This is a genomic window from Aeromonas sp. R2-4, assembly GCF_040908365.1.
Taxonomy (GTDB): domain Bacteria; phylum Pseudomonadota; class Gammaproteobacteria; order Enterobacterales; family Aeromonadaceae; genus Aeromonas; species Aeromonas veronii.
This window is the reverse complement of the sequence record NZ_JBFODO010000024.1, coordinates 1-56601: the sequence shown is the minus strand read 5'-3', so window position 1 is coordinate 56601 and position 56601 is coordinate 1. Positions and strand designations below refer to the sequence as shown.

General features: G+C 56.6%; 54 protein-coding genes (1 of these 54 only partly in view). 31 read left to right on the top strand and 23 right to left on the bottom strand.

The annotated features are described in order from the left end of the window. The 6 genes from rpmH to AB5Z05_RS12630 all read left to right on the top strand — a co-directional run. Positions 1-18: the 3' portion of a 50S ribosomal protein L34 gene (rpmH, locus tag AB5Z05_RS12655; RefSeq protein ID WP_005307156.1), read on the top strand. Its footprint begins 117 nt before the window's first position; 18 of the gene's 135 nt are visible here — the last part of the coding sequence; the start codon falls outside the window, past its left edge; the stop codon is at positions 16-18. Beyond that, positions 18-377 carry a ribonuclease P protein component gene (gene rnpA / locus AB5Z05_RS12650; protein WP_005339313.1) on the top strand — a complete coding sequence of 120 codons (360 nt, stop codon included), beginning with the start codon at positions 18-20 and terminating at the stop codon, positions 375-377. The genes rpmH and rnpA overlap by 1 nt, the downstream gene beginning before the upstream one ends. Beyond that, positions 344-592 carry a membrane protein insertion efficiency factor YidD gene (gene yidD / locus AB5Z05_RS12645; protein WP_010672280.1) on the top strand — a complete coding sequence of 83 codons (249 nt, stop codon included), beginning with the start codon at positions 344-346 and terminating at the stop codon, positions 590-592. Before rnpA ends, yidD begins: the two co-directional genes overlap by 34 nt. Before the next feature lie 5 nt (positions 593-597). After that, positions 598-2244: a membrane protein insertase YidC gene (yidC, locus tag AB5Z05_RS12640; RefSeq protein ID WP_368151736.1), complete on the top strand. Its 1647-nt coding sequence runs from the start codon at positions 598-600 to the stop codon at positions 2242-2244. 99 nt (positions 2245-2343) lie between these two features. Next, entirely contained in the window at positions 2344-3705 is a 1362-nt protein-coding gene (mnmE, locus tag AB5Z05_RS12635) for a tRNA uridine-5-carboxymethylaminomethyl(34) synthesis GTPase MnmE (protein WP_106844446.1), read from the top strand. A gap of 162 nt (positions 3706-3867) precedes the next feature. Next, positions 3868-5007, top strand: a complete 1140-nt coding sequence (locus AB5Z05_RS12630; RefSeq protein WP_159142772.1) for a site-specific integrase — start codon at positions 3868-3870, stop codon at positions 5005-5007. A gap of 201 nt (positions 5008-5208) precedes the next feature. On the opposite strand, the gene repC is transcribed toward AB5Z05_RS12630, so the two are convergent. The 10 genes from repC to AB5Z05_RS12580 form a co-directional block, all read right to left on the bottom strand. Next, positions 5209-6009: a replication protein C, IncQ-type gene (gene repC / locus AB5Z05_RS12625; protein ID WP_058056544.1), complete on the bottom strand. Its 801-nt coding sequence runs from the start codon at positions 6007-6009 to the stop codon at positions 5209-5211. A 25-nt stretch (positions 6010-6034) separates the two neighbouring features. Continuing rightward, entirely contained in the window at positions 6035-6886 is an 852-nt protein-coding gene (locus tag AB5Z05_RS12620) for a helicase RepA family protein (RefSeq protein WP_187269114.1), read from the bottom strand. A gap of 7 nt (positions 6887-6893) precedes the next feature. Beyond that, complete coding sequence (locus AB5Z05_RS12615) at positions 6894-7229, bottom strand: helix-turn-helix domain-containing protein (RefSeq protein WP_159142775.1); 336 nt, start codon at positions 7227-7229, stop codon at positions 6894-6896. A gap of 195 nt (positions 7230-7424) precedes the next feature. Then, entirely contained in the window at positions 7425-8027 is a 603-nt protein-coding gene (locus AB5Z05_RS12610) for a hypothetical protein (RefSeq protein WP_159142776.1), read from the bottom strand. Between the two features lie 20 nt (positions 8028-8047). Further along, positions 8048-8833, bottom strand: a complete 786-nt coding sequence (locus AB5Z05_RS12605; RefSeq protein ID WP_075112296.1) for a hypothetical protein — start codon at positions 8831-8833, stop codon at positions 8048-8050. Between the two features lie 292 nt (positions 8834-9125). Beyond that, on the bottom strand, positions 9126-10265 hold the full coding sequence (locus AB5Z05_RS12600; RefSeq protein WP_159142777.1) for an SIR2 family protein: 1140 nt from the start codon (positions 10263-10265) through the stop codon (positions 9126-9128). Further along, positions 10265-11914 (bottom strand): restriction endonuclease subunit S, encoded by a 1650-nt coding sequence (locus AB5Z05_RS12595; protein WP_159142778.1) that lies wholly within the window; start codon positions 11912-11914, stop codon positions 10265-10267. The genes AB5Z05_RS12600 and AB5Z05_RS12595 overlap by 1 nt, the downstream gene beginning before the upstream one ends. Then, entirely contained in the window at positions 11914-13401 is a 1488-nt protein-coding gene (locus tag AB5Z05_RS12590) for an N-6 DNA methylase (RefSeq protein WP_193861258.1), read from the bottom strand. Before AB5Z05_RS12590 ends, AB5Z05_RS12595 begins: the two co-directional genes overlap by 1 nt. A 120-nt stretch (positions 13402-13521) precedes the next feature. Beyond that, a complete protein-coding gene (gene hsdR, locus AB5Z05_RS12585; protein ID WP_368151731.1) occupies positions 13522-15987 on the bottom strand; it encodes an EcoAI/FtnUII family type I restriction enzme subunit R in 2466 nt (821 codons plus the stop codon). 788 nt (positions 15988-16775) lie between these two features. Further along, positions 16776-17399: a recombinase family protein gene (locus AB5Z05_RS12580; RefSeq protein WP_368151729.1), complete on the bottom strand. Its 624-nt coding sequence runs from the start codon at positions 17397-17399 to the stop codon at positions 16776-16778. A gap of 538 nt (positions 17400-17937) precedes the next feature. Here AB5Z05_RS12580 and AB5Z05_RS12575 point away from each other — a divergent pair. Together AB5Z05_RS12575 and AB5Z05_RS12570 are read left to right on the top strand one after the other, a co-directional pair. Continuing rightward, on the top strand, positions 17938-18192 hold the full coding sequence (locus tag AB5Z05_RS12575; protein WP_017410478.1) for a helix-turn-helix domain-containing protein: 255 nt from the start codon (positions 17938-17940) through the stop codon (positions 18190-18192). Then, positions 18192-19511, top strand: coding sequence for a type II toxin-antitoxin system HipA family toxin (locus AB5Z05_RS12570; protein ID WP_368151727.1), 1320 nt, complete (start codon positions 18192-18194; stop codon positions 19509-19511). Before AB5Z05_RS12575 ends, AB5Z05_RS12570 begins: the two co-directional genes overlap by 1 nt. Before the next feature lie 55 nt (positions 19512-19566). On the opposite strand, the gene AB5Z05_RS12565 is transcribed toward AB5Z05_RS12570, so the two are convergent. The 7 genes from AB5Z05_RS12565 to AB5Z05_RS12535 all read right to left on the bottom strand — a co-directional run bounded on the left by AB5Z05_RS12565 (position 19567) and on the right by AB5Z05_RS12535 (position 28383). Then, positions 19567-20016 (bottom strand): hypothetical protein, encoded by a 450-nt coding sequence (locus AB5Z05_RS12565; RefSeq protein WP_368151725.1) that lies wholly within the window; start codon positions 20014-20016, stop codon positions 19567-19569. A gap of 65 nt (positions 20017-20081) precedes the next feature. Beyond that, positions 20082-20258, bottom strand: coding sequence for a hypothetical protein (locus AB5Z05_RS12560; protein ID WP_368151723.1), 177 nt, complete (start codon positions 20256-20258; stop codon positions 20082-20084). Positions 20259-20852: 594 nt separating this feature from the next. Next, positions 20853-22835, bottom strand: a complete 1983-nt coding sequence (gene fhuB / locus AB5Z05_RS12555) for a Fe(3+)-hydroxamate ABC transporter permease FhuB (protein ID WP_368151721.1) — start codon at positions 22833-22835, stop codon at positions 20853-20855. Next, complete coding sequence (locus tag AB5Z05_RS12550) at positions 22832-23716, bottom strand: ABC transporter substrate-binding protein (RefSeq protein ID WP_128836553.1); 885 nt, start codon at positions 23714-23716, stop codon at positions 22832-22834. Before AB5Z05_RS12550 ends, fhuB begins: the two co-directional genes overlap by 4 nt. Positions 23717-23749: 33 nt before the next feature. Beyond that, the gene (locus AB5Z05_RS12545) at positions 23750-24514 is read right to left on the bottom strand and encodes an ATP-binding cassette domain-containing protein (RefSeq protein WP_128834583.1); all 765 of its coding nucleotides are present in this window, start codon (positions 24512-24514) and stop codon (positions 23750-23752) included. A 46-nt stretch (positions 24515-24560) separates the two neighbouring features. Then, on the bottom strand, positions 24561-26207 hold the full coding sequence (locus tag AB5Z05_RS12540) for a multidrug ABC transporter permease/ATP-binding protein (protein ID WP_368151719.1): 1647 nt from the start codon (positions 26205-26207) through the stop codon (positions 24561-24563). A gap of 79 nt (positions 26208-26286) precedes the next feature. Next, a complete protein-coding gene (locus tag AB5Z05_RS12535) occupies positions 26287-28383 on the bottom strand; it encodes a TonB-dependent siderophore receptor (protein ID WP_368151717.1) in 2097 nt (698 codons plus the stop codon). Positions 28384-28779: 396 nt separating this feature from the next. Here AB5Z05_RS12535 and mioC point away from each other — a divergent pair, with 396 nt between their 5' ends. The 15 genes from mioC (at position 28780) to glmU (ending at position 42554) form a co-directional block, all read left to right on the top strand. Beyond that, positions 28780-29229: an FMN-binding protein MioC gene (mioC, locus tag AB5Z05_RS12530; RefSeq protein ID WP_168769980.1), complete on the top strand. Its 450-nt coding sequence runs from the start codon at positions 28780-28782 to the stop codon at positions 29227-29229. Positions 29230-29737: 508 nt separating this feature from the next. Then, complete coding sequence (gene mnmG / locus AB5Z05_RS12525) at positions 29738-31627, top strand: tRNA uridine-5-carboxymethylaminomethyl(34) synthesis enzyme MnmG (protein WP_058056584.1); 1890 nt, start codon at positions 29738-29740, stop codon at positions 31625-31627. An 8-nt stretch (positions 31628-31635) separates the two neighbouring features. Then, a complete protein-coding gene (rsmG, locus tag AB5Z05_RS12520; protein WP_031227633.1) occupies positions 31636-32262 on the top strand; it encodes a 16S rRNA (guanine(527)-N(7))-methyltransferase RsmG in 627 nt (208 codons plus the stop codon). A 26-nt stretch (positions 32263-32288) separates the two neighbouring features. After that, entirely contained in the window at positions 32289-33092 is an 804-nt protein-coding gene (locus tag AB5Z05_RS12515; protein ID WP_005357226.1) for a ParA family protein, read from the top strand. Further along, a complete protein-coding gene (locus AB5Z05_RS12510) occupies positions 33089-33997 on the top strand; it encodes a ParB/RepB/Spo0J family partition protein (protein ID WP_005342343.1) in 909 nt (302 codons plus the stop codon). Before AB5Z05_RS12515 ends, AB5Z05_RS12510 begins: the two co-directional genes overlap by 4 nt. A gap of 190 nt (positions 33998-34187) precedes the next feature. Next, positions 34188-34598, top strand: coding sequence for an ATP synthase subunit I (locus AB5Z05_RS12505; protein WP_019445506.1), 411 nt, complete (start codon positions 34188-34190; stop codon positions 34596-34598). Positions 34599-34606: 8 nt separating this feature from the next. Then, positions 34607-35389, top strand: coding sequence for a F0F1 ATP synthase subunit A (gene atpB / locus AB5Z05_RS12500; protein ID WP_005339335.1), 783 nt, complete (start codon positions 34607-34609; stop codon positions 35387-35389). Between the two features lie 58 nt (positions 35390-35447). Then, on the top strand, positions 35448-35690 hold the full coding sequence (gene atpE / locus AB5Z05_RS12495) for a F0F1 ATP synthase subunit C (RefSeq protein ID WP_005307205.1): 243 nt from the start codon (positions 35448-35450) through the stop codon (positions 35688-35690). 54 nt (positions 35691-35744) lie between these two features. Then, on the top strand, positions 35745-36215 hold the full coding sequence (gene atpF, locus AB5Z05_RS12490; protein ID WP_005339336.1) for a F0F1 ATP synthase subunit B: 471 nt from the start codon (positions 35745-35747) through the stop codon (positions 36213-36215). Positions 36216-36228: 13 nt separating this feature from the next. Further along, positions 36229-36762, top strand: coding sequence for a F0F1 ATP synthase subunit delta (gene atpH, locus AB5Z05_RS12485; protein WP_005339341.1), 534 nt, complete (start codon positions 36229-36231; stop codon positions 36760-36762). Between the two features lie 15 nt (positions 36763-36777). Beyond that, a complete protein-coding gene (gene atpA / locus AB5Z05_RS12480) occupies positions 36778-38319 on the top strand; it encodes a F0F1 ATP synthase subunit alpha (protein WP_005339342.1) in 1542 nt (513 codons plus the stop codon). Between the two features lie 43 nt (positions 38320-38362). Beyond that, positions 38363-39229 (top strand): F0F1 ATP synthase subunit gamma, encoded by an 867-nt coding sequence (atpG, locus tag AB5Z05_RS12475; protein WP_005339343.1) that lies wholly within the window; start codon positions 38363-38365, stop codon positions 39227-39229. A 33-nt stretch (positions 39230-39262) separates the two neighbouring features. Further along, a complete protein-coding gene (gene atpD / locus AB5Z05_RS12470) occupies positions 39263-40651 on the top strand; it encodes a F0F1 ATP synthase subunit beta (protein ID WP_005339344.1) in 1389 nt (462 codons plus the stop codon). 18 nt (positions 40652-40669) lie between these two features. After that, the gene (locus tag AB5Z05_RS12465) at positions 40670-41098 is read left to right on the top strand and encodes a F0F1 ATP synthase subunit epsilon (protein WP_005339345.1); all 429 of its coding nucleotides are present in this window, start codon (positions 40670-40672) and stop codon (positions 41096-41098) included. A 94-nt stretch (positions 41099-41192) separates the two neighbouring features. Beyond that, on the top strand, positions 41193-42554 hold the full coding sequence (gene glmU / locus AB5Z05_RS12460) for a bifunctional UDP-N-acetylglucosamine diphosphorylase/glucosamine-1-phosphate N-acetyltransferase GlmU (protein ID WP_236348239.1): 1362 nt from the start codon (positions 41193-41195) through the stop codon (positions 42552-42554). 51 nt (positions 42555-42605) lie between these two features. On the opposite strand, the gene creD is transcribed toward glmU, so the two are convergent. The 5 genes from creD to blrA all read right to left on the bottom strand — a co-directional run bounded on the left by creD (position 42606) and on the right by blrA (position 47623). After that, positions 42606-43976 (bottom strand): cell envelope integrity protein CreD, encoded by a 1371-nt coding sequence (gene creD, locus AB5Z05_RS12455; protein WP_368151715.1) that lies wholly within the window; start codon positions 43974-43976, stop codon positions 42606-42608. Positions 43977-44093: 117 nt separating this feature from the next. Beyond that, the gene (locus AB5Z05_RS12450) at positions 44094-44573 is read right to left on the bottom strand and encodes a DUF1566 domain-containing protein (protein WP_219296855.1); all 480 of its coding nucleotides are present in this window, start codon (positions 44571-44573) and stop codon (positions 44094-44096) included. A gap of 83 nt (positions 44574-44656) precedes the next feature. After that, on the bottom strand, positions 44657-45451 hold the full coding sequence (gene blaOXA / locus AB5Z05_RS12445) for an OXA-12 family class D beta-lactamase (RefSeq protein WP_368151713.1): 795 nt from the start codon (positions 45449-45451) through the stop codon (positions 44657-44659). A gap of 79 nt (positions 45452-45530) precedes the next feature. Further along, positions 45531-46952 carry a beta-lactam sensor histidine kinase BlrB gene (gene blrB, locus AB5Z05_RS12440; protein ID WP_231721165.1) on the bottom strand — a complete coding sequence of 474 codons (1422 nt, stop codon included), beginning with the start codon at positions 46950-46952 and terminating at the stop codon, positions 45531-45533. Beyond that, a complete protein-coding gene (gene blrA, locus AB5Z05_RS12435; RefSeq protein WP_368151711.1) occupies positions 46949-47623 on the bottom strand; it encodes a beta-lactam response regulator transcription factor BlrA in 675 nt (224 codons plus the stop codon). The genes blrB and blrA overlap by 4 nt, the downstream gene beginning before the upstream one ends. Before the next feature lie 122 nt (positions 47624-47745). Here blrA and AB5Z05_RS12430 point away from each other — a divergent pair, with 122 nt between their 5' ends. After that, positions 47746-48519: a DeoR/GlpR family DNA-binding transcription regulator gene (locus AB5Z05_RS12430; RefSeq protein ID WP_005355851.1), complete on the top strand. Its 774-nt coding sequence runs from the start codon at positions 47746-47748 to the stop codon at positions 48517-48519. Positions 48520-48575: 56 nt separating this feature from the next. Beyond that, the gene (glmS, locus tag AB5Z05_RS12425; protein ID WP_201959037.1) at positions 48576-50408 is read left to right on the top strand and encodes a glutamine--fructose-6-phosphate transaminase (isomerizing); all 1833 of its coding nucleotides are present in this window, start codon (positions 48576-48578) and stop codon (positions 50406-50408) included. A gap of 59 nt (positions 50409-50467) precedes the next feature. On the opposite strand, the gene AB5Z05_RS12420 is transcribed toward glmS, so the two are convergent. Next, positions 50468-51244, bottom strand: a complete 777-nt coding sequence (locus AB5Z05_RS12420; RefSeq protein ID WP_005357256.1) for a LuxR family transcriptional regulator — start codon at positions 51242-51244, stop codon at positions 50468-50470. Between the two features lie 210 nt (positions 51245-51454). On the opposite strand from AB5Z05_RS12420, the gene AB5Z05_RS12415 reads away from it, so the two are divergent. The 6 genes from AB5Z05_RS12415 to AB5Z05_RS12390 are packed head-to-tail and all read left to right on the top strand — an operon-like array spanning position 51455 to position 56282. Further along, a complete protein-coding gene (locus tag AB5Z05_RS12415) occupies positions 51455-52216 on the top strand; it encodes a DUF3450 domain-containing protein (protein ID WP_162519595.1) in 762 nt (253 codons plus the stop codon). Continuing rightward, entirely contained in the window at positions 52213-53517 is a 1305-nt protein-coding gene (locus tag AB5Z05_RS12410; protein WP_368151709.1) for a MotA/TolQ/ExbB proton channel family protein, read from the top strand. The genes AB5Z05_RS12415 and AB5Z05_RS12410 overlap by 4 nt, the downstream gene beginning before the upstream one ends. Beyond that, on the top strand, positions 53514-54044 hold the full coding sequence (locus tag AB5Z05_RS12405) for a MotA/TolQ/ExbB proton channel family protein (RefSeq protein WP_005342370.1): 531 nt from the start codon (positions 53514-53516) through the stop codon (positions 54042-54044). The genes AB5Z05_RS12410 and AB5Z05_RS12405 overlap by 4 nt, the downstream gene beginning before the upstream one ends. Next, entirely contained in the window at positions 54041-54442 is a 402-nt protein-coding gene (locus AB5Z05_RS12400; protein WP_368151707.1) for an ExbD/TolR family protein, read from the top strand. The genes AB5Z05_RS12405 and AB5Z05_RS12400 overlap by 4 nt, the downstream gene beginning before the upstream one ends. Further along, positions 54439-55101 carry an energy transducer TonB gene (locus tag AB5Z05_RS12395; RefSeq protein WP_021230422.1) on the top strand — a complete coding sequence of 221 codons (663 nt, stop codon included), beginning with the start codon at positions 54439-54441 and terminating at the stop codon, positions 55099-55101. Before AB5Z05_RS12400 ends, AB5Z05_RS12395 begins: the two co-directional genes overlap by 4 nt. Before the next feature lie 2 nt (positions 55102-55103). Next, positions 55104-56282 (top strand): hypothetical protein, encoded by a 1179-nt coding sequence (locus AB5Z05_RS12390; RefSeq protein WP_368151705.1) that lies wholly within the window; start codon positions 55104-55106, stop codon positions 56280-56282. The last annotated feature ends 319 nt before the right edge of the window (positions 56283-56601 follow it).

The window sequence follows — 56601 nt, the reverse complement described above, 5'->3', positions numbered from 1 at the left end:
GCCCGTCTGGTAGTTTAATGCCTACCCAGCACACCTTCTCTCGGGAGTTACGTCTGTTAACTCCCGAACACTTCAAACGCGTTTTCGCCGAGCCTGTCCGGGCTGCTTCCCCGCAAATTACGCTTCTCGCCTGCCCCAATTCACTCGAACACTCTCGTCTTGGCCTCGCTGTGCCCAAAAAAGCACTAAAGCGTGCCGTCTGGCGTAACCGTGTCAAACGGGTGGTCCGGGAAAGTTTCCGCCTCAAACAACATCAGCTGCCCGCTATCGACATCGTGGTGATCGCCAAGGCCGGTGTGAAAGAGATGGATAACGAGGAACTGTTCAAGTTACTGGAAAAGCTATGGCGCACTCTGTCACGCCGTTGCAATGGGTAGCTATCAAACTGATACGCCTGTATCAGCTAATCATTAGCCCTCTGCTCGGGCCGCGCTGCCGTTTTACTCCAACTTGTTCCCAATTTGCGATAGAAGCCATCCGACTTCACGGTTTCATAAAAGGCGTTTGGTTAGCTAGCAAACGTCTATTAAAATGCCATCCCTTATCCGAGGGTGGTTATGACCCGGTTCCGCAACCAAAGCGAAGAAACTGAAGACTATGGAATCACAACGCAATCTACTCCTGATCGGTTTGCTGTTCGTGAGCTTTCTGCTCTGGCAACAGTGGGAGTCCGACAAGGCTCCGAAGCCGGCCCCGACTACCGTGGCCCAAACCGAACATTTCGTACCTGAAGCCGGTCAGACCGGTGATATTCCTCAGGTTTCCGAGCAAGCCAACGCGACTGCCGCACGCAAGCTGATCACCGTCTCCTCTGACGTGCTCAAGCTGACCCTGGATACCCAGGGTGGTGACGTCGTGTCTGCCGAACTGCTGTCTCACAAACTGGAAGAGGGCAAGGACCAACCGTTCGTGCTGCTGACCAGCAAGCCTGAGCACCTCTATATCGCCCAGAGCGGTCTGGTGGGTCGCAACGGTCCGGACAGTCAGGCCGAAGGTCGTCCTACCTATGAAGCCGCCCAGACCAGCTATCAGCTGGCCGATGGTCAGGATCAAGTCGTCGTTCCGATGACCTGGACCGACAGCAAGGGCGTGGTCTTCACCAAGGAGTTCATCCTCAAGCGTGGCGACTATGCCGTTGGCGTTGATTACAAGATCGACAACAAATCTGCCGAGCCGGTTCAGGTGCAGTTCTATGGTCAGCTGAAGCAGACCGTAGCAACGCCGAAGGATCAGGAAGGTCATGCCATGGTAGCCAGTGCTTACCGTGGTGGTGCCTTCTCCACTGAAGATACCCGCTACAAGAAGTACACCTTCGACGAGATGAAGGATGCCGACCTGAACAAGACCACCAAGGGTGGTTGGGTCGCCATGCTGCAACACTACTTCGTCTCTGCCTGGGCTCCGAATGCCGATGATGCCAACAGCTTCTACAGCCGTGTGATCCCGGGCAAAGGCCAGGCCATCATCGGTTACAAGGCGCCGCTGGTTGACGTGGCTGCCGGCCAACAGGCTGAAGTGACCAGCAAGCTGTGGGTCGGTCCCAAGCTGCAAGACCAGATGGCCAAGGTGGCTAACCACCTCGACCTGACCGTCGACTACGGCTGGCTGTGGTTCATCGCCCAACCGCTGCACTGGCTGCTGACCGTGTTCCACGGTTTCGTCCAGAACTGGGGTCTGGCCATCATCATGCTGACCCTGCTGGTGCGCGGCATCATGTTCCCGCTGACCAAGGCCCAGTACACCTCCATGGCCAAGATGCGCATGCTGCAACCCAAGATTGCGGCCCTGCGCGAGCGCTTCGGCGATGACCGCCAGAAGATGTCTCAGGGCATGATGGAGCTGTACAAGAAGGAGAAGGTCAACCCGCTGGGTGGCTGCCTGCCGATCCTGGTTCAGATGCCGATCTTCATCGCCCTTTACTGGGCACTGATGGAGTCCGTTGAACTGCGTCACGCGCCGTTTGCCCTGTGGATCACTGACCTGTCAGTGAAGGACCCCTTCTTCGTGCTGCCAATCCTCATGGGTGCCTCCATGTGGTATCTGCAGAAGATGAGCCCGACCACCGTAACCGACCCGATGCAGCAGAAAGTGATGCAGTTCATGCCGATCATCTTCACTTTCATGTTCCTCTGGTTCCCGGCTGGCCTGACTCTCTACTGGCTGGTGAGCAACATCATCTCCATCATCCAGCAGACCATCATCTATCGTCAGCTGGAGAAGAAAGGACTGCATTCACGCAGCTAATCTTCCCGTGATGACAAAAGAGGCGGCCTTCGGGCCGCCTTTTTTATTACAATGTCTCCCACTACGTTTTCCTATCAGCGAACAAACGAGCCAAGCAAGATGACAACAGATACGATCGTGGCCCAGGCCACCGCGCCAGGCCGTGGTGGCGTCGGCATAGTCCGGGTCTCCGGCCCCGCCGCCGAACAGGTCGCCGGGATAGTGCTCGGCAAGCTCCCGCGGGTGCGCTACGCCGAATATCTGCCGTTCAAGGATGAGCAAGGCCAGGTACTGGATCAGGGCATCGCCCTGCTGTTCAAAGCACCCAACAGCTTCACCGGCGAGGATGTGCTGGAGCTGCAGGGCCACGGCGGCCCCGTCATCATGGACATGCTGATCCGCCGCATTCTGAAAATCGATGGCATCCGCCCTGCCCGCCCCGGCGAGTTTAGCGAGCGCGCCTTCATCAACGACAAGCTGGATCTGGCACAGGCCGAAGCCATCGCTGACCTTATTGAAGCCTCCAGCGAACAGGCCGCCCGCAGTGCCATGCACTCCCTGCAGGGGCAGTTCTCCAGCAAAATCCAGCAACTGGTGGAGAGCCTGATCCGGCTGCGCATCTATGTGGAAGCGGCCATCGACTTCCCGGACGAGGAGATCGACTTCCTCTCCGACGGCAAGGTGGCGGGCGACCTCTACAGCATCATGTCCGAGCTGGACGACGTGCGCGGGGAAGCCAAACAGGGCGCCCTGCTGCGGGAGGGGATGAAGGTGGTGATCGCCGGTCGTCCCAACGCCGGCAAATCGAGCCTGCTCAACGCTCTGGCAGGCCGTGAGTCAGCCATCGTCACCGAGATTGCCGGTACCACCCGCGACGTGCTGCGCGAGCATATCCATCTCGATGGCATGCCGCTACACATCATCGATACCGCCGGTCTGCGCGACACCCAGGATAAGGTAGAACAAATCGGTATCGAGCGCGCTTGGGCCGAGATCGAACAGGCCGATCGGGTGCTGTTTATGGTGGATGGCACCACCACAGACGCGGTCGACCCGCGGGAGATCTGGCCAGAATTTGTTGATCGGTTGCCAAAAAACATCGGCCTCACCGTCATTCGCAACAAGGCCGACCTGACCGGCGAGGATCTGGCACCGAGCCAGGAGCAGGGCCACGCCGTCTACCGCATCTCCGCCAAGACCGAGCTGGGGCTGCCTGCCCTGCGCGAGCACCTGAAAGCCTGCATGGGCTTCCAGGGCAACACCGAAGGGGGCTTTATGGCCCGTCGCCGCCATCTAGATGCGCTGGAGCGCGCCGCCGAGCGCCTGCTGGTGGCCAAGGAGCAGCTGGAAGTGTTCGTGGCTGGCGAGCTGGTGGCCGAAGAGCTGCGCCTCGCGCAGGAGTCCCTCTCCGAGATCACCGGCGAATTCAGCTCCGACGATCTGCTGGGTCGTATCTTCTCCAGCTTCTGCATCGGCAAGTAATGTGGTGAAAAATCAGCAATAAAAAGCAGCCAGTGAGAATATAAGATATTGTAAATATTGGACTTTGTTTTTTACTGGCTGTTCTTGCCTGATCTTGTTTCGTGAGAATTTACCCCGAGAGTACCCCGAAGTAACCTCTCGGGGTACTTTCGGGGGACAATTATGAAGATCAGCATCGAATTCCGCGAACCGGACGCCGAAGGCAAGCGCGCTCTGCGCTTAACCTATTACGCCGGCTCCTACCTTGACCCAACCACGGGCATCCGCAAGCACAAACGCAGCAGAGAGCCCCTGGATCTCTTCCTGTACGACAAGCCGCGAACCCCAGCACAGCGGCTCCACAACAAAGAAACCCAGCGAGCAGCCGAAGCCATCCGCGCCAAGCGGCTCTTCGAGTACGAGACAGGTAAACACCATCTGGATTTCTCGAACGCCTACAAGGCCAGCTTCTTCGAGTACTTCCAAGAGGTTACAGACCAAAAAGCGGCAGGCAGCAAGAGCAACCACTCTATCTGGATATCAGCCCTCAAGCATTTGCGCCAGTACCATAAACTGCCAGAGCTGACTTTCGAGGAAGTAGATCAGCTGTTCCTAGAGGGGTTTCGGCACTACCTGATGCACAAGGCCCGCACCAAAAGCGGCACACCACTGAGCCGCAACACCCAGAGTGCCTATTTCAACAAGTTGAGAGCAGCCTTGAACCAGGCAGAGCAGGATCGGCTGCTGCCGGATAATCCGGTACGACGTGTCAAAGCTATCCAGGGGGAGAAGAACAAACGGGTTTACCTGACCGAAGACGAGGTACGAGCCCTGGCCCAGGCCGAGTGCCGTTACGACGTTCTTAAGCGCGCCTTTCTGTTCTCTTGTTGCACTGGCTTGCGCTGGTCCGACATTCACAAGCTGACCTGGGCAGAGCTGGAGCCCTTCTATGGCCATTACCGTATCGTATTCACCCAGAAAAAGACCAGCGGCCTGCAATACCTGGATTTGAATGACATGGCGATGCAGCTGATGGGGCGCCCAGGCAAGGCAACAGAGCGGATCTTCAAGGGCCTCAAGTACTCGGCTTGGCACAACATGGAGCTCACCCGGTGGGCGTTGCAGGCGGGTATAACCAAGAAGGTAACCTTCCACAGCGCGCGTCATACCTTCGCCGTCATCCAGCTTAACCGCGGCGTCGATATCTATGCCCTTTCCCGCTTGCTGGGGCACAGTGAGCTGAGAACCACCGAGATCTACGCCGACATTCTTGAATCGCGGCGCCGAGATGCCATGCTCGATTTCCCCAATGTCTTGGGGTGATAGAAGCACCCTCGACAAGATCATGGCCAGGAAGAGCCAACAAATAGGCCAGCGCAACCATGCGCTGGCCTAGATTATCTTAGATAATATAGATCGGATTTCAGGATCGCCCTGCAGCCCAAGCGGTAACTGGGTTTCACTGAATTGGCTTGTGACCGTTATCGTGAACTTTGTGACCACTTTCGTGATAGTTTGTGACCGTTATCGTGATAGTGCAGGCCGGCCGATGGTAAACCGCCCCTTGGCATGTTCACTGATTGACCAACCCAGTTCAGCCAGTTCATACAGTGCCTTGCGAACTCGCGATTGCCGCTTTCGGTTGGTGGCCGCGCTGGACTTATCAGGAAAAGCGTAAGAGACCAGTTTATCTAAACCTACTGGCTTGCTGCGGCCACAATCAATCCAGGCACAAAGCCGCTGATGCAATATCCGGGCAGTGCTACTACGCAGTTGCCGAACCTCAGCCAGATCGATATAGGTATATCGGCCATTACCCAATATGGCATTGGTCAGCAATGGATTAAGCGCCACAAAGAGCCTATCGGTCAGGGGATCGCTGGCATAGTTCGCCAGCAGACGAAAACCACTACGCAAGCCTGCTACCTGTGCTATTACCGACACCTTCCACAACCGCTCGACAGTGCGACGCACCGTATTGGTGTCACGAGGGTTTGCGTAACCAATCTCCTTGGCCAGTTTGCGCAAGCTGCTTTTGACTACCAAGACATCCTGCTGGTTGGCAATCCCACGCAGCTGAAGTAGGTCTCGTAATATCTCTCCGGTTTCACCACTCGCAATAGTCCCAATCTTGCCACTTTCTGATTCAAGCCCAGCTAGGGCAACCAACCCTTGAAGTACGCGCAAATCGTCAGCCCCCAAGGGTTCTGGCCCAGAAAACTCAATCTGATTACCGTTATCCAAACGGTAAATCACCTCCAGCTTGTCACGGCGGCGTTGGCCATTCGAGATCGCCCTAAACAACCCGGGAGCAAGGCAGTGCATATGGTCGTGCCGGGCATGAGTCAATTCAAAGCAAGGCACGTTTGCCCCCAGCCCAGTGTATTTCGTCAAAACCAGCGGGGTACAGCACGCCACCTTCCTTCCGCTCCAGCCAGCGCTCCGGTAGTGGCGGCCCATAATTGCTTTTGCTTACCCCAAACCGCACGTAAAGCTGGCTCTTCTCTGCCGATACGCCCAGCTTCTGCGCCTCTTTCTTGGTCATAGTGGCGAGATAGGCCTGCCAGCGGACGTTGTCCACCAGTACAGACGAACCTCTGCTTGCCTGCTGCAGATCGCCAGCCTCTTGGAAAACTGCGGATTTGCTGGTGTGGTGTACAAACAACACAGCGCATCCCTTCAGCATGGCCAGCCGTTCCAGCTGACCCAGCACCAGTGTCATAGCACAGGCTGCATTCTCATCAGCATCGTGAAAGCGTCTCAGTGTATCGATAACCACCAACCTGACCCCCTCAGCCCAAATGGCAATCGCTTCCCACCAGTGGCTATCCAACACATTTGGACTGGATCCCTGCAGTGGTATAAGACGAAGATCTCGTTCAACGTTGGCACGAAGTTCAGCATCAAGATATCCGCCCAAGGTGAACAAACGCTGGTGCAGCACAGGCCAAGGATCCTCGGCAGGCAGGTAGAGCACAGCCCCCCTGCCCAGCTTGCCAAGTCCAATCCAATCCGGCCCACCGGCGATCTGCATTGCCAGTTGCAATGCCAACATCGACTTGCCCACTCCTCCCGGTGACACCAAAGCACCAACGCAGCCCACCGGCAGCCCTGGGAGGACAAAATCGAGGGGTTTCGGAGGTTCAACAAAAGCCGACCGGAGATCCTGAGGCCAGTGAGATGCTATGAGATCTCGCACCATAACAGCCTCACAACCGCCCATGGCTAGCTTGCCGCACACGCTTGGTTACATGCTCAGTGAGTTCGGCGTCCGGTGAAATGCGGTGGGAGAGCAGCCAGTCCAGCAGCTCAACGCGCTTGAAGTAGATCTTTTTGCCTTGTGGCTTGTAATGCGGCAGACGCTTTTCACTGGTCAGCCGGTACACATAGCTGACAGAAACCCCTAGCAACTCGGCGCACTCCTCGGCAGAAAGCACCTCCTTTTGCGTCAGTCCTTGCTGGATTACCAGCTGCTTAAGCTCATAAAGCTCTTTCAGAATTGACCCGTTAGGATCGCTGTAAACTGACGGATTTTGCTCACGCATGCAGATGATCTCCCTGTAACAAACATCAACATGCAAAGCGTACCGAGGACCTAACGAAATCCAGAGCGCTGTAAGTGCCCAAAATGGGCACTTACAGCGTTTTCTGGAAAATTTTCACATGTGAAATTTTGGCGAGAAACCGCCAGTAAAGTCATCAGGCTCCACTAGGTTGGCTATCCCAAGCCAACCACAGGCTCAGCGATGGTTCATTTCTTTGATCCAATCAGCCACGCTATCAGGGTCGGCAAGCAGCTGGGCGAGCGGCAGATGATTGGAGCAGATCTCAAGCTGATGACATTTGTCACTGTGCTGCCAGTCAGGTTGATGAGCAGGCCAGCTAACCTGCTTGAGCAGATCCCAGAAGTGGTTATCACTATCCTGCAGGCAACGGTACAGATTCACTTCAACCACTGCGTTACCAGACAATTGCAAAGGATCGGGCTGGCCCTTCGTACTTGTACGCAAGGTTGAGTTTTGACGGAAATCATCATCGATATAGAGGCGAAAAATCAGCGTCTTATCACCTTTCAGAGCCGTATCGCTATTCCTGTCCCGGTAGGCGTGATTCGATGCAAACAGTGGCAGATAGTCCCATGCCCAGCTGCTGGATGGGCGGGTTCCTGAGCGGCAGGGGCGGCTATTTTCGCTGGGCTCCCAATACCAGAACTCTGCGTCCAGCGCCTGACTGGCGATCTGATCGAATAGCGGGAGGATACGCTGATAAAAACCGGCGGCGAGTCGGTGAGCTTGTTGCAGTTGGGTCACCAGCTGGGTGACCTGTTCAAGATCGTGTGGCATGACGGCATCCTTAGCCAAAGTCAGTGATTCAAAAAAGAGAAATCGGGGCGAGATAGGTGCAATGTCCCGGCATAGTCGAGCAGAGCAGCCCAACCAGTAGGCTCAGCCGGTGGGGGCGTTTCCCGCTCAGACATCCCCCCGCAATCCAGATCCAGCTGCCCTGCGTAGGCAAACAACGGCGCCCATTCAGGCACCACCGGGGCCATGCCAAACAGCTCAAACGCCTGCAGCCACTCATCGCGAATGGCGCGGTCCTGTCGACAACCCTCAACAAACTCGGAGGCAGTTTGCAGATAGCGGCGCAGTGGCTCCCATTCACGCAAGGTCATCTGGATAAAGCGTTCGGGCAGATCGGGGGGAGACAGCGGAGCGACAGGGATATTGCCAAGTGCCACGTAATAGAGTCGGTCTTCATAGTCATCAAACTCGGCTTCACTGACCACAGCATTGACCTGCGCCAGCCACTGCTCCCGATACTGGTCACCACCGAACGAGGGCTTCACCTCGATAACCACTAGCGCGTCGCCAAAGTGGAGCAGCACATCGGGCTCGACATAACGGCGATCCTGCAGCGATGTCAGTTTTGGCCACAGCTCCAGCCGTTGAAAGGTGGCCGGGTCTAGCGGATTGTCACCGAGTAGAAAGCGCAGCACGGCCCCCAAAGCACCGTCCGAGAGGTGGGGCAGACGGCCAAAGAAAGTAGCAGTCAGCAGATCTTCACTGCCTTTAAACAGGTCGCGCCAGCGCAGAGACTCCCCTTCCCGCTCGATGCGGCCAGCTTTGTTACGCAAAATGGCATGCAGCATCGCAACTCCTTGTAATGTTTATATTTCAAGCAGGCTCCCACATAGCTGAAGAGCCTTCGAGATCCTGCTTTAATACCCACTCGACTACCAGCAACCTTGTCACAAAATAGGCAAAAATCTTGACTGAATGAGGATATCTCTTTAGGTTGACTACAACATGACCCCAGCCACTTGGTTGCTTTGCAACTTACGCTGGGGTTCTTATTAGGTTGATAGTGGATTCACTATGGATAGAATAAATTCTCTCTCTGAACCCTATATTTCAATATTTATTTACATTTAATTACTATAATTAACAACCATATTTTAATTGGTTTATTGTATTTACCAAAATATCCAAAACCTTTTCATGATGACCGCATTCATACCATATAGGCTTGATATTACAGCGTTGTAGCTGCATATCCAATGCATTAAATTTTTGGATATCATCCGGTTGCTCTACAATTGCATAATGATCGGCAACTTTAGGTCGAAGCAGCTCATCCTGAAGAACTTTCTCAAATGTCTTCATAGTACGATCAACAGATAAACTACACCCTAAAAACAATAGCGAGTGACTACGATACAAATGTGATAAAAGTATTGGTATTGGGCTACTCATGTTCACGCCATCGACATCGCTATCAAGATGACTGTAAGCCAACTGATACTCAGATTTTTTGAAAACTCGAAACTCTGGCCGATCAATATTCCCATGCAACTTGAGCAAATAGTTATCACCCCTTGTGATTGCTTTGATAAAATTGTTTGGATTATTCAACCCTTCGCATTTCTCCTTAAACTGTGCTCCTTGTTTTGCATAGCAGTCTTCAATAACGCGATCAAAGTTAGTGGTTATTACACATCCTTTGAATAACTCTGGCAGAACCCAAGAGAACGACTTCTCTGGTTCGGCATACTCAAAGTCTTGCTGAAAATAAAAGTCAAATGATGTACCTCTTGGTTGAGAAACAATCAAATCTAACAATTCTTCATACTGACAATTTTCGAGCATAGACATAATAATATCATCTGGAAGATCGACTTCTTTAGCTTTATTGCTCAGATATGAAGGCCAGCTCTGGCACCCCGCGCTAACAGATGAACCAGCACCAACAAAGGGAGTTATTTTATTGGCTTTGATAGCCGTTAATAACTCGGTGTAATTATTTTTATTTCGTGGAAATATTTCGGAGCAAAGTAAAGAGTCTAATCGCTCTTTTCGTAGTCGTTTACATTCTTGCTCATAAAGCACTTTGTCTCCGTGAAATAGAGCCAAACTTGGTTTCATCAGTGAAACCGTTTCACTTTCACTATCACGCTGGAAATATATTGAATATCCTGATTCATCATTATCCAATATATCATTTTCTTGTTTATATTGATGATAAATCTGTAGGCTCTCAAGCAGAGGTAATATGGCCTCTTTAACTTTAATTGCGTCCCCCATCAGATACTGTCCTCCAGGGCGCCTTCAACCAGCGACTCAGCCAAGGCAAGCTGGGTCTGCTGGTTGATTTGCAGGCTAGCTTTAAGTTGCTCGCAGAGTGTCATCAGTTCATCAACTTTGGCGACAATGTCATTTTGACATGCCATTACAGGAACCATTACCGGGATTTCCTCCACAACCTTCTTACTTATTTTTGGCATGGTACCAGATGTTCCTGTCATCCTATCCCACATGAAGCGCCGAGATCTCGGAGATGACAACCATAGAGACAGATATTTTGCACTGACTTTATGATTCACCATAATCTTCATCATCAAGTCAGGATAAATGATGCCATCAACATCACCTTCAACTAGACAGCTAGAGCCGACATAATTTGCGGAATTACCTCGCTGAATTAGAATGTCATCTTTTCGTATGAATAGATGTGATTCTTTTTCAATAGCAACATCAATGTTTTTAATTTCGGTTAAATTTAAACTGCCATAAGATGTTGCGCCTAACTTCAGTACATAAACGCCGGTATCTTCTGTAGTTTCCTTCGGCGAAAAACCATTTCTTGGGCCAAATGAGATACAATTTTTAAGTTTTTCTTCTCTGACATTATTCCCCCAAGAAACCAGAGTACCAGTCACAGCTAGTTGCAGGATAGTCTGTTTTAAGGCATCGATGCTGGACTCGGTGGTAAAGAGGGTATCAAAGTAACTGCTTAGCCGCGCCCAATTTTGCGACAGCTCATCGGCATCTGCGCTGTCTGTCAGCGTGGTAAGCAGAGTCTCCACCAACGTCTGATGAGCTGCCAACTGCGATTCGCTACGCAGTTCCAACTGGTCGCAGAGGGCCATTAATTCATCGACTTTGGCGACAATGCGGTGTTGTTCTGCAAGTGGCGGGATCGGTATTAGTAACTCGCTAAACTTGTTAACAGATATCCCACCAATAATTCCCGTCATAGCCGCCGAGAAGTTTGAAAAAAAAGTTGGCGTCAGATACGTTGCCAAGAGTAGTTTTGGTTCGAAATTGCTAAAAAGTTCTATAGCAAATAGCTTATTCCCAAAACAAATATCTTTGTCTGTAATGCCACATTTCTTCCCTGCACTACCGCCTTCAGCACATATTAACACCGCATTTTTGTGGGCTACTTTAAAATTAGCCTCATCAAAAGGGATTGTGACACCATTCTCATAATCTAACTTGTCGAATCCATATCCAACGTCTTTTGTCGCAATAAAAGGATATCCTTCTGTGATGCAGGTATATTTTTCTTCCTTTACCTTTGCATTTACGCTATTACCATTAAATATGTTTCCAACATAGCCAATACAAGCCCATTCCCACCCTTCCGGTAATTCAAACGGTTTATCTTCCCCATCAATTTCCGGCAAGGCTTTAGGCTTTTTAATTTTCTTCTCTTTGACTAGCCGAGCCTTTTCACAAGCAATGCGCTCAAGCAGCATGGAGGCAGGTTCATCGCTAGGGTCTTGCGGCACCAATTTACCGCGTACAGCCAATTCCAGAATCAGCTCACGCAGCTTTTTGATGCCGGTAAGCTCCAGCTTGCTGTTGCTGCCACGCCCGGCACTGCTTTTTGGGCGCACAGCAGCAGTCCAGAGTGCCAGATGGTCGGTAATCAGACTTTCGATCGCCATTATGCCTGCCCCCCTTCCTTGGCAGTGTCTTTACCCAAGGCTTCACCTAGAATGGTTTTAAGCTGGTCACGCAAGGTCTTGATTTCTTTCTGCTCTGTGGCATAGCGCGCCAGCAGCTCGTCAGGGTCATGACTTATCTGCTCACCGACATGGGGGTTTTTAATATCGAGGTTGAAGTTACGTGCCACAATCTCGTCAATGCTGACCTTCCAGGCATGCTCGTTCTCTACCCGGGTCACAAAGCCGTCCGCCTCATCACCCCACCAGGCGATCTCGGCCTCAAACTCCTCGAACTTCATCGGCTTGGTCTTGCTGTAACTCTTCACCCCAGTTGGATAGGGGTGCTCGTAGAACCAGACATCCTTGGTGGGCTGGCCCTTGGTGAAGAAGAGGATATTGGTCTTGATGCCGGTATAGGGGGCAAACACACCGTTGGGCAGCCGCACTATGGTGTGCAGGTTGCATTCGCTGGTGAGCAGTTGCTTGATCTTGGTTTTGACCCCTTCGCCAAACAGAGTTCCATCAGGCAGCACTACGGCGGCGCGACCGTCTTTTTTCAGGACTTCGATGATCAACTGCAGGAATAGGTCGGCGGTTTCGCGGGTGCGCAGATCGGCCGGGAAGTTCTGCTCGATGCCATCCTCTTCGGTGCCGCCAAAGGGCGGGTTGGTAAGGATCACATCAATATCACTGTCCCAACTCGATAGCGGCTTGTCGAGGGTGTTGCCGTGGCGAATTTGCACCGGTACCTCGATGCCGTGGAGCATCATATTGGTGGTGCAAAGGAGATGCGGCAGCTGCTTCTTCTCTACCCCCAAGATCTGCTGCTGCAGGGTCTTATGGTCGTTTGATGTCTCGACATAGTGCTCTTTGACATGATCGAAGGCACAGGCGAGAAAACCACCGGTGCCGCAGGCCGGGTCCATGATCCGCTCGCCAAGCTTGGGGTCGATGCGGTTCACCATAAAGCGGGTGACGGCGCGGGGGGTGTAGAACTCGCCAGAATTACCGGCACTTTGCAGGTCGCGCAGGATCTGTTCGTAGATATCGCCAAACAGGTGGCGCTCGCTGCGGTCGGTAAAATCGATCTCGTTGAGCTTGTTGATCACCTGCTTGAGCAGAGTGCCGTTTTTCATGTAGTTGAAGGCATCGCTGAACGCCTCTTTCACCACATAGCCACGGGGATTGAGATCGATATTGGCAGGCTGGTTTTTCAAGCTGTCGAACAGATCGTTGTTGACGAAATCAAGTAGAGCATCGCCAGTCAGCCCTTCACTATCGGCCGCCCAGTTGCGCCACAGGAAGCGCTCGGGGATGGGGCAGCGGTAGTTATCCTGCTCAAACTCCAGCTCCTCTTCTTGGGCGTCGAACACTTTCAAAAACAGCAGCCAGGAGAGCTGACCAAGGCGCTGGGCATCGCCGTCGATACCGGCGTCCTTGCGCATGATGTCCTGAATGGATTTGATAACTGAGCTGATGGATGACATGGAATTCTCTGCTTTTTACAAAAATGGTGACGAAAACAGGGGCGAATGCGTCAGGAAGATCGATAAAACAAGCGGCCATAATTGCCATGGCCGCACAGTAGTTCGGTTACAGCGTTGGCGTCAGGCGCTCTGCTGCTCACGATAAATTTCTTGCTCCAGTTCGGTGATTGCCTGCTCGAACTGCTTGGCGCCACCAAAACCCTTCTTGGCCAACTCCAGCGGACGACCCAACTCGGTAAAGGGGGCCACTTTTAGCGCATCCTTGGTCTCAATCTCGGTCACACCCTGATCGGCATACTTGTCGAGTAGACTGGTGAGCACCTGCCGGGCGGTGTCGTTGTACTTGGCGAAGTAGTTGCGTTTTTTGACGTTGTTGGCCCGCTCGCGGCGGGTCAGTGGCGGCTGATCGTATACCACATGGCAGATAAGGTCGAATGGGTCGAGTTCCTTGCCCACTTCCTGTTCCAACACCTCCCACAGCACGCCCGCCTGCGCCAACTCATCCATGATGGCTTGCTTGCGCTCGGCGGCTTGCCAGCGTTTGGTGAAGGCATCCAGAGTGGCAAACTCCTTGAGCAGGGTCTTTTTGGTGTAGTCCTTGAATGATTCGGTCACCAGCCTGCCATCGGCATCGTAATACTGCACCCGCTCAGCAATGACGCTGACCGCCACGCCGTTGACATAATACTTACTGACTCTAGGCTCGGGCCCACCCAGCGGGCCTGCGCCCTGACCCCCTGCGCCACTCTGGCCACCATCACTACCGCCTGTGTAACTGCCGGGTTGTTCATCGATCCCTGGGGCAAATGGATCGTCATTGTCGCCGGGTTCATCGGCTGGCAATGGATCGGTGCCGTCGATGATATCGCCCAAGCCTTCATCCGGATTGTTGATGTCTGCCGGTTTGACCACCATGACACGCTCCGGCTCACCATCGAAACGGGGATCGGCAAACAGCTCGGTGGCCTTCTTGAAATCGAGAATGGTAAACCAGAGCTTGCCGTACTTGTCGTCGATACGGGTGCCACGGCCGATGATCTGCTTGAACTTGGTCATGGACTGGATGTTTTGGTCCAGCACCACCAGCTTGCAGGTCTTGGCATCGACGCCGGTGGTCATCAGCTCGGAAGTAGTGGCAATCACCGGATAGGGCTTTTTCGGGTTGATGAAGTTGTCGAGCTGGGCCTTGCCAAGATCATCATCGCCAGTGATTTTCATCACATACCGATCATCTTTAAGCATCTGCTCGGGGTTACGGTTTGCCAGCGCCCGTCGCATCCGGTCGGCATGATCTATGTCGTTGCAGAACACGATGGTCTTGGCCATCGGGTCGGTTTTCTTGAGGTAGTTGGTGATGGTCTCGGCCACCAGTTCAGTTCGCTCGTCGATCACCAGAGTGCGGTCGAAGTCCTTCTGGTTATATATACGGTCTTCAATCAGGTTGCCCTGTTTGTCCAGCTGCCCTTTGGTGGGACGCCACCCCTGCAGATCCACATCGATATCGACCCGTACCACCTTGTAGGGGGCGAGGAAGCCATCTTCAATGCCTTCTTTGAGCGAGTAGCTGTAGACGGGATCGCCGAAGTAGTCTGTGTTGGAGACGGTCTCGGTCTCTTTGGGCGTTGCGGTGAGGCCAATCTGGGTGGCCGATGAGAAGTATTCGAGGATCTCACGCCAGGCGCTGTCTTCGGCGGCGCTGCCCCGATGGCACTCATCCACAACGATCAGGTCGAAGAAGTTGGGAGATACCTGCTTGAAGGCTTTCTGCGACTCTTCCGGCCCGGTGAGCGCCTGATAGAGGGCAAGGTGGATCTCATAGGCAGGATCGATAGTGCGTCCGGTGACCTTGGTCATGGCCGGGCCAAAGGGCTGAAAGTCATTGCTCTTGGTCTGATCCACCAGAATGTTGCGATCGGCAAGAAACAGAATGCGCTTCTTAGCGCCCGCCTTCCACAAACGCCAGATGATTTGAAACGCTGTGTATGTCTTGCCAGTGCCGGTAGCCATCACAAGCAATACTTTTGGTTTACCTGCAGCGATGGCTTCGACAGTCTTGTTGATGGCTTGCAGCTGGTAGTAGCGGGGAGATTTGCCACTGCCATCCGAGTAATAGTCCTGATTGATGACAGGCAGCTGAGCCTGGGTGTAACCCTTCCATGTGAAGAACTTGTCCCAAAGCTGGCCGGGGCTGGGGAAATCCTCCAGCGCGATCTCGGATTCCAGCTTGGCAGGATTGGTCTTGTCATGAAATACAAAGCCATCGCCATTGCTGGCAAACGTGAACGGCACATCCAGCAGACGGGCATAATCGAGCCCCTGCTGCATCCCCTTGCCAATCTCATGCTTGTTGGCTTTGGCCTCGATCACCGCCAGTGGCAAGCCCATCTTGTGATAGAGCACGATATCGGCCGATTTGACCGTTTTACGCATAGCTACCGGGCCACGCACAATCACCTTCCCATCCTGTAGTTTTACTTCTTGGCGGATCTGGGTCAGGTCATCCCACCCCGCCGCCTTGATGGCAGGCAGAAGATATTTGGAGATGATGTCGGCTTCGGTGAGGGTTGCTTTGTTGATCTCGGCCATGAGCACTCTTCCGGTCGGGGGACATTATTGATCAAGATTCTCTCATAAAATCAGCATGGTTTTCTTGATTTCAGACTCATAAAGCAACATGGAGGGGTAACTCTTGATAGCGTACCTTCTGACCAAGGATACGTCTGGCAATGGCATCACCATGTTGCGCTGAATGCTTTTTGAAGGGCATAGCTTGAGTTAGCCCCATCGCCAGTCAGCCGGTTTAGCTCTCGCTGAACGCAAAGGCCAAGATTCCAGATAGATAGGAATCCGCCCCCCATATTTCAGCACACCAGAGTCCATCATCCCTTCAAATAAGATGACCAATATTCCATAGAGAAAAACTGCACGAAATTTCCAGATAGATAGGAAGTCTTCGAGCAGAATTCCACATAACTCGTTCTGAACTGGCATTCCACTATGTGGAAAATTCGCACCACTTTTCCAGATAGATAGTTATGTGGAAAGAAACTGGACGGGAATTGGCTGGGGATGACAAGACTCATTTCATGAGCCTCACATCCTGCGAGATTCCACACCGCTATATTTGTCACGAACGGACAAACTTTAATACTTTCAGTCGGTTGTTGATTTTTCTATGAGCGAAGTCCATGGTGATATGGAGTTTGGTCACACGATCACCTGATTGCATCATTTATCCGCTACACCTGAGGCCATCACCATGAACAGCATCGTCATCCTGATCCTCCTGTTTTCATTCCTGATAGGCTTTGGCGCCTTTGCTGCATGGCTGTATATCGAGAAGCGTCGCATGGGTACCTCGGATAAATGACTCGCTATTTTACTGAACGGACCTCTTTTGCCACGCACGAAATCAGATGGCGGGAGCAGCCCAACATTTCCTGGATCACCGAGTAGCTGTGTCCGGTGCTCAACAACTGTGCGATGTGCTGACGCTTCTTTTCATCTTTCTGGCGACCGCGATATTTCCCCTCATCCCTGGCCTTGGCAATACCCTGCTGTTGCCTGCGTCGGCGATCTTCGTAGTCTTTGCGAGCGACGGCTGCCAGCATATCCAGCAGCATGCCATTTACAGCCTGCAAGATTGCGCTGGTGAACTCGGAGCGGCCGTCCCCCTGTAATGCCACCCAGGAAGTCGGAAGTTCAGGAGAAACGATGGAGAGCTGTTTCTGGGCCAACAACTGCTTCAGTGTTTGCCAATCTGTCTGATTGAGACGGGCCAGACGATCAATCTGCTCTACCAGCACAATGTCATGATCTGCTGCGTCGCGGATCAGTCTCATAAGCTCAGGCCTGTCCAACGTCGCCCCCGACTCATTCTCCACATAGAAACTGGCAATCTGATGGCCATGCTCAGCAGCAAAACCAATCAGCAGCTCTCGTGCCCGCTCAGCATCCTGTTCCACAGTCGATGCACGTAAATACGCCCGTATGAACATTGAAACCCCCATCAGTCTGTTTAAAGTGGTTCCTAATTATTGGTTCAATATAAGTGGTTTCAATATGATTTTCGAGAGGGTATCAAGTGGTTTTTATGGGGTATACCTTTTTAGAACCACCACATGACGATCGAAACACAACCTTTCGATAGCCTTTTGATCTGACAGCACAAACTTTAAGTGTGATCCGTCATCACAAAGTCGCTTTTGAGTTGTATTTGAGTATTTAAGCGACGTTGCTCACTATTCCTGATCTGCTGAATGGGATGCCAAAGGAGGAAATCTACAGAAGCTGGGCTTTGAGGTGAGTCATCTTTTCGACTCACCGAACAAGCCAGCAGCCAAGCGCAGCGCGGCAGTTCTTTACCCCATGGCTTGGTAATCTCCCCGTCTGCTGTTCTCTTACCCGCTATAGGGGATAAATGTTAAATACCGCCTACGGCGTGTAAATTATACTTACCCTCTATAGCAGGTAAATATTGATATACCTGTCATAGCGTGTAAATTGGAAGAAGGCACGCTACCAGGTTGTCGAATCATGAAAGTAACCAGCGCCAAGCAGCTGAGCGCCTGTATCAAGGATGCCAGGCTTTCTCAAAAGCTCTCTCAAGGCAAAGTGGCCGAGAAAGTAGGGATTAGGCAAGACACAGTCTCCAGCTTCGAGCTCAACCCTGAGTCCACCAAGCTGGAGACCCTGTTCAAGATCCTCGCGGCACTCGAGTTGTCAGTGGATATCAAACCCCGCAATGAGTCATCCGAGAGTCCGGCATCGGGCTGGAAGGAGGAGTGGTAATGGCCAATCTGGCTGTCTATATGAACGGCTATCGGGTAGGCACATTCACCAAAACTACCAGCGGCGCCCATCAGTTTCAGTACCATGAGTCATGGCTAGCACAACCGGGCAGCCGTCCGATCTCACTCTCCATGCCATTGCGCCATCAGACCTACCGGGGCGATGAAGCCTATAACTTCTTCGACAACCTGCTGCCAGATAATACGGAGGTGAGAAACAGGGTTGTAGCACGCTATCAAGCGGCATCAACCCAGCCCTTCGATCTGCTCAGTTGCATTGGCCAGGATAGCGTAGGGGCATTACAGCTGGTTACCGAAGGGCACGATGTTCCAGATGTCAGGCGAATCGACTACAAGGCACTTTCCGATGACGAGCTCGAGCAGATCCTGACCAGCTACAAATCAGGAATCCCTTTGGGGATGGTCAGGGAGCAAGAGGAGTTCCGGATCTCTATCGCCGGGGCGCAAGAAAAGACTGCGCTGCTCTATATCGATGGCCGTTGGTACTTGCCACTCAACGCAACGCCGACAACCCACATTATCAAACTCCCTATTGGCAAGATTGAAAGCCACTCCTACTCTATAGACCTCTCCCAGAGCGTAGAAAACGAATATCTCTGCACTCTGATTGCCAAGGAGTTTGGTCTACCCGTACCTCACTGCTTCATGATGCAGGTTGGCCAGGTCAAAGCACTGGCTGTGGAACGCTTCGACAGACGTTACGCTGCCGATCGCAGTTGGATCATGCGCCTTCCCCAAGAAGATTTCTGTCAGGTATTGAATGTTCCGTCAGCACGGAAATACGAGAGCCATGGAGGACCGGGGATCACTGACATCATGAAAACCTTGCTGGGCTCTGCGACACCAGAACAGGATCGCTACCTGTTCATGAAATCTCAGGTCCTGTTCTGGCTGCTAGCGGCCACCGATGGCCATGCAAAGAACTTCTCGGTCTTTATTGAACCGGAAGGGCGTTTTCGCCTGACCCCTTTTTACGACATTCTATCTGTCTATCCAGTGTTTGGCGGCCGAGGTCTACACCCACGCGATGCAAAGCTGGCCATGGGCCTAACTGCGACTAAGGGCAAGAAATATGCGATAGAGCAGATATTTCCTCGCCATTTCTATCAGACTGCCAAAGCGGTTGGATTTGAAAAGGGGCAAATGGAAATGATCCTGAACGAAATGGCCAGTAGTCTGGATGAAGTGATCTCGGCCGTCCGTCAGCAGTTACCAGATACATTTCCCGCCCAGATTGCGGACTCGATTCTGGATGGGCTAAAGTCTAGATCTACTCGATTGGAAATCGTTCAGACATAAACTTTATCGATTGAAGCTATTTTAAGACCAAACAAAAGGCCCCAAAAGGGGCCCACTAGGGTTTACTCCGCGTGATAGCTTCGTCAACTCTCTTCTTAATCTCTTTAAGTCGATCCGGAAAGCGCTTGTCTGTTACCTTCCCAAACATCTGGTCATGGTCAATGATAAACCGCAATGTAACCGTATCATCTGTACCTTCTACTGGTTGGAAGTCAATGATGACAAGCGGATCATTATCGCCATTACCAAGTAGCCTTACATGATAAAGCCCCATCAGATATGGAATGGTACCTGACTCTGCACCTTCGTCAGATGGCTTCGCTCTCCCATAAGTTCGATCAGCCTTATCTCGATATATCTCGACGGCACCGTTATCACTCCATAGAGTCATCAGGCCATCAACATCGTCGAGATACTCTTTGACCTCATACCCAAACTCTTGACTTAGAGCCTCAAAAAGCGGACTCAAAAGAACCTTTGATACTCGTTTTACTTGTATGCTCATGGGCGAGGCGGAACCATTTTTAGAGACAATGGAACAAAGAGAGTAACTGGCTTACATGCTTGGAGTCAAACGGACAAAACAGCGCCACTCGCTTCAGCACGAGCAGCAGCAAAAATGGCTTTCATATGAGCAATACGCTCTTCTCTGGTGGAACCTTTAACTTCAACACCAGGTACAGCACTTTGAATTTTCACCACTTCAGCAAAAAATTGCTGTTGGTTCATATCTTTAGTGCGTTTCATGGCTAGTGCCTCTTTTCTCATTTTCACAGTTCTAGTGCTCATTTTTAGAACAAACACTAGGCCTGTTTTGATTATAACAACAGCACCTAATAAGTGAAACGATCTTTGCGGTTTCTTCACCAACTAATGTTAATGATTCTCAATTTAACTTACCTCCCATATGGAAGTATCATCTGATACTCCATAGAGCCTTAGAAAACGATGCATACGCCTTGAGGCAACAAGGTGTGTTAGCCATCTGATGAACAAATCGGCCATAAACCGGTGGTATTTCTAAACCCACCATATTCGATGAAGATATAGCATTGCTTATGGTGGCTGGGCGTTCAGGAAGGCGGACAATGGACTGGGATAAATCACAGAACAATTGGGGATAGCTCTCAGCAAAACTTGCATGACAAGGGCGGTTACTGTGATCAACCTCTCAATGTATTGATTTGATTCGTTTTACCCCGACTCGCCCCCGATAAGTCACTAACTTATTGAAGAAAAAGAACTCTTTACATTCTGCATCGGCAAGTAAGCCGGTTCGGCAAACAATAAAAAGCCCGGGCTCATCCCGGGCTTTTTGTTGTGCGTTTTTTGTCCGCGAACCTAGAGGCGGCGCAGGCACCACATGAAGTAAGCGCCCCCTAACAGGGTGGAGACCAGCCCGACCGGCACCTCCTGCGGGAAGAGGATCTGCTGACCGACCCAGTCAGCCGATACCATCAACAGGGAGCCGGAAGCGGCGGCCCCAAGCAGGTGCCAGCGTGCCCGCACCAACCCCATCAGCTTGGCCATGTGTGGCGCCAACAGGCCGACGAAGGAGAGCGGCCCCACCACCAGGGTGGCGCTGGCAGTGAGCACGGCCACCACCAGCAGGATGGCGAGCTGGGCACGGTTGAGGCGAATGCCCAGCGCGGTCGCCATCGCCCCCCCCATCGGCAACAGATCGAGCCAGCGGCTGACAAGCAGGCAGGCGGCCAGCATCAACAGTGCCAGTCCCACCAGCCCATAGGCCACCGGCAGGGTGACGTAATAGGTGGAGCCGGACATCCAGGAGAGCAGTTGCTGCACCCGCATGTCGCCGTTGGCCAGCGCGATGGCCTGCAGCGGCTCAAACAGTGCGGTGATGGCGATACCTGAGAGCAGGATCCGCTCCGGCTGGAAGCCGTGCTTGCGATTGACCACCACCAGCAGCAGCAGGCAGCCAAACGCACCGAGCAGGCCACCGGCCAGCATCAGCGGCAGAGGCAACGCGGGCAGCAGCAGCGCTGTGGTAATCACTCCCATAAAGGTGCCGCCGCTCACCCCCAGCAGCTCCGGACTCGCCATCGGGTTGTTGCTGACCCGCTGCAACAGGGTGCCCGCCAGCGCCAGCAGCACGCCAGCCGCCCCCGCCGCCAGAGTGCGCGGCAGTCGCCACTCCAGCTGGGCCTGCCAGCGGAGCCAGCTCGGCCAACTCCAGCCCGTCACTCCCTGACCCAACAGCAGGGAGGCGACCATGGCCAGCAACAGCCCGACCAGCAACAGGCCGATAAGGCGAGCCGGTGCCGGATGGCGGGCCACCAGCAGGCCGGCGTTTGCCTTTGGCGTACCCGACTTGATGCCAAGGCGCGGGATCAGCCAGAGCAGCAGCGGAGCCCCCAGCATGGCTGTCATGGCGCCAGTGGGGATCAAGACTGGCCAGAAGCGGCTCAGACTCTGCAGCAGCAGATCGGTCGCCGCCAGCAGCAGGGCGCCGAGGATCGGTGCCCACAACAGGCGCTGGCCAAGCTGGCGGATCCCGAGCAGCCGCACCATGGCGGGCGCCGCCAGCCCGATAAAGCCGATCAGCCCCACCACGCTCACCACGCAAGCGGTGACAAACACCGCCAGCCCCAGTCCGGCAAAACGCAGATGCTGCAGGGAGACCCCCAGACTGCGGGCGCTGGCATCATCTAGCTCCAGCACCGCCAGCGGGCGTACCAGCACAACGGCCAGCACCGCAGCTGCCAGCAGGCGGGGCAACAGGTAACTCACCCCGCTCCAGCTATTCTGCACTAGCGAGCCACTGCCCCACACCAGCAAACCTTTCAGCTCCTCCTGAAAGAACAGCAAGAGCCCCATGCTGATGGCCGCCAGATAGAGGTTGATCACCAGCCCGGCAAAGACGATGACCACCGGATTGAGCTGACGACGCCAGGCCAGGGCAAACACCAGTGCCATCGCGAGGCAGCCACCGGCCATGGCGATCCACTCCCGTCCCAACAGCAACCAGGAGGGGGCAAACAGGGTCACCATCATCAACGCCAGTTGGGCACCGGAGGCCACCCCCAAGGTGGTCGGTGACGCGAGCGGGTTGCGCAGCACCTGCTGCATCAGGGTACCCGCCAGCCCGAGAGCCGCCCCGGCCAACAGGGTGACAGCCAAGCGGGGTAGCCAGCTGAAATGCACCACCGCTTGGCTGACATCATCCAGATTGGGGGCGAAGAGGCTCTGCCACCAGAGCGCACCGGGCAGCTGGCGAGCCAGCTCCCAATACGCGAGCAAGAGGATCAACCCCAGCAGGATCGAGACCGGCCGCAGCAGCGGCGATGTGAGCAGTCGCTTCATCGGCTAGCCTCCATACGCTCGGCATCTTGCAGCAATGCATCGCTGAGCAGACCGGCGAAACGGCGGGCGGCCAATACGCCGCCAAAACTCCAGACCGCAGGCAGATGCAGCACGGGCGCCTGCCGTACCAGTGGCAGATGCTGCCACAGCCCAGGCTCCTGCAGCCGTTCACTCACCCCGACCGGAATGGGATCGACCACCACCAGCCGCGCGGTTGGCAAGGTCATGAACTGCTCGATGCTGACCACCGAGAAACCCCAGTCATTGGTCTGCTCCTGCCAGCCATTACGCAGCCCGAGGCGCGTCATCACCGCATCGAACAGGCTGTGGCGACCAAACACCCGCACATGGCGCTCATCGATAAACTGCACCACCAGCAGGGGCGGCAAATCCGCAGGCAATCTGGCCTGCATACTGGCAAGATCCCGATCCAGCCCGGCCAGCAGCCGTTCGCCCTCGGCGGTTTTGCCCACTATACGGGCGAGGGTCAGGGTCACCTCGTGCAGCCGCTGCCACAGATCGGTTTGCCCATCATAGAGGGCGATGGTGCTCACCGGCGCGATGCGGGAAAGAGTTGGCGCCAGCGGGGCCGCCAGCGGCGAGATGAGGATGCGATCGAGTTTGAGCTCCGCCAGCAGCTCACGGTTGGGCTGGGTACGCAGGCCGATATCCACCACTCCGGCAGGTAGCCGTGGCTCGCCGACCCAGGCCTGATAGGGACCAGCATCCCCCACCGCCAGCGGAGTCACCCCGAGTGCCAGCAGGGTTTCGGCTATGGTCCAGTCGACGGTGGCGATACGGGGTAGCGGTGCAGAGGCGATCGGGGATGTTTCGGCCTGCGCCACAAGTGGTAACAGCAGGCTGATAAGGCAGGGTGCCATTTTCTTAAATAAACGGTTCAAGAGAGCCCCCGGTCAGACGATGGCGATGGGATGGGCATGGGCCGGGTGGCGAATGACCTCCATCGGGATGCCATAGATGGCGTGCAGGGTCTCGCTGGTCATGATCCCCTCAGGTTCGCCGTGGGTGAGCAGGCGGCCGGAGTGGAGCGCCACCAGCCGATCACAGAAGCGGGAGGCCATATTGATGTCGTGAATGACGATGATGACCCCGAGGTTTAGCTGACGGCTCAACTGCTTGACGAGCGTGAGCACCTCCACCTGATGGGCCACATCCAGCGCGGCCAGCGGCTCGTCCAGCAGGATGAAGCGGCTCTCCTGCGCCAGCAGCATCGCCAGCCAGACCCGCCCCCGCTCGCCGCCGGAGAGGGTATCCACCAGCCGATCGGCAAAGCGTTCGGTATGGGTAAGGGCGATGGCCCGATCGACCTGACGGTGATCCTCCGCCCCCATCCGGCCCAGCAGGCCGCGCCAGGGGTAGCGGCCCATCTCCACCAGCTCCCTCCCGAGCAGATTCTCGGCGCTCGGCAAATGCTGGGGCAGATAGGCCACCTGACGGGCAAACTCCCGATTGCCCCAGTCGGGCAGCGGCTTGCCATCGAACAGGATCTCGCCGTCGCTGAGGGGTTGCTGGCGTGCCAGCAGCTTGAGCAGGGTCGATTTGCCCGACCCATTGTGGCCGATGAGGCCATAGACCTGTCCCTGCTCGAAACGCAGGTCGGTGGGGTACAGCAGCGTGCGATCATTGACCGTGAAGCTGGCTGATTTCATCTCGAACATAAGCAATTCCTGTGCTGGCTTGCCGCCAGTCTCATCGGTGCCGGCATCAAGCCGGCACCTCGCAATCCAGATGGGCGATCGCATCGCGGCTCACTTCGGCGCGGCGTGCCCCGGTCAGCTCGGTGAGCTGGCCCTGGCGCATCTCCAGCAGGCGATCGGCCAGCGGGAAGTAGTGATCGTCGTGACTGATGGCAATCACCGTCTTGCCCATCTCCTTGAGGCGCGGCAGCAGCACCTGATAGAAGATGCGGCGGAACTGGGGATCCTGATCCGCAGCCCACTCGTCAAACAGCATCACCTCGCGCTGCTCGGCCAGCGCCAGCAGCAGGGCGACCCGCTTGCGCTGCCCCTGAGAGAGTTCGATATCGGCGATAAAGCCATCCTCGATGGTGAGCTTGCTGCCCATCTGCAACCGCTCCAGCCACTCGGCCACCAGCTCATCCTTGGGTTCCGGCCCCAGCAGGTGCTGGAACAGGTGATAATCGGTGAAGATGGCGGAGAAGAGCGCCAGATAGCCGTTGCGATCGGTGACGGGTTCACCATCCAACAGGATCCGGCCCGATACCGGCTGGTAAAGGCCGGTCAGCAGCATGGCCAGGGTCGACTTGCCGGAGCCATTGCCACCGATGATGAAGATCTGCTCCCCCTTTTCGATGACCAGATCAATGGGGCCAACGGCAAAGCCGCCCTCCCCCTGATAGTGAAAGCTCACCTGCTCCAGCTCGATACGCTGCCAGGGTCGGATGGCGGGCGGCAGCGGGAAGTCCGCATCCGGCTCGGCCAGATTGAGGGCGGCGATCTTGTCGAACGCCACCTGAGCGGCAAGCAGGGTCGGCAGGGCGCCAATCCCCTGCAACAGCGGGGTGCGCAGGAACAGCAGGGTCAGGGCGAAGGTGGCGGCCACATTGGTGTTGGCCCAGCCAAGGCCGTTGGCCAGAAAGAAGACCAGACCGATGGCCCCCAGCATCATGATATTCGACCAGTTCACCGCGCTCAGGTGATAGGTGTCGGCGCGGATGATCTGCTGGCGGTAGTCACGGGCATTTTGCTCATAGAGCTGGTGGTAAACGAAGTGAGCCCGCTCGCGGTTGAGCGCCAGCTCCTTGCTGCCGGCGATGATGGCCTGATAGTTCTGATAGAGCCGATCTTCGGCCTGACGCATGTGGGAGAGATGGCGATAAACACGGTTCACCAGCAGCCAGCCCACCACCATGGTGACGGTGACCCAGAGCGCGGTCACCCCGAGCAGGGCCGGAGAGAGCCAGCCGAGGTAAAGGGCAGAACCCAACGTGAGTACCAGCCCCTGCACCAGCTCCGGCAGGCGCACGAAGGCGATGGTGATTTGGCCGATATCGCTGGAGAGGGAGGCCAGTAGCGGCCCCTGACCAATCTGGCGGATGCGGGCGACATCGGTATCCAGCAACTGCTTGAGCAGGCGTCCACGCAACCGGTAGACAAAATGGTGACCGAGAGTGGTCAGGGCCAGCTGAGATCCGAGTGTGATCACCAGCAGCAGCACAATCAGGCCGACCAGCTGACCGAGGATCGGCAGCGGATCACCTATAGATTCGATAAGAGACTGATTGATAAAAGCAATGACGCCAATCCCGCTGACGGCACTGAGCAGACTGAGCAGAGTAATGGTGATAAAGGGCCAACGATATTGGCGATAAACCAGAGACAAGAGTTCCATAACGGACCGGTATTCCAGAGAGATCAGAACAACTGCGGGTGAAAAGAAGGGCGGGAACCCGGTTCCCACCCGACTTCGATTACCAGCGGTAGTTGATGCTGCCCACTACGCTGCGCGGCTCGCCGTAGTAGCAGTAGTAGTCACAACTGGCCACGTAGGTTTCACCCAGCAGGTTGTTGACGTTGAGCTGGGCACGCCAGTTCTTGGCAAAGTCATACCCGATCATCGCATCCCAGACGGTATGGGCCGGCACCTCGGCAGAGCCGTAGATGGGGGTATAGTCCGCATTCACGGCGCCAATACCCACGCTGGAACCGATATAACGCACACCGGTCCCCAGCTCCAGACCCGAAGCCACCCCTTGCTGCACCTTGTAGTTACCCCAGAAGGAGGCCTGGTGGCGCGGGATCAGGCTGGCACGGCGATCGCCACTGCCGGTGTCGTTGGTTTTGGCATCGGTGTAGGTATAAGCAGCGGTCAGACGCAGCGCATCTGTTACCTGCACGCTCCCTTCCAGCTCAATCCCCTGAGAGGTCACTTCACCCGCCTGGGTCTGCTGGCCGGAACCGGTAGAGACCAGCGAGTTGGTCTGGGCCAGATCGAACAGCGCCAGATTGATGTAACCGTCGAGGAAGGCAGGCGCATACTTCACGCCGGTCTCGTAGAGCTTGCCCTTGAGCGGCTTGTAGGAGTTTCGGGTGTTGGGATCGATCCCCGGCAGCACTTCGAACGACTCGGCATAGGCAAAGTAGGGAGAGAGGCCGTTGTCAGCCAGATACATCAGGCTGCCCGAGAGGGAGAGCTCGTGATCGTACTGGCGCTCGTCCTTGCTGGTATTGGTGTTGTGGGTCTCCACATAGTCAAAACGGCCACCGCCAGTCAGCAACCAGCGATCGTCCCAGCGGATCTGGTGCTGGGCATAGAGGCCGCTCTGGCCCTTGGAGCTCTTCTGGTGAGTGGCGGTCGACTCGTCAAAACCGGGGAAGCCGCTGTAATCCGGGTTCATGGTATTGATGGAGCCCATACCGTAGTTGTCGGCCTCGACCCCTTCATTGACGTGACGCTGCAGATCCACCCCCAGCAGCAAGGTCTGCTCCGTGCTGTCGGTGTTCCAGTAACCCACCATCTGGTTATCCATGGTGGCACTCTTGGTATTGCCATCGCGGTAAACCAGACCACGACTGGCGGTTGTGCCTTCATAGGTCGGGAAGATATAGGTCTGGCGCAGCAGCAGATCGTTGTAGTTGAAGCGGACGTTCTGCTTGAACTCCCAGGTCTGGTTGAGCTGGTGGGCCAGCTCATAACCGGTGGAGATCTGGGTATTGCGGTTGCGATCGTAATCCGGCTGGCTCAGGTTGGTGGAGGGATCAATCTGGCCACCTGACGTATTCAGGGTGCCATAGACCGGGAAAAAGCCGTTGGTCGGGACCCCTTCGTCGTGCAGGAAGCTGGCCAGCAGGGTCAGGCTGGTACGATCCGAAAGATCGAAGGTGACGCTCGGCGCCAGATAAACCCGATCGTTGTAAGTACCGGTAAGCACCCCATCACGCTCTTTATAGAGAGCAACCATGCGGTAACGGCTGTTGTCGGAGAGCGCGTCAGAGACGTCCACCCCGACCTGACGATGATCCCGGCTGCCAAGCTGCAGATCCACCTGCCCTTGCGGCGTGGCGGTCGGTCGCTTGCTGATGGCATTGATCACCCCGCCCGGAGGCGCCTCACCGTAAAGGATCGAGGCTGGCCCCTTCAGCACTTCCACACTATCCAGACCGAACGGTTCCGGCGTCCAGACGTAGTAGCCGGTGCCAAACAAGCGGTTGCCATCCAGATAAGAGGCGGCATCGAAGCCACGCACCTTGAACCAGTCGGTGTTGTTGTCTGAGCCATAGAGGCCAGTCAATACGCCTGAACGGTAGCGAATCGCTTCATCCAGCTGCAACACGGCGTGCTGATCCAGTTCTTCGCTATTAACCACGGAGACGGCGCGAGGGGTCTCAGCCATCGGCACTTCCACCTTCATGGCCGTACCGGTCACCACCATGGTTTCGCTGGCTTTGGGCAGTTCAGCTGTGGTTTGTTCGGCCATCAGCGGCAGGGAGACGAGCAAACCGGAGAGCGAAAGCACGCCGAAGGCGCCCTTCTTGCCGGGTCCTGTAGTGTATTTTTGCGCAATCATATTAAAGTCTCGTTTATCAATGAGTTATGTTGTTTTAATTGTTATTTGTGGTCGTTTGTCACGACATCACCCTGTTCCATGGGCGAATAAAGCAGCGCAATCCTACTACAGGAGCCGTGATCGAATCGATTCAATAATTGCTAATCATTTGCATCTACATTGTTATCTAGCTGCATCGTTGGCAGGATTTCGCGGGAGATGGGAGCCATCAGGAGAGCTATTAGCGGAGAAGAAAATGGAGAGGAATATAAAGAAGCAGAAAAAAGATCGGCAGGATGGATCCGGTGGCATTATCTGACTGGATCCATTATCCCCAAGCTTTATCCATATTTATCCACACCCTTTGGCGGTAGAATCCGGCTTTCCGTTTCTTTGTCTGAAATCAGGATCCATTCCATGGCCAAAATCAATCTCGTCGTCGGCTCCATGCTGGGCGCCGCCGAATATGTCGCAGACCACGTCGCCAACCTGCTGGAACAGGCTGGCCACCAGACCCGGATCCACAACCCGGCCAAGCTGGCAGAGGTGCTGGATGATGTGGGATCCATCCTGCTGGTGGTCACTTCCACCCATGGTGCCGGGGATGTGCCCGACAACCTGCACCCCTTCGCCAAGGATCTTGCAGAGCAGCATCCGGATCTTAATTCATTGAAATATGGCGTGATCGCCCTTGGTGACAGCAGTTATGACACCTTTTGCCAGGGTGGCAAGACGCTGGATCGGCTGCTGGCCGAGTGCGGTGCCTGCCGGATCGGCGAGCGGCTCGACATTGATGTGACCCAACACGAGATCCCCGAAGATGCCGCAGAAGTGTGGATCCGCGACTGGATGACGATGATCGCCTGATCAGCGTACGGGAGATCCTGAAAAAAAGCTTGATCTCCCCATTTATCCCCAGATCGACTATCCACCATGTTATTAACAGATTGATCCGGGGGAGTTGTTCTACAAGGTTACCCACAACGCCCAGGGGTAATGTGCATAACTACGGTGTAAAGCTCTGCAAAACCTATAGTTATCCATGTATTAGATCCAGACCGACAGACCTCTGTGTATAAAAGTCCTGGTTATCCCCTCGTTCACCGAGCCAGGATCCAAGCTTTTCCACAAGCTAGGATCGTCCTTAAATTAATGATCTTTATGATCAAAAAGTGCTTATCAACAGAAAGGGCGGATCCTAATAAGAGATCCAGTAAAAGATCGATCTAAAGATCCTTAAGATCTAATTAGTGGATCCTCCCTTCATACTGAACGTTAAGTAGACGTTCCCCTCAGGACGCGAAACAGATAGAATGTTCCGCCCTTTAGCCCAGGCAAATAAAGATCTTCAGGCGTGCAGATCAAGGTGATCCCAATGCAATATCATGAACAATTTGATGTGATCGTCGTCGGTGGCGGTCATGCCGGAACCGAAGCAGCAACAGCGGCAGCCCGTATGGGCATGAACACCCTGTTGCTGACCCACAATATCGATACGCTGGGACACATGTCCTGTAATCCGGCGATCGGCGGGATCGGCAAGGGACACCTGGTCAGGGAAGTTGACGCACTCGGCGGGATCATGGCGCGTGCCATCGATCTTGGCGGGATCCAGTTCCGCACCCTCAACTCCTCCAAGGGCCCGGCGGTGCGAGCCACTCGTGCCCAGGCGGATCGCCTGCTCTACAAGGCCGTCGTTCGCCAGATGCTGGAGAACTACCCGAACCTGAAGATCTTCCAGCAGGCTTGTGACGATCTGATCATGGACGGGGATCGTGTTGCCGGTGTGGTCACCCAGAGCGGGATCCGCATCAGCGGCAAAACTGTGGTGCTGACGGTCGGTACCTTCCTGAACGGGTTGATCCACATAGGGATGGAAAACTACAAGGGCGGCCGTGCCGGGGATCCTCCCTCGATCGCCCTGGCCCAGCGCCTGCGCGAACTGCCGCTGCGCATCGATCGTCTCAAGACGGGCACCCCGCCGCGCATCGATGCCCGCAGCGTCGATTTCTCCGTCATGCAGGAACAGCACGGCGACGATCCTCGTCCGGTCTTCTCGTTTATTGGCGATGCCAGCCAGCATCCCCGTCAGGTGCCATGCTACGTCACCCACACCAACGAGCGTACCCACGAAGTGATCCGCAATAACCTGGATCGCAGCCCCATGTACGCCGGGGTGATCGAGGGGATCGGCCCTCGCTACTGCCCGTCGATCGAAGACAAGATCACCCGTTTCGCCGACAAGACGGCGCACCAGATCTTCGTCGAGCCGGAAGGCCTGACCACCCACGAACTCTATCCGAACGGGATATCCACCAGCCTGCCGTTTGACGTGCAGGTGCAGATCGTCCGTTCTGTGCGCGGCTTCGAGAACGCCCACATCACCCGCCCCGGCTATGCCATCGAATATGATTTCTTCGATCCGCGGGATCTCAAGGCCAACATGGAGAGCAAGTGCATTCCAAACCTGTTCTTCGCCGGCCAGATCAACGGCACGACCGGTTACGAAGAGGCAGCGGCACAAGGCCTGATGGCCGGTTTGAACGCGGCCTTGCGTGCCCAGGACAAGGATCCCTGGAACCCGCGTCGGGATCAGGCCTACATGGGCGTGATGATGGATGATCTCTCCACCCTGGGGACCCGCGAGCCTTACCGCATGTTCACCAGCCGCGCCGAATATCGCCTGCTGCTGCGTGAAGACAACGCCGATATCCGCCTGACAGCCATTGGTCGCGAGCTGGGTCTGGTGGATGACGAGCGCTGGAGCAAATTCAACGCCAAGATGGAACAGGTCGAGCTGGAGCGTCAGCGCATGCGTTCAACCTGGATCCACCCGCAACATCCGTCACTGGAAGCGGTCAACGCCCTGGTCAACACCCCGCTGACCCGCGAACAGAGTCTGGAAGAGCTGTTGCGTCGTCCCGAGGTGACCTATGATGCGCTGATGGCCATCGAAGGTGTCGGTCCTTCCGTGACCGATCCTGCCGCGGCCGAACAGGTTGAGATCCAGATCAAGTACGCCGGTTACATCGAGCGTCAACACGATGAAGTGGAAAAGCAGCTGCGCAACGAGAACACCCTGCTGCCGCTGGATCTGGACTATCGCGAGGTGAACGGCCTCTCCAACGAGGTGAAAGCCAAGCTGAACGATGCCAAGCCGCAGACCATTGGTCAGGCTTCCCGCATCTCCGGCATCACCCCGGCGGCCATCTCCATCCTGCTGGTTCACCTGAAAAAACACGGCCTGCTGCGTAAAACCGCCTGAGGAATCCCATGTTGGAAAGATTGAACGGCCTGCTCAAGCAGGCCGAAATTGTTATCACCGATACCCAAAAGAGCCAACTGGTGCAGTTGGTCGAGTTGCTGCACAAGTGGAACAAGGCTTACAATCTCACCTCGGTGCGAGATCCGGACGCCATGCTGGTCAAGCATATCCTCGATAGCCTGGTGGTAAGCCCCCACTTGCACGGTGAGCGCTTCATCGACGTGGGGACCGGTCCCGGCCTGCCGGGATTGCCGCTGGCGATCATCAATCCGGACAAGCAGTTCGTCCTGCTCGACAGTCTGGGCAAGCGGATCAACTTCATCCGTCAGGTGATCCAGGAGCTGGGTCTGACCAATGTGACGCCGGTCAAATCCCGGGTTGAAGAGTATCAACCTGAGGTGGGATTTGATGGTGTACTGAGTCGGGCATTTGCCTCGCTGGAGGACATGCTGAGCTGGTGTCACCACCTGCCGTCAGAACAGGGCAGCTTCCTGGCGCTCAAGGGACAATATCCCGAGCAGGAGCTTGCCCAGTTGCCTGCCAATATCCGTCTGGTAGCCTGTCATGAGTTGCGGGTGCCGGAGCTGGAAGGCGAACGTCATCTGCTGGAATTCAAACATATCCAGCCCGAATAGGGTCGCAGTTTCATTTAGGGGATCGTGTGGGAAAAGTCATCGCCATAGCCAACCAGAAGGGTGGAGTAGGTAAAACCACCACCTGTGTGAATCTGGCCGCCTCCATGGCTGCCACCCGGCGCAAGGTGCTGGTGATCGATCTGGATCCGCAGGGCAATGCCACCATGGGCAGCGGTGTTGACAAGTATGACGTCGAGCGCACCGCCTATGAGCTGCTGATCGAGGATGCCCCCATCAGCGAAGTGATCATCCCCGAAACCACCGGGGGGTATCACCTGATTGCCGCCAACGCCGACGTGACCGCGGCCGAAATCCGTCTGATGGAATTTTTCGCCCGCGAAATCCGCCTGCGCAATGCGTTGGCCTCGGTGCGGGACAAATACGACTACGTCTTCATCGACTGCCCGCCCTCTCTCAACATGCTGACCGTGAACGCCATGGCCGCCGCCGACTCCGTGCTGGTGCCCATGCAGTGCGAATATTACGCGCTGGAGGGGCTCACCGCCCTGGTCGACACCATCAGCAAGCTGGCCGCAGTGGTCAATCCGGAGCTCAAGATCGAAGGGGTGCTGCGCACCATGTTCGATCATCGCAACCGGCTGGCCAATGATGTGTCCGATCAGCTAAAACAGCACTTTGGCGACAAAGTCTACCGCACCATCATTCCCCGCAACGTTAGACTGGCTGAGGCCCCGAGTTTCGGTGCCCCGGCCATGCACTATGACAAATCATCGGTGGGCGCCAAGGCCTACCTGGCACTGGCTGGCGAGATCCTGCGCCGCCAGGAGCAGGAACGTCAGGCGACCATCGCAGACCGAGAGAGCATATGACTCCGAAAAAACGTGGACTGGGCAAGGGGCTGGATGCCCTGCTCAGTACCAGCACGGCTGCCCGCCAGAAACAGGTGATGAGCGATCAACGTACTGAGGAAGCCATGGCCCCCACCAATCAGGGCGAGCTGCGCAAGCTGCCGGTGGAGTGGTTGCAGTCCGGCAAGTACCAGCCCCGCAAGGATATGTCCCAGGATGCACTGGAAGAGCTTGCCAACTCCATCCGTGCCCAAGGGGTGATCCAGCCCATCGTGGTACGCCCTCTCGGCGAACAATCCTTCGAAATCATTGCCGGTGAGCGGCGCTGGCGCGCGTCCCAGCTGGCGCGGCTTGAGGTGGTGCCCTGTATCGTCAAGGATGTACCCGACGAGGCTGCCGTCGCCATCGCGCTGATTGAGAATATTCAGCGGGAAGACCTCAATGCCATCGAAGAGGCGGTCGCTTTACAAAGACTGCTGACCGAATTCGAACTCACCCACCAGCAAGTGGCCGAGGCGGTGGGCAAGTCCCGCACCACTGTGACCAACCTGTTGCGTCTCAACCAGCTCAACGACGATGTGAAGCGTTTCGTCGAGCACGGCGACCTCGACATGGGCCATGCCCGTGCCCTGCTGGCTCTGAGCGGCCAGGCCCAGTCCGAACTTGCCAAGCTGGTTGCCCAGAAAGGGCTGACCGTGCGCGATACCGAGAAGCTGGTGCAAAAAGCGCTCGAACCGGCAAAAGCCAGGGTCGAACCGGCCCGTGATCCGCAGATCGGCTACCTGGAGCGCCAACTGGCAGAAAAAATTGGCAATCAGGTGCAACTTCAGCCTGGCAAGCGGGATAGCGGGAAGTTAGTAATAAGTTACGAGAATTTGTCCGATTTGGACCGTATATTGGGCTATTTTGGCGTGTCGGAATCGTGATTTTTACGCTTTTTGTAGTAATAAAACATCCATTCCTTTTGATATGACCATAACCCTGATTTGCCGCGGAAAGCCGCAAAAATTAAGGATTTTTGTCATATTGCAATAGCTGCCCTCAAGGGTATAATTTGACCGGCTTTAAGAGCTGTTAACATGGGGTCTTCGGATCCCGATTTTTTACAGTTCTGTAATGTTCAGGGGTAGGTTGGTGAAGCAGAAAATAGCCTTGGAAGGTTTGACACTGGCCTTGGTTATGCTCGTTTGTCAGCTCATCCTGATCCTGGCGATGAGTGCCGTCTGGTTTTACCTGACTGGTGCCAGCGCCGGTTATTCCGCCCTCTATGGAGGGGGGATGTACTGGGTTCCTCAAGCCTTGTTTACTGTCTGGGTGCTGCGCCGCAAGGTGACAACCGAGAGTGTGGGCTTGGTTTTGCGGGACTTTTATGGTGGGGCAGGGATTAAGCTCATTTCTACAACAGGTCTATTCGCCCTGATGTTTGGTGCGGGAGTCGAGGTCGTTACCGTCTCGTTTTTCGCCACTTATATCCTCGCCCTCGTTGTACAGTGGATGGTTTCATTCACGCTTAACAACCACTATTAGGAAAACTCATGTCTGCAACCGGAGAAGTCCTGACTCCTCAGGGATATATCTCCCACCACCTGACCCACCTTCAAGTCGGGTCCGGGTTCTGGACGGTCAATATCGACTCAATGGTATTTTCCGTCGTGCTAGGCGCCCTGTTTATCCTGCTGTTCCGCAAAGTAGCCGTTAACGCTACCAGCGGGGTGCCGGGTAAGCTGCAGTGCTTTGTGGAGATGCTGGTCGAGTTTGTGAATGGTAACGTCAAAGACATCTTTCACGGTCGCAACAAGGTCATCGCACCTTTGGGGCTGACGGTGTTTGTGTGGATCTTCCTGATGAACTTCATGGATCTGATCCCCGTTGACTTTATCCCTCACGCTGCACAATTGATGGGTATTCCCTATCTGCGTGTGGTTCCCTCTGCTGACGTTAACATCACCATGTCCATGGCTTTGGGCGTGTTCTTCTTGATCCTGTATTACAGCATCAAGGTCAAGGGTATCGGCGGGTTTGTGAAGGAGCTGACGCTTCAGCCTTTCAACCACCCGGCGGCCATCCCGGTTAACCTCATCCTGGAAACTGTTACGCTGATTTCCAAACCTGTTTCTCTGGGTCTTCGACTGTTCGGCAACATGTATGCTGGCGAACTGATCTTTATCCTGATTGCTGGTTTGTTACCCTGGTGGTCACAGTGGATCCTGTCCGTGCCTTGGGCAATTTTCCACATCCTGATCATCACTTTGCAGGCATTCATTTTCATGGTTCTGACCATCGTCTATCTGTCGATGGCGCAGGAAGACCATGGTTGATGCAACTCAAATAATCCTTTTTATACAATCAATTACATCTAAATAACTGGAGATCCTCATGGAAAACTTGAACATGGACCTGCTGTACATCGCTGCTGCAATGATGATGGGTCTGGCTGCTATCGGCGCTTCCATCGGTATCGGTATCCTGGGTGGCAAGTTCCTGGAAGGTGCTGCTCGTCAACCGGATCTGATCCCTGTTCTGCGTACCCAGTTCTTCATCGTAATGGGTCTGGTGGATGCGATCCCGATGATCGCCGTTGGTCTGGGTCTGTACGTGATGTTTGCGGTTGCTGGCTAAGTCGTTACGACTCTCCAGGCATAACCCATTAACTAACTTAAGAGGACATCGGCTGTGAATATCAATGCCACCCTCCTCGGCCAAGCAATTGCTTTTTTCTTCTTCGTAGTGTTTTGCATGAAGTACGTATGGCCGCCGCTGATTGCAGCCATCGAAGCCCGTCAGAAAGCTATTGCTGACGGTCTCTCTTCTGCCGAACGTGCCAAGAAAGATCTGGATTTGGCCAAGGCCAACGCCACCGATCAGCTGAAAGAAGCCAAGCTGCAGGCTGCTGAAATCATTGAGCAGGCTAACAAACGTAAAGCCCAGATCATTGATGAAGCTGCCGCTGGTGCCCAATCCGAGCGGGAAAAAATCCTGGCTCAGGGCCGTGCCGAGATCGAAGCTGAACGTCATCGTGCCAAAGAAGAACTGCGTAAGCAGGTTGCTGCTCTTGCCATTGCTGGTGCAGAGAAGATCCTGGCGCGTCAAATCGACCAGGCTGCCAACAGCGACATCGTCGACAAACTGGTAGCAGAACTGTAACGGGAACGGGGCTATGTCTGAACTGACTACAATCGCTCGCCCCTACGCCAAGGCTGCTTTCGAGTTTGCCGTTGAGCACAAGGCGGTTGACCAGTGGCTGGGTATGCTCGGTTTCGCTGCGCAAGTAGTGGAAAACGAGACCATGCACAACCTGGTAAACGGCTCTGTGGCCGCCGAAGAGCTGGCAACGCTGTTTGTCGGTGTCTGCGGTGAGCAACTCGACGTGCATGGCCAGAACCTGATCCGGGTGATGGCCGAGAATGGTCGCTTGGGTGTGCTGCCGGCGGTCGTTGCTGAATTTGTAGCGTTCAAAGCTGAACTGGATAAAGAGGTTCAGGCTGACGTGATTTCGGCGATCGAACTGACCGACCAGCAGAAAGCCAATATTCAGGCTTCTCTGGAACAACGTCTCGCGCGCAAAGTGAAGCTGAATTGCAGCATCGATGCGTCCTTGATGGCCGGGGTGCTCATCAAGGCCGGTGATCTGGTAATCGACGGCACAGTCCGCGGTAAGCTGGATCGCATGGCTGACGCGCTGCAATCTTGATTGGGGTATTAGAGCATGCAACTGAATTCCACTGAAATCGCCGAGCTGATCAAGCAGCGCATTGCGCAGTTTGATGTAAAGAGCGAAGCGCGTAACGAAGGTACTATCGTCTCTGTGAGCGACGGTATCATTCGTATTCACGGCCTGGCTGATGCCATGCAGGGTGAGATGATCGAGCTGCCGGGCAACCGCTACGCTCTGGCATTGAACCTGGAGCGTGACTCCGTTGGTGCGGTGATTATGGGTTCCTATGACGGTCTGTCAGAAGGAATGAAAGTAAAAGGTACTGGCCGTATTCTGGAAGTGCCGGTAGGTCGTGGTCTGTTGGGCCGGGTGTTGAACACCCTGGGTCAGCCGATCGACGGTAAAGGTCCGATCGACAACGATGGCTTCTCGCCGATCGAAGTGATCGCACCGGGCGTTATCGAGCGTAAGTCTGTTGACCAGCCGGTCCAGACCGGTCTGAAAGCCATCGATGCCATGATCCCTATCGGTCGTGGCCAGCGTGAGCTGATAATCGGTGACCGTCAGGTTGGTAAGACCGCCATCGCGATCGACACCATCATCAACCAGAAAGATTCCGGCATTAAGTGTGTCTACGTTGCGATTGGCCAGAAGGCCTCCACCATCGCCAACGTAGTGCGCAAGCTGGAAGAGCACGGTGCCCTGGCCAACACCATCGTGGTGGTTGCCTCTGCCTCCGAAGCGGCTGCTCTGCAGTACCTGGCTCCGTATGCCGGTTGCTCCATGGGTGAGTACTTCCGTGACCGCGGTGAAGACGCGCTGATCATCTATGATGACCTGTCCAAGCAGGCCGTAGCTTATCGCCAGATCTCCCTGCTGCTGCGCCGTCCGCCAGGACGTGAAGCTTACCCGGGTGACGTTTTCTATCTGCACTCCCGTCTGCTGGAGCGTGCTGCTCGCGTTAACGCCGAGTACGTAGAGAAGTTCACCAAGGGTGAAGTGAAAGGCAAGACCGGCTCTCTGACCGCGCTGCCAATCATCGAAACCCAGGCGGGTGACGTGTCTGCGTTCGTTCCGACCAACGTGATCTCCATCACCGATGGTCAGATCTTCCTGACTTCACAGCTGTTCAACTCCGGTATTCGTCCGGCGGTTGACCCGGGTATCTCTGTATCCCGTGTAGGTGGCGCTGCTCAGACCAAGATCGTCAAGAAGCTGTCCGGTGGTATCCGTACCGCGCTGGCCCAGTATCGCGAACTGGCGGCATTCGCCCAGTTCTCTTCCGATCTGGACGAGGCGACTCGCAAGCAGCTGGATCACGGTGTGAAAGTGACCGAGCTGATGAAGCAGAAGCAGTACTCTCCGCTGAGCGTGGCTCACCAGTCTCTGGTGCTGTTCGCCGCCGAGAAAGGCTATCTCTCCGATGTCGAGCTGAACAAAATCGTCGACTTCGAAGCCGCTCTGCTCTCTTACGCCAATACCCAGCATGCCGAGCTGATGGCTGAAATCAATGCCAAAGCCGACTACAACGACGCGATCGTTGGCAAGCTGACTGCGTTGCTGGATAGCTTCAAAGCAACCCAGACCTGGTAAGCGTGTGTGGCAGCGCAAGCTGCCACTTGATGGAGAGTAAGAGATGGCCGGCGCAAAAGAGATACGTAACAAGATCGGGAGTGTGAAAAACACTCAGAAGATCACCGGCGCTATGGAAATGGTGGCAGCAAGCAAAATGCGCCGTGCGCAGGAACGCATGTCTGCCAGCCGTCCGTACGCTGAAACCATGCGCAAGGTGATCGGCCATATCGCTCAGGGGAACTTGGAATACAAGCACCCCTACCTCATCGAACGTGAGGTCAAGCGAGTGGGTTACATCGTCGTCTCCACCGACCGTGGCCTGTGTGGTGGTCTGAACATCAACCTGTTCAAGGCTGCCCTCAATGATATGAAGCAATGGAGCGCGAAAGGTGCCAAGGTTGACCTGGCACTGATCGGTAACAAGGCCTCCAACTTCTTTGAACGGCACGGCGCCAAGGTTAAAGCTCATGTCGCAGGACTGGGCGATAGTCCGAGCGTCAATGACCTGATTGGTTCAGTCAAGGTCATGCTGAAGGCTTACGACAACGGTGAGATTGACAAGCTGTATCTGGTGTACAACAAGTTCGTCAACACCATGGTGCAGCAACCACGGGTCGATCAACTGCTGCCTTTGCCCGTAACTGAAGACAGCAAGCTCGCCAAGAAACACCACTGGGATTACCTCTATGAGCCAGATCCCAAGAAGCTGCTGGATACCCTGCTGGTTCGCTATGTCGAATCTCAGGTTTACCAGGGGGTAGTGGAAAACTTGGCAAGTGAACAGGCAGCCCGAATGGTTGCCATGCAAGCCGCGACTGACAACGCCGGTAACCTGATTAACGATCTGCAACTGGTATACAACAAGGCCCGTCAGGCCAGTATTACCCAGGAGCTGACAGAGATCGTATCCGGTGCTGCTGCGGTGTAAGGCAAGGGTTATCAAAGGTTTAGAGGATTTGACATGAGTAACGGTTTCATCGTCCAAATCATCGGCGCTGTGGTGGACATCGAGTTCCCGCAGAATGCCGTGCCCCAGGTGTACGATGCACTGAAGGTCGTTAGCGAAGGTCAAGGCCAGGGTCTGGTGCTGGAAGTTCAGCAACAGATCGGTGGCGGCGTCGTTCGTTGCATCACCATGGGCTCCTCCGACGGTCTGCGTCGTGGGTTGGAAGTAGTGAATAGCGGTAAATCCATCCAGGTTCCGGTCGGTACTGCGACTCTGGGTCGGATCATGAACGTACTGGGTGAGCCAATCGACGAAAAAGGTCCGATCGGTGAAGAAGAGTGCTGGTCTATCCACCGCGCTGCCCCCAGCTACGAAGATCAGTCCAACAGCAACGATCTGCTGGAGACCGGCATCAAGGTTATCGACCTGGTATGCCCGTTCGCCAAGGGTGGTAAGGTTGGTCTGTTCGGTGGTGCCGGTGTAGGCAAAACCGTAAACATGATGGAGCTGATCCGTAACATCGCGATCGAGCACAGTGGTTACTCTGTGTTCGCCGGTGTAGGTGAGCGTACCCGTGAGGGTAACGACTTCTACCACGAGATGATGGAGTCCAACGTACTGGACAAAGTATCTCTGGTTTACGGTCAGATGAACGAGCCGCCCGGAAACCGTCTGCGCGTTGCGCTGACCGGCCTGACCATGGCCGAGAAGTTCCGTGACGAGGGTCGTGACGTGCTGTTCTTCGTGGACAACATCTACCGTTACACCCTGGCCGGTACTGAAGTATCCGCACTGCTGGGCCGTATGCCTTCCGCAGTAGGTTACCAGCCGACCCTGGCCGAGGAGATGGGTGTTCTGCAAGAACGTATCACCTCCACCAAGACCGGTTCCATCACCTCCGTACAGGCCGTTTACGTTCCTGCGGATGACTTGACTGACCCGTCTCCGGCGACCACCTTCGCCCACCTGGATGCGACCGTCGTACTGTCCCGTCAAATCGCGGCACTGGGTATCTACCCGGCCGTTGACCCGCTGGACTCTACCTCTCGTCAGCTGGATCCGCTGGTGGTTGGCAAAGAGCACTACGAGACCGCTCGTGGCGTTCAAACCGTACTGCAGCGCTACAAAGAGCTGAAGGACATCATCGCCATCCTGGGTATGGATGAACTGTCAGAAGAAGACAAACTGACCGTAGCCCGTGCCCGTAAGATCGAGCGTTTCCTGTCCCAGCCGTTCTTCGTAGCAGAAGTGTTTACCGGTTCTCCGGGCAAATACGTGCCGCTGAAAGAGACCATCCGTGGTTTCCAGGGCATCCTGAAAGGCGAGTATGACGATCTGCCCGAGCAGGCGTTCTACATGGTTGGCGGTATCGACGAAGTCGTCGAGAAATCCAAGAAACTGTAAGCCTCGACAGGAGGGCCCATGGCAGAGATGATCTCCTTTCACCTGGATGTGGTGAGCGCCGAAGGAAAACTGTTTTCCGGTCGCGTGCAATCCGCTCAGGTATCAGGCTCCGAAGGTGAGTTGGGTCTCCGCCACGGTCATGCTCCGTTGCTGACTGCCATCAAGCCGGGCCTGGTCCGCTTGGTGAAGCAGAACGGAACTGAAGAGGTGCTGTACATCTCCGGCGGTATGCTGGAAGTACAACCTGAATCCGTGACCGTGCTGGCGGACACCGCGATTCGTGCTGACGACTTGGATGAGGCGAAAGCCCAGGAAGCCAAGCGCGCAGCCGAAGAGCGGATCCACAGCTCCCATGGTGATATCGACTACGCCCAGGCCGCCACCGAGCTGGCCAAGGCGATGGCTCAACTGCGAGTCATCGATATCGTCAAAAAGAATTACCGCTAATAACGGTGATGTAAAAAGCGACCTTCGGGTCGCTTTTCTTTTACCCGTTGGATAGACTCCGCCGAGTATTTCTTCATGTTCCAAAGGTCAATTTATGTCACTCAACGTCGTGATCCTGGCGGCGGGTAAAGGTACCCGCATGCGCTCTTCCCTGCCCAAGGTACTCCACCCGGTAGCCAACAAACCCATGGTTTCCCATGTGATCGATACTGCCCGTCAGGTCGGTGCCGAGCAGCTGCATCTGGTTTATGGCCACGGTGCCGAACTGCTGAAAGAGCGGATCGTGGCGGCCGATGTGAACTGGGTGCTGCAGGCGCAACAGCTGGGGACCGGTCACGCCGTCGCCCAAGCTATCCCGTTCTGGAAGGATGAGGACGATGTGCTGGTGCTCTACGGCGATACCCCGCTGATCCAGCCCGAGACCCTGCAGCGACTGCTGGCTGCCAAGGCTGAAAACGGGATGGCACTGCTGACCGTGGTACTGGACAACCCCACCGGCTATGGCCGCATCGTCCGTGAAAACGGTCTGGTGGTCGGTATCGTCGAGCAGAAGGATGCCAATGCCGAACAGCTGGCGATCCGTGAGGTGAATACCGGCGTGCTGGTGGCCAATGGGGGCCAGTTGCGTCAATGGTTGTCTCGTCTCGACAACAAAAACGCTCAGGGCGAGTTCTATCTGACCGATGTGATCGCCATGGCGCACGCCGATGGCTGCCCGATCGCAGCGGTCCATCCGGAGCGCGCCGCTGAAGTGGAAGGGGCCAACAACCGGGTGCAGCTGGCTGCCCTTGAGCGCAGTTACCAGCAGATGCAGGCCGAGAAGCTGATGATCGCCGGTGCCACCCTGATTGACCCTGCCCGCTTCGATCTGCGCGGAACCCTCGAGATCGGTGAAGAGGTGGTGATCGACGTCAACGTCATCATCGAAGGCAAGGTAACCCTCGGCAACCATGTTCGTATCGGTGCCGGTGCCGTGTTGAAGGATTGCGTGATCGGCGATCACACTGAAGTGAAGCCCTACTCCATCGTTGAAGGGGCTCAGGTGGCGGATCAGTGCTCGGTCGGCCCGTTTGCCCGTCTGCGCCCGGGTGCCGTGCTGGAGCAGGATGCCCACGTTGGCAACTTCGTCGAGATGAAGAAGGCCCGTCTGGGGGTTGGTTCCAAGTGCGGTCACCTCACTTATCTGGGGGATGCTGAGGTGGGTGCTAAGGTGAACATCGGTGCCGGCACCATCACCTGCAACTACGACGGGGTCAACAAATTCCAGACCATCATCGAGGACGATGTATTCGTCGGTTCCGATACCCAGCTGGTGGCGCCGGTGCGCATCGGCAAGGGTGCGACCCTGGGGGCGGGTTCTACCATCACCAAGGATGTGGCCGAGAATGAGCTGGTGATCACCCGGGTGCCCCAGCGCCACATCAAGAACTGGGCTCGCCCGGTCAAGAAGAAGTGATGCCCGATCAATAAAATAGAACCGGCGCCTGATGGCGCCGGTTTTTTTGGCTTATGACTGATGGCTGGTGTCACTGGTCGATGACTGGGGGGCCGCCCATGTGGTCGCGGGTGCGCTGTAGTCCATCACCTGATACCAGTCGAGCTTGCGGGTCAGCAGCATGATCAGCGCCAGGGTGGCGAACAAGAGCAGGGCTCCGAGTAGCAAGGCGATCTCTTCGGCCTGCAGCAGGCTGTAGAGAATGGCATAGACCAGCCCGAGCAGCGCTGCGAAGCCGATCCCCTGCTTCGGGCCACCCAGCACATGACTGAGGTAGAAGCCGTTGAGCAGCACGCTGGCCAGCGCGGCTACCAGATAGGCCCAGCCAAAGCCGAGGTGCTCGGTCAGGGCCAGCAGCACTAGATAGAAGATAGCCAGCCCCATGCCTACCAGCGCGTACTGGATCGGGTGAACCCACAGCCCCTTGAGCAGCTCGAACATGAAGAAGCTGATAAAGGTGAGACCGATGAAGAGCAGGGCATATTTGGCCGCCCGTTCGTTGAGCTGATAGTGATCCACCGGCTGCACCAGACTGACGCTGAAGGTGGAGAGATTGCTATCGCCCCCGTTCATCATCCGGTTGAAGCGGGTCTCCATGTCGCTGGCGAACCAGCTGGTTTGCCAGTTGGCCTCAAACCCTTGTGGGCTCAGGGTGCGACTGCCCGGCAGAAAGTCACCGATAAAGTTGGGGTGGGGCCAGTTGCCCGCCAGCTGCAGGGTGCTCTCCTTGCCCAGCGGTACTATGTCGAGGGCGTTCATCCCCTGCAGATTGAGCTCCAGATGGAAGGTGCCATCCTGCTGCGGCAGGCTGTCGAGCGGTGCATGGATACCCGCCAGTGCGTCACCGAGGCGGGCGCCGGGGGCAAACGGGATCCGCTGTGTGCCGAGTTGCAGTTCGGGCACGCTGTTGATGCCGCGGGCATCGGAGAGCACCAGGCTCAGGTAGGGTTTGCCCGCCACCAGCTCGTCATCCCCGGCGAGCGGCGTGCTCTCTTGTAGTTGAGCGGCTGTCGGCAGACGGCCGGAGAGGGAGAGCCGTGTCTGATAGACCTGCGCCTGATAGATGCCCAGCTTGCGCGGGGTGACCTCCATGTTGGCCTTGATATCCAACTGCTCCGGCAGCAGGTAGCGGTAGATCTGCTCCTGACGGACGAAGCGCTTGCCCTCCTGCTCGACCGTCACCGAACGGGTATAGGGCTGTACGATAATGGGCCCCATCAGCCGTTGCGGGCCGCTGCTGCTGGCCATGATGCTGTGAATGGCCTGACTGCGGTAAGCCTGACGCTCCCGGTTCAGCTCCATGATGGATTGCACCGGCACCATCAACAGCAGGCTGAGCAACAGCAGCAGAAATATCTTGTGGGTGAATATCTGTTTGACCATGACACGTCTCCTTGTTGGATGGAGTGAGTCTGTCAGTCCGGCGTGAAGTGGTGATGGGCTTGTGTGAAGTGGCTGTGAACTGTTGAAAAACGGCGCCATCAGGCGCCGTGGGATTGTTCAGGGGTGGGAGCGCACCAACCGAGCGGCTTGGGCGAAACGATCGGTATGGCCGTCGATCAGCCCGTGCATAAAGTCGATGTAGTAGACCAGTTCAGGCATCTCCTCAATGGAGCTGGAGGTCCAGTAGGGGGCTGAATTTTCCCCGTTGTCATGGATATCGGAGAAGAAGCGCGGGTCTGTCATCGGCGCCCGGCAATCTTCGTCGAGCAGGGTGAAGAGCTCCTCGATGGTGGGGAGTCGCCACCCCTCGCCAAGGCGGGCTGCTTCATCTTTGGCTTCAAGCAGCGTCAGCAGGGCCGGTGTGCCCACGCACCCTTTCCCCTCCTGCCACTGGCTGCCGAGGCTGCACGCCTGCCATTCGAGCTGGTTTAGCCGATCATGGATGATTTCTCCCTGCCGTGTCAGGCGGTCGGAGAGATCACAGGCAGCCAGCGCCATGCTGGCCGGAAGCCAGATCAGCAATAGAAATAATTTCATGTTTGTCTCGTTTACGAATGGCGGTCAGCCCGTCGCTGGTGGGCTGACCGTGGTTATCGGGGGTTATCTGGGGGGAAGCGAGATCACTGCTTTTTAAGTTGTGCAGGCAGGGCGGCCAGCACCTCTTCTTTCGCCTTGATAGAGGCGAACTGCTTGCCTGGCTTTTGCACCACGGTATGGACGAAGATCAGTTGCTTGCCCGGTTTGCTGGCCCAGCCGACGAACCAGCCGATCTGCTGATCGCGGTTGAGGCTGCCATCCAGCTTCTTCGGGTAGCCCATGCCGGTTTTGCCGTGGATCTGCCAGCCGTCGATCTCGCTCACCTTGAGGATATTGGCGGTGTACTGCAGGGTCTGCGCCGAGACCGGCAGCTTGCCGCTCACCATCTTGCCGAGGAAGCGGGCCTGCTCCTCCGGACTGATGGCGAGGCTGGAGCTGAGCCAAGCCTGGGTCAGGCCGTCATGTTTGCCCGGATTGCCGGAGAGATCCCGATTGCCGTAGTCGAAGCGGTCGACATATTGCTGGAAGCGCTCCATCCCCAGCCATTCGGTGATCTGCTGGGAGAACCAGACCACCGAGTAGGTTTCCCAGCGGCGCGGGGTGGTGGTTTCACGCCAGGCGGGCAGCCAGCCATCGTAGTTCGGCTTGTAGGGCAGTGCCGGATGCTCTTCATCCACCAGATAGCCACTGTCGTAACCCATCAGCGCCAACGGGATCTTGAAGGTGGACGCGGGCGGCAGCTGGCTGGAGCAGTCCCCTTCGCTGGAGAGGGTCTGGCCGTTGCCGTCAGCATAGAGAAAGCAGCCGCTGGCGGCGGAGGCAGGCTGGGCTGCGAGCAGACCGGCAGCCAGCAGGCTGGAGAGAAGCAGGCGGGACATAGCATTTCCTTGAGCAAATGGATGAGAGAAAACGGCAGTCTAATGCCGCTTTGTGTGGGGAATGTGAAGTTGCGGGGGGCTAGGCGAACGGCAGCCAGAGTTCCGCCAGCGCGCCCCCTTCCGGCCGGTTGCTCAGGGTCAGACGGCCGCCATGCTGGTGGGCCACCTCATGGGCGAAGCTGAGCCCCAGACCACTGCTCTTGCCCTTGTCTGGGCGCGGCAGGGAGTAGAAGCGCTCGAAGATGCGCGGCAGGGCGTAGTCGGGAATGCCGGGGCCGCAGTCGGTGACCCGAAAACAGTAGCCCTCCTCCTGCTGGCTGCCGCTCAGGGTAACTTGCCCGTTGACGGGAGAGAAGTCGATGGCGTTATCCAGCAGGTTGCCGATGGCCTGCTCCACCAGCAGCGGATCCCACTTCTGTTTCGGCGCGCTGGCCAGCTCGGCCACCAACTCGACCTGACGGCGCTGGGCGATGATCTGGCGGGCGTCGAGGGTGCGCTTGCCCAGTTTTGCCGGTTCCACCGACTGGCGATCCAGCCCCTGCCCCGACTCCAGCCGCGCCAGTTGCAGCATTCGCTCGATCAGCTGCTGCATGCGGGCGGTTTCCAGATTGATGTTGCCGATAAAGCGTTTGGCAACTTCGGGGGGCGGCGTTTCGGCCAAAATCTCCCCTGCCCCGCGAATGGCGGCCAGTGGGCTCTTCAGCTCGTGGGTCAGGCTGTGGACATAGCCCTCGATATAGCTCTTGCCATCGAGCTGGTGGCGCATGGCCTCCAGCGAGCGGCCGAGCCGATCCAGCTCGACGGTGTGCAGCCGTGGCAGCGGTGCCGCCTCCCCCTTGCTGACCGAGTCGGCGTAGTGCACCAGCTTGCCGATGGCGCGGTTTAGCCACCACACCAGCAGGCTGCCGATCAGCAGCGAGATGAGCAGCATCTGGCCGCCGGCCCGCAGCAGCTCCTGTTCCCCGCGCTCGATGGCTGGCATCAGGGTGCGATTGGGTTTGGCGACGGTGAGGGAGCCGATGATTTCGGCCCCTTCCCGCAGCGGTGCCGCCACATACATGGTCGAGCTGGCTGCATCGTCGGGATCGGTGCGGGTGCTGCGGGCGCCATATTGGCCACGCAGGGTGCGGTAGACATCGTTCCAGCGGGAATAGTCCTTGCCCAGATCCGTGCCGTCGGAGTCGTAAATCACCATGCCCTTCTGGTCAGTGACATAGATGCGGTACTCCGCCTGCTGCTTGAGGTGGCCATCGATCATCGCATTGATGGGATTCTGGTTGAGGCGGGCGAAGGCGCTGGCCAACCGCCCGTTCATCATATTGCCCTCTTTCAGATCATCGAGGGCGAGCGGCGCCAGCAGCTGGGTCATGTCTACCAGAGTATCCTCGGTGGCGCTGCGCACCCCGGGTTTTATCTCCTCGACGAAGATCTCCAGCACGAACCAGGCGGCCAGCGCGAAGATCAGCAGCAGGCCGCACAGCAGTTGCAACCCGAGTCTCATGCCAGCTCCAGGCTGTAGCCCAGCCCGCGATGGGTGAGGATCAGGTTGGCCTCGGGATCATGTTCGCGCAGCTTGGCGCGGATGGTCTTGATATGGGTATCGACGGTGCGATCCAGACTCTCCTCCGCATCCTGCCACACCAGATCCATCAGCTGCTGGCGGGAGTAGACCCGCCCCGGCGCCAGCATCAGGGTCTTGAGCAGCAGATATTCGTAGCGAGTGAGGGCCAGCGGCTGGCCGCGAAAGTGAATGCGGGCCCGCTCCTCATCCAGTACCAGCAGGGTGCTGGGCTGGGGGGCGACGGGCTGGCTGCGGCGCAGGATGACCCGCACCCGGGCACACACCTCCCGTGGCGAGAAGGGTTTGGCCACATAGTCGTCGGCACCGATCTCCAACCCGATCAGCCGGTCTATCTCCTCGCTGCGGGCGGTGAGGAACATCAGGGGGATATCGGTCAGCGCCCTCACCTGCTTGCAGAGTTCGAAGCCGCTGATGTCGGGCAGCCCCACATCGAGGATCAGGAAGTCGGGTCGCGTCTGTTCCAGTCGTGTCAGCAACTGTTGGCCCAGCATGAACCACACCACCTCGAACCCGTCGGTCTGCAGGGCGTAAATCAGGGTGTCGGCGATGCTGGCCTCATCCTCCACCAGCCAGATGACTCTCTTTTGCATGGCATCCTCGTCGCAAATTGGCACCCCATTCTGGCATCGAACCAAATCGGATCCTATTTGCTGTTTTATTTTTCCGAAAAAGGGGCTAATATTTCGATGTTCTTTCGAATCGAAACTTAAAAATGACCAAACGTAATACTCAACAACGCCGCCACACCATAGTGACCCTGGTACAAGAGCAGGGTGAAGTGAGTGTCGACGCCCTTGCCAAACACTTTTCTACCTCCGAAGTGACCATCCGTAAAGATCTGGCCGTACTGGAGACAGGTGGTCTGCTGCTGCGCCGTTACGGTGGCGCCGTCCCTTTGCCGAGCGAGATGGTGGTCGAGGTCAACCCTGAACAAGTTTCGAACCGAAAGTTAGCCATTGCCCGTGCGGCGGCCGAGCGGCTGCGTGATCACAACCGCGTCATCATCGACAGCGGCAGCACCACCAGCGCCATGATCCCCATGCTGGGCAACAAGCGCGGCCTCATCGTGATGACCAACTCCCTCAATGTGGCCGGTGCCCTGCGCGAGCTGGAAAATGAGCCTACCCTGTTAATGACCGGTGGCACTTGGGACCCTCACTCCGAATCCTTCCAGGGGCAGGTGGCGGAACAGGTGTTGCGCTCCTACGACTTCGACCAGCTCTTTATCGGTGCCGACGGCATCGACCCGGAGCGTGGCACCACCACCTTCAACGAGCTGGTGGGCCTGTCGCGGGTCATGGCCGAGGTGTCGCGGGAGGTCATTGTGATGGTCGAATCGGAAAAGATCGGCCGCAAGATCCCCAATCTCGAACTTCCCTGGTCGAGCATCCATACCCTGGTGACCGACGAGGGGCTGGCCAGCGAGGCCAGAGAACAGATTCAAGCCCAGGGGGTGACGCTTATCTGCGCCCCGGTCACTTGCTGACATCGAGCTCTGAACCATCCAACTGACTTTACGATTTGCATCTCAAGGAGAAGTGTATGTGTGGCATCGTCGGGGCTGTTGCCCAACGTGATGTGGCTGAAATTCTGGTAGAGGGCCTGCGCCGTCTGGAGTACCGCGGTTATGACTCAGCCGGTGTGGCCGTGTTCAGCGCCAACCAGCCGTTGCAGCGGGTTCGCCGTCTGGGCAAGGTGGCCGAGCTGGCCAAGGCGCTCGACGAGCAGTCCGTCCACGGCGGTACCGGCATCGCCCATACCCGCTGGGCCACTCACGGCGAGCCCTCCGAACGCAACGCCCACCCCCACGTTTCCGAGCATATCGTGGTGGTGCACAACGGCATCATCGAGAACCACGAAGAACTGCGGGAAGAGTTGAAGGCGCTGGGTTATGTGTTCAGCTCAGACACCGATACCGAGGTGATTGCCCATCTGGTCCATCATGAGCTGAAGAGCGCCGGCAGCCTGCTGGCCGCCATGCAGACTGCGGTGAAGCAGCTGCGCGGTGCCTACGGTACCGTGGTGATGGACAGCCGCGACGACAGCCGCGTGGTGGTGGCCCGCTCCGGTTCACCGCTGGTGATCGGCCGCGGTATCGGCGAGAACTTTATCGCCTCAGACCAGATGGCGCTGCTGCCGGTGACCCGCCGTTTCATCTTCCTGGAAGAGGGTGATGTGGCCGAAGTGACCCGCCGTGACGTGCACATCTTCGATACCAACGGCAACGCCGTGGTGCGTGAAGAGCAGGAGTCCGAACTCTCCCACGATGCCGGTGACAAGGGCGAATATCGCCACTACATGCTCAAGGAGATCCACGAGCAGCCCAAAGCGATCACCAACACCCTGGAAGGGCGTCTGGGCAGCGATCACGTGGTGGTCGAATCGTTCGGCAACGGCGCGCGCGCCATCTTTGACAAGGTCGGGCACGTGCAGATCGTCGCCTGCGGCACCTCCTATCACTCCGGCATGGTGGCTCGCTACTGGTTCGAAGAGATCGCTGGCGTCTCCTGCGATGTGGAGATCGCCTCCGAGTTCCGCTATCGCAAATCGGTAGTGCGCCCCAACAGCCTGCTGGTGACCCTCTCCCAGAGCGGCGAGACCGCCGATACCCTGGCGGCGCTGCGTCTGGCCAAGGAATCCGGCTACATGAGCTCGCTGGCTATCTGCAACGTGCCGGGATCCTCGCTGGTGCGTGAATCGGATCTGGCCTTTATGACCCGCGCGGGGGCAGAAATTGGTGTGGCCTCCACCAAGGCATTCACCACCCAGCTGGCTGGCCTGCTGATGCTGGTGGCCTCCGTCGGTCACTGCCGTGGTCACCTGAGCGCCGCCGCCGAGGCCGAACTGGTCAAGGCGCTGCAAGCCCTGCCGCTGCGTATTAAAGAGAGTCTGGCGCTGGCCAAGGATATTGAAACCCTGGCCGAAGAGTTTGCTGACAAGCAGCACAGCCTGTTCCTCGGCCGTGGCAGCCAGTACCCCATCGCCATGGAAGGGGCGCTCAAGCTCAAAGAGATCTCCTACATCCACGCCGAAGCCTATGCCGCTGGCGAGCTGAAGCACGGCCCGCTGGCGCTGATCGATGCCGAGATGCCCATCATTGTGGTGGCGCCGAACAACGATCTGCTGGAGAAGCTCAAGTCCAACGTGGAAGAGGTGCGCGCCCGTGGCGGTATCCTCTACGTGTTCGCCGATGCCGATACCGGCTTCAAGAGCGACGAGACCATGCGGGTCATGAACCTCAACCATGTGGAAGAGGTGATCGCCCCCATCGTCTATACCGTGCCGCTGCAGCTGCTCTCCTACCACGTTGCCCTGATCAAGGGCACCGACGTGGACCAGCCGCGCAACCTGGCAAAATCAGTGACCGTTGAGTAAGTCACTCTCTCAAATTAAAAAGAGCCGCAATTGCGGCTCTTTTTGTTTCGGCTGAGGGGTTACGACAGCCGCAGGTTGGTGATGGTGACCTCGTCGAGGGAGGGCACTATGATGCCGCTGGTGATCCCTTTGGCGATGGCCTGACTGCGGTTCTTTGAGTCGGTCTTGTTGGTCACCTGGGTCAGGTGAAAGTTGACCGTCCGCTCACTGATGCCGAGGATGGTGGCGATCTCCCAGGAGGTCTTACCCTCGCTAGCCCAGAACAGGCACTCCTTCTCCCGATCCGACAGTTCGGTCAGGTATTTCATCATATCCGGTCTGCTTTTGATCAGTTGCAGTGCGGAGTTGAAGATGTAGCTGGCACAGAACGACAGCAGCGGAACATTTTCAAACATCAGATCGGAGTTGGATTTCTCCTTGGTGATGAATGAGAGGATGCCGTGCTCCCCCTGTGGGGTGTGCAGCGGAAAGGAGACGCCATTGCGTACCCCGAAATCAGCGGCCAGGTTCATCACGTCGCGGCTGGCGCTGGGCAGCCAGGGCGAGTCGCAGTCGAGCTTGTTCCAGAAGATCGGCTGGGTCTGTTTCAGCCCCAGATAGACCACCGGATCCTGGGTCAGATACTGGTTTTCGCTATAGGCGTCAAACCAGGTGGTCGGACAGTTGTTGAACAGTGCCACGTGGGATTTTTGCATGCTGATGGGGAAAATAATCAGCAGCCGAAAGTAATCAAAGCCCATTTGATGACTGAAGCGCTCCAGCAGTTGCTGGATATCGCTGGTTTTTGTTGCCTTGGTGAACTTGTCGATATGTTCCCAGATCGCATCGTTGAGCATTACTTTCTCCTTTTTCGATCTCTATCACACTGATCGAAAAGATTTTTTCTCGTTATTTATATTTGTGCGGTGGCTATTGGCGCCACTTATTCCGTGCGTGTTTAAAAATTATCCTGTTTTTGTGCATAAAGGCCAAGAAAATCCTCTCGTTGCCAGTCCGCCCTGCATTTGAGATAATGATAATAGTTATCATTAGTAAGATGTATTTCAATGAACAAATTATGGGGTGTGGCCCTGCTGCCACTGTCAGTCCACTTTGCTGCCATCGGGGATGAGCTGGTTGCTCCCGCCCTCAAGAACAGCATAGCTGCCGGGAAAGCCTCCCAGCAGCGGGTGGAAAAAGCCGCCGATGCCGCCGTTGCCGCACGACTGGAGCTGCAAAATGCCCAGCTGCAACTGCGTGACCTCGAAGCCTACAACCGCTACATGCAATCTCTGGTGGCCGATCAGCAAAATGAGCTGGGTAAATTGAGCCAGCAGCTGGAAGCGGTGCAAGAGACCCGTCAGGGCTTGATCCCGCTGATGTTGCAGATGCAGGCAGATCTGGAACAGCTGGTGCAAAACGACATCCCGCTGCGCAAGGAAGATCGGCTGGCGCGGGTTGAACAGTTGAAAGCGACCCTGGCCCGCGCAGACGTTAGCGAGGCAGAGAAATTCCGTCAGCTGCTGCAGGCCTATCAGATTGAAGCCGAGTACGGCAGCCGGATGGACAGCTATTCCGCCGAGCTGGAGCTGGATGGTGCTCCGCGTCGGGTCGATGTGCTGGCGCTGGGCCGGGTCTCCCTGCTGGCGATGACGGCCGATCGTAGTCAGGCATGGCGCTGGTCTGCCGAGGCTAAGCAGTGGCAAGCCCTCGATAGCCAGTGGCTCTCCCCCATCGCCGAGGCGATGGATGTGGCCGCCGACAAGAAAGTTCCCCAGTTGCTCAATCTCCCCCTCTCTGTCAGCCGCAGTCAGGAGGCCCAATCATGAGAGTCACCATGAAGTGGTTCCCCCTCCTTATTGCCCTCTCCTGCGGTACCAACGCCGCTGTCGCCGATGAGTGGCAGCAGCAGGAACAGGCTCGTGAACAGCAGGCTCAGCAAGATCTGGCGACCGTTGCCAAGGAGCTCGGCACTGCCCGCGCCAAATTGGCCGAGGCCCAGCGCCTGAGTAAGGAGCTGGCCGGCAAGTTCGCCAGCAACGAGAAGCAGCTGGTCGAGCTTAATGCCCAGTGGGAGCAAGCCTCCGGCGACATGAACGAGATCTTCTCGGTCACCCGTCAGGGCGCCAGCGATGCGGTCAAGCTGCTGAGCGAATCCGCCGTCGAGGGGCAGTACCCGGAGCGTCTCGCCCCGTTGAAAGCCATGGCACAGGATAAACAGGTGCCGGATCGCGCCGCCCTCGCCCTGCTACCCGCCACGCTGCTGCAAGAGATCCGTGAATCTGGCCGGATTGCCCGGTTCAACGGCAAGGTGCTTGATGCCCAAGGGGCTGCCAGCGAGCAGCCATTGACCCGGGTTGGCAGCTTTGCCCTGCTGGGGAGCGCAGGCTTCCTGCAACCAACCGCCGAAGGCTTGAGCCCGGTACTGGGTCTGCCCGGTAGCGTGCTCTCTGCCGTTGCGGCTTATCAGGGTCAGGAAGGGGAAGCGCTGCCGCTGGATCCTTCTCATGGCACTCTGCTGGCGATGCTGGCACAGGCGCCCACCTTCTGGCAGCAGGTACAGCAAGGTGGTCAGGTCGGCGCCATTATCGTGCTGCTGGCAGCCATCGGTTTGGGAATTGCGGCGGTACGGCTGTGGAGCCTCTCCCGCGAACTGGGTCGGGTGCGCCGCCAGCTCAAGAGCGGCGAGTATCACGCCGACAACGCCCTCGGCCGGGTGCTGACGGTGGCGGACAAACACCCCGAGCTGAGCATGGAGACCCTCGAGCTGCGTCTTGATGAGGCGATCCTGCAGGAGACTCCTCGCATGGAGCGCGGCATCGGCATGGTCAAGGTGATCGCGGCCATCGCCCCCATGCTGGGTCTGCTCGGTACCGTAACCGGGATGATCGGCACCTTCCAGGCCATCACCCAGTTTGGCACCGGCGATCCCAAGATCATGGCGGGCGGCATCTCCATGGCGCTGGTTACCACGGTACAGGGTCTGGTTGCGGCCATTCCGCTGATCCTGGCCCACAGCCTGCTGCAATCGCGCTTCACCGAGCTTTCCAATGTGCTGGAGCAGCAGGTAGCCGGCATTCTGGCCGAGCGCGCCGAGAGCAATAACGGCGTGATGGAGCGAGCAGCATGATGCTCGACATCTGGCAACAGCTGCAGAGTTTCATGGGCCGTGGCGGCCCGGTGCTCTGGGTCATTCTGGCCCTGCTGGTGCTGATGTGGATTTTGATGATCGAGCGGCTGCTCTACCTCAATCTGGGTTTCGGCCCGCTGCAGCAACAGCTGCTCGGCCGCTGGCAAGCCCGCAGCGAGCGCCACAGCTGGTACGCCCGGGCGATCCGCAGCCGCTGGCTGGCGCAGGCAGAGCTGGAACTGAACCGTCATCTGATCTTCATCCGCACCCTGGTGGTGCTCTGCCCCATGCTGGGGTTGCTGGGCACTGTGACCGGCATGATCGGCGTATTCGATGCGTTGGCTGCGGCCAACCGCTTTAACCCGGAGAGCATGGCGGGCGGGATCTCCCGCGCCACCATCCCCACCATGGCAGGCATGGTGGTGGCGCTCTCCGGCGTGTTGTTACTCAGTCGGCTCGAGAGTCAGGCCAAGCGTGCGCTGGCCAAAACCCGGGACGGCCTGCGAGAAGAGAAGGTAATGCAATGAGACGGCAATCCAAACGCCAGCGTGACGAAGTGCAGATCGACATGACCCCCATGCTGGATATCGTGTTTATCATGCTGATCTTCTTTATTGTCACCACCTCCTTTGTGCGCGAAGCCGGGCTCGAGGTGCACAGACCCCAGGCCAGTCAGGCCAAGGCGCAGAAATCCTCCAGCATCATGCTGGCGATCGGGGCTCAGGGTCAGATCTTCCTCGACCGCAAGCAGATCGATGTGGAGCGGGTACAGGCCACCATCGCCCGTCTGCTGGCGGAGCAACCCGATGCCAGTCTGCTGATCCAGGCCGACGAGCGGGTGCCCCACGGCAAGGTGGTGCGGGTGATGGATGAGGCCAAGGCGGCGGGTATCGCCAATATCGCCGTGGCGGTGGCGCCGAAATGAAATACAAGCTGATGAGCCTGGGGCTGGGGGTTGCACTCAGTCTGGGTATCCTGCTGTTCATGGCCACGCTGGTTGAACCGCCCCGGGGCGAGAAGGTGGCGAGCGAACAGAAGCCCATCGTCATCAATATGCAGAACGAGGTGACCGAAGTGCAGGTGCGCGAGCGTCCGGTACCGCAGGAGCCTGAACCTCTGCCAGAGCCTCCTGCGGCATTGGCCTCGACACCGCTGCCGATGCCCGCTGCAGCCCCTTTGGCGGCTGTTGAGCCGAGTCTGGATCTGGTCTCCAGCCTCAGCGCGGTGCAGGTATATGCCCCCGGTGTGGCGACCAGTACCGCACCGGTATTGAGTGGCAACTACCACGGCCAGCAGCAGGGAGCGGGTATCGGCGCAGGTGACATGCTGATGCCGCTGCAACGGATCGAGCCGGTCTACCCCTATCGTGCCCAACAGTCAGGGATCGAAGGTTTCGTCACCCTGCGCTTTAGCGTGAATGCCGAAGGTGGCGTGCAGGATGTGGAAGTGGTCGAGGCCAAACCCAAGCGTCAGTTCGAGCGGGCGGCCATTCAGGCGATCAATAAGTGGCGCTATCAGCCGAGACCGGGTGCCACCGACAAGCTGGTGCAAGTCATCACGCTCAAATTCAAACTGGAGTCATAACTATGTTGCGGATCTGGATCTGTCTGCTGGCCCTGGTTGGCCAAGCCTGTCTGGCGATGGAGGTCAGCCCTCACTTCTCCCGTCAGCTTGAACCCGTGATGAAGCTCTATCAGTCTGGCCAGTGGCAACAAGCCCAGAGCAAGGCATCCGGCCTCAAGCCAAATAGCGATGCCGAGCGTGCCTGGCTGGCGCAGCTGCAAGCCTCGCTGGCGGCCAATCTGCAACAGACCGCCCAAGCGAGCCGCTACGTCGAACAGGCCCTTTCCTATAAAGAGTGGCCCGAGCAACAACAGCTTCAGCTGCTGCGACTGCGCGGCGATATTCAGGCCCAGCAATCCAACTGGTCTGGTGCCATCGCCAGCTACAAGGCGGCACTGGCGCTCAAGCAAGACGATGCTCTGCGCCTGCGTCTGGCTGGCCTCTATTACCACAACAAACAGTACGGTGACGCCGCCAGCCAGAGCGAACAGTTGTTGAAGAAGGGTTGGCAGAAACAGGCCGCCATCATTCGTCTCTCCGCCCTCACCGCCCAGCAACGTTATGGCGTGGCGGCCGATCAGGCGGCCGAGCTGATCCGTCATGAGCCGACAGAGAGTAAGTGGTGGCAACAGGCGGTATCGCTCAACCTCTCCGCCAAACGTGGGGATCAGGCGTTGGCGCTGCTGCAGACTGCCATCGACAGAAAACTGATGGATGACGCGTCAGCCCGCAACCAGCTGATCCGTCTCTATGCCTGGCAAGGGCTGCCTTATCGTGGTGCCCGTCTGCTGGAAGCGGCCATGGCCAAGGGACAGATGAAGCAAAGTGCTGAAAACCGCCAACTGCTTGCCCAATTGTGGGAAGGTGCCCGGGAGTGGTCACAAGCGGTCGATAGCTGGCAACAGCTGGCCAACCAGCACGGTCAGCTCAAAGCCGCCATGCGCGCCGCCGAACTGATGCTGCAACAAGGCAAGACAGATGCTGCCATGACCCAGCTCGCCGCCATCAAGTCGGTAAAAGGTGAGCAAGGCAATCGTGCCAAAGCGCTGCTGGTGCAGGCACACCTTAATAAGGAGCAGTATGCCCAGGCGCTGGAACTGGCCCGTGAGCTACAGCAACAGGATAACTGGCAGCAGAAGGCAACCAGCTGGGTCAACTATATCCGGGCACAAAGCGAAGAGTTGAGCAAAAAAGCGGCGTAAAAGAGATGCCAAGGGGTTGTTTTGGGGCGTTCAGTTCGCTTTTTCAGCAAACGAACGCATTTTTGCAAAAAGCCCTTGTCATCCCGGCGCGGCTCCCTATAATGCGCCCCTACCAGCACGGCGGAACACGCCAGCCTGATGAGCCAGCTTCCTAGCGAAGTGGGTGCCGAAAGAAAAGCGAAAACAATCGCTTGACTTTCGAAGTGAGAAGCGTAATATGCGCCTCCTCAACGCGACAAGCGTGACGCTCTTTAACAATTTGAATCAAGCAATCTGTGTGGGCACTCACAGCATCGAACATCAAAAACAATTTTTGATT

What these genes read in the sequence shown, in the direction of transcription:
- rnpA (WP_005339313.1), top strand. Translation starts at nt 18, where the DNA reads ATGCCTACCCAGCACACCTTCTCTCGGGAGTTACGTCTGTTAACTCCC.
- yidD (WP_010672280.1), top strand. Translation starts at nt 344, where the DNA reads ATGGCGCACTCTGTCACGCCGTTGCAATGGGTAGCTATCAAACTGATA.
- yidC (WP_368151736.1), top strand. Translation starts at nt 598, where the DNA reads ATGGAATCACAACGCAATCTACTCCTGATCGGTTTGCTGTTCGTGAGC.
- mnmE (WP_106844446.1), top strand. Translation starts at nt 2,344, where the DNA reads ATGACAACAGATACGATCGTGGCCCAGGCCACCGCGCCAGGCCGTGGT.
- AB5Z05_RS12630 (WP_159142772.1), top strand. Translation starts at nt 3,868, where the DNA reads ATGAAGATCAGCATCGAATTCCGCGAACCGGACGCCGAAGGCAAGCGC.
- repC (WP_058056544.1), bottom strand. Translation starts at nt 6,009, where the DNA reads ATGCACTGCCTTGCTCCCGGGTTGTTTAGGGCGATCTCGAATGGCCAA.
- AB5Z05_RS12620 (WP_187269114.1), bottom strand. Translation starts at nt 6,886, where the DNA reads ATGGTGCGAGATCTCATAGCATCTCACTGGCCTCAGGATCTCCGGTCG.
- AB5Z05_RS12615 (WP_159142775.1), bottom strand. Translation starts at nt 7,229, where the DNA reads ATGCGTGAGCAAAATCCGTCAGTTTACAGCGATCCTAACGGGTCAATT.
- AB5Z05_RS12610 (WP_159142776.1), bottom strand. Translation starts at nt 8,027, where the DNA reads ATGCCACACGATCTTGAACAGGTCACCCAGCTGGTGACCCAACTGCAA.
- AB5Z05_RS12605 (WP_075112296.1), bottom strand. Translation starts at nt 8,833, where the DNA reads ATGCTGCATGCCATTTTGCGTAACAAAGCTGGCCGCATCGAGCGGGAA.
- AB5Z05_RS12600 (WP_159142777.1), bottom strand. Translation starts at nt 10,265, where the DNA reads ATGGGGGACGCAATTAAAGTTAAAGAGGCCATATTACCTCTGCTTGAG.
- AB5Z05_RS12595 (WP_159142778.1), bottom strand. Translation starts at nt 11,914, where the DNA reads ATGGCGATCGAAAGTCTGATTACCGACCATCTGGCACTCTGGACTGCT.
- AB5Z05_RS12590 (WP_193861258.1), bottom strand. Translation starts at nt 13,401, where the DNA reads ATGTCATCCATCAGCTCAGTTATCAAATCCATTCAGGACATCATGCGC.
- hsdR (WP_368151731.1), bottom strand. Translation starts at nt 15,987, where the DNA reads ATGGCCGAGATCAACAAAGCAACCCTCACCGAAGCCGACATCATCTCC.
- AB5Z05_RS12580 (WP_368151729.1), bottom strand. Translation starts at nt 17,399, where the DNA reads ATGTTCATACGGGCGTATTTACGTGCATCGACTGTGGAACAGGATGCT.
- AB5Z05_RS12575 (WP_017410478.1), top strand. Translation starts at nt 17,938, where the DNA reads ATGAAAGTAACCAGCGCCAAGCAGCTGAGCGCCTGTATCAAGGATGCC.
- AB5Z05_RS12570 (WP_368151727.1), top strand. Translation starts at nt 18,192, where the DNA reads ATGGCCAATCTGGCTGTCTATATGAACGGCTATCGGGTAGGCACATTC.
- AB5Z05_RS12565 (WP_368151725.1), bottom strand. Translation starts at nt 20,016, where the DNA reads ATGAGCATACAAGTAAAACGAGTATCAAAGGTTCTTTTGAGTCCGCTT.
- AB5Z05_RS12560 (WP_368151723.1), bottom strand. Translation starts at nt 20,258, where the DNA reads ATGAAACGCACTAAAGATATGAACCAACAGCAATTTTTTGCTGAAGTG.
- fhuB (WP_368151721.1), bottom strand. Translation starts at nt 22,835, where the DNA reads ATGAAGCGACTGCTCACATCGCCGCTGCTGCGGCCGGTCTCGATCCTG.
- AB5Z05_RS12550 (WP_128836553.1), bottom strand. Translation starts at nt 23,716, where the DNA reads ATGGCACCCTGCCTTATCAGCCTGCTGTTACCACTTGTGGCGCAGGCC.
- AB5Z05_RS12545 (WP_128834583.1), bottom strand. Translation starts at nt 24,514, where the DNA reads ATGTTCGAGATGAAATCAGCCAGCTTCACGGTCAATGATCGCACGCTG.
- AB5Z05_RS12540 (WP_368151719.1), bottom strand. Translation starts at nt 26,207, where the DNA reads ATGGAACTCTTGTCTCTGGTTTATCGCCAATATCGTTGGCCCTTTATC.
- AB5Z05_RS12535 (WP_368151717.1), bottom strand. Translation starts at nt 28,383, where the DNA reads ATGATTGCGCAAAAATACACTACAGGACCCGGCAAGAAGGGCGCCTTC.
- mioC (WP_168769980.1), top strand. Translation starts at nt 28,780, where the DNA reads ATGGCCAAAATCAATCTCGTCGTCGGCTCCATGCTGGGCGCCGCCGAA.
- mnmG (WP_058056584.1), top strand. Translation starts at nt 29,738, where the DNA reads ATGCAATATCATGAACAATTTGATGTGATCGTCGTCGGTGGCGGTCAT.
- rsmG (WP_031227633.1), top strand. Translation starts at nt 31,636, where the DNA reads ATGTTGGAAAGATTGAACGGCCTGCTCAAGCAGGCCGAAATTGTTATC.
- AB5Z05_RS12510 (WP_005342343.1), top strand. Translation starts at nt 33,089, where the DNA reads ATGACTCCGAAAAAACGTGGACTGGGCAAGGGGCTGGATGCCCTGCTC.
- AB5Z05_RS12505 (WP_019445506.1), top strand. Translation starts at nt 34,188, where the DNA reads ATGTTCAGGGGTAGGTTGGTGAAGCAGAAAATAGCCTTGGAAGGTTTG.
- atpB (WP_005339335.1), top strand. Translation starts at nt 34,607, where the DNA reads ATGTCTGCAACCGGAGAAGTCCTGACTCCTCAGGGATATATCTCCCAC.
- atpE (WP_005307205.1), top strand. Translation starts at nt 35,448, where the DNA reads ATGGAAAACTTGAACATGGACCTGCTGTACATCGCTGCTGCAATGATG.
- atpH (WP_005339341.1), top strand. Translation starts at nt 36,229, where the DNA reads ATGTCTGAACTGACTACAATCGCTCGCCCCTACGCCAAGGCTGCTTTC.
- atpA (WP_005339342.1), top strand. Translation starts at nt 36,778, where the DNA reads ATGCAACTGAATTCCACTGAAATCGCCGAGCTGATCAAGCAGCGCATT.
- atpG (WP_005339343.1), top strand. Translation starts at nt 38,363, where the DNA reads ATGGCCGGCGCAAAAGAGATACGTAACAAGATCGGGAGTGTGAAAAAC.
- atpD (WP_005339344.1), top strand. Translation starts at nt 39,263, where the DNA reads ATGAGTAACGGTTTCATCGTCCAAATCATCGGCGCTGTGGTGGACATC.
- AB5Z05_RS12465 (WP_005339345.1), top strand. Translation starts at nt 40,670, where the DNA reads ATGGCAGAGATGATCTCCTTTCACCTGGATGTGGTGAGCGCCGAAGGA.
- glmU (WP_236348239.1), top strand. Translation starts at nt 41,193, where the DNA reads ATGTCACTCAACGTCGTGATCCTGGCGGCGGGTAAAGGTACCCGCATG.
- creD (WP_368151715.1), bottom strand. Translation starts at nt 43,976, where the DNA reads ATGGTCAAACAGATATTCACCCACAAGATATTTCTGCTGCTGTTGCTC.
- AB5Z05_RS12450 (WP_219296855.1), bottom strand. Translation starts at nt 44,573, where the DNA reads ATGAAATTATTTCTATTGCTGATCTGGCTTCCGGCCAGCATGGCGCTG.
- blaOXA (WP_368151713.1), bottom strand. Translation starts at nt 45,451, where the DNA reads ATGTCCCGCCTGCTTCTCTCCAGCCTGCTGGCTGCCGGTCTGCTCGCA.
- blrB (WP_231721165.1), bottom strand. Translation starts at nt 46,952, where the DNA reads ATGAGACTCGGGTTGCAACTGCTGTGCGGCCTGCTGCTGATCTTCGCG.
- blrA (WP_368151711.1), bottom strand. Translation starts at nt 47,623, where the DNA reads ATGCAAAAGAGAGTCATCTGGCTGGTGGAGGATGAGGCCAGCATCGCC.
- AB5Z05_RS12430 (WP_005355851.1), top strand. Translation starts at nt 47,746, where the DNA reads ATGACCAAACGTAATACTCAACAACGCCGCCACACCATAGTGACCCTG.
- glmS (WP_201959037.1), top strand. Translation starts at nt 48,576, where the DNA reads ATGTGTGGCATCGTCGGGGCTGTTGCCCAACGTGATGTGGCTGAAATT.
- AB5Z05_RS12420 (WP_005357256.1), bottom strand. Translation starts at nt 51,244, where the DNA reads ATGCTCAACGATGCGATCTGGGAACATATCGACAAGTTCACCAAGGCA.
- AB5Z05_RS12415 (WP_162519595.1), top strand. Translation starts at nt 51,455, where the DNA reads ATGAACAAATTATGGGGTGTGGCCCTGCTGCCACTGTCAGTCCACTTT.
- AB5Z05_RS12410 (WP_368151709.1), top strand. Translation starts at nt 52,213, where the DNA reads ATGAGAGTCACCATGAAGTGGTTCCCCCTCCTTATTGCCCTCTCCTGC.
- AB5Z05_RS12405 (WP_005342370.1), top strand. Translation starts at nt 53,514, where the DNA reads ATGATGCTCGACATCTGGCAACAGCTGCAGAGTTTCATGGGCCGTGGC.
- AB5Z05_RS12400 (WP_368151707.1), top strand. Translation starts at nt 54,041, where the DNA reads ATGAGACGGCAATCCAAACGCCAGCGTGACGAAGTGCAGATCGACATG.
- AB5Z05_RS12395 (WP_021230422.1), top strand. Translation starts at nt 54,439, where the DNA reads ATGAAATACAAGCTGATGAGCCTGGGGCTGGGGGTTGCACTCAGTCTG.
- AB5Z05_RS12390 (WP_368151705.1), top strand. Translation starts at nt 55,104, where the DNA reads ATGTTGCGGATCTGGATCTGTCTGCTGGCCCTGGTTGGCCAAGCCTGT.